The sequence below is a fragment of the Carboxydothermus pertinax genome, assembly GCF_001950255.1.
Classification (GTDB): domain Bacteria; phylum Bacillota; class Z-2901; order Carboxydothermales; family Carboxydothermaceae; genus Carboxydothermus; species Carboxydothermus pertinax.
Map to the genome: position 1 here is coordinate 1 of NZ_BDJK01000029.1, position 54,398 is coordinate 54,398.

General features: G+C 38.7%; 55 protein-coding genes. 53 read left to right on the forward strand and 2 right to left on the reverse strand.

Features of this window, described 5'->3' with window-relative positions:
* The first annotated feature begins 23 nt into the window (after positions 1 to 23).
* The 50 genes from cpu_RS14265 (at position 24) to cpu_RS08360 (ending at position 48,370) form a co-directional block, all read left to right on the forward strand.
* Positions 24 to 257, forward strand: coding sequence for an IS3 family transposase (locus cpu_RS14265; protein WP_077177257.1), 234 nt, complete (start codon positions 24 to 26; stop codon positions 255 to 257).
* Positions 258 to 410: 153 nt separating this feature from the next.
* The gene (locus tag cpu_RS08120; RefSeq protein WP_075859524.1) at positions 411 to 1,400 is read left to right on the forward strand and encodes an ABC transporter ATP-binding protein; all 990 of its coding nucleotides are present in this window, start codon (positions 411 to 413) and stop codon (positions 1,398 to 1,400) included.
* Entirely contained in the window at positions 1,384 to 2,352 is a 969-nt protein-coding gene (locus cpu_RS08125) for an ABC transporter ATP-binding protein (RefSeq protein WP_075859525.1), read from the forward strand. The genes cpu_RS08120 and cpu_RS08125 overlap by 17 nt, the downstream gene beginning before the upstream one ends.
* Positions 2,353 to 2,411: 59 nt before the next feature.
* Positions 2,412 to 4,010, forward strand: coding sequence for an ABC transporter substrate-binding protein (locus cpu_RS08130; RefSeq protein WP_075859526.1), 1,599 nt, complete (start codon positions 2,412 to 2,414; stop codon positions 4,008 to 4,010).
* A 55-nt stretch (positions 4,011 to 4,065) separates the two neighbouring features.
* Complete coding sequence (locus cpu_RS08135; RefSeq protein ID WP_075859527.1) at positions 4,066 to 5,070, forward strand: ABC transporter permease; 1,005 nt, start codon at positions 4,066 to 4,068, stop codon at positions 5,068 to 5,070.
* Between the two features lie 13 nt (positions 5,071 to 5,083).
* Entirely contained in the window at positions 5,084 to 5,923 is an 840-nt protein-coding gene (gene nikC, locus cpu_RS08140) for a nickel transporter permease (RefSeq protein ID WP_234970218.1), read from the forward strand.
* Between the two features lie 69 nt (positions 5,924 to 5,992).
* Positions 5,993 to 6,871 (forward strand): AAA family ATPase, encoded by an 879-nt coding sequence (locus tag cpu_RS08145; RefSeq protein ID WP_234970219.1) that lies wholly within the window; start codon positions 5,993 to 5,995, stop codon positions 6,869 to 6,871.
* The gene (locus tag cpu_RS08150; protein WP_075859529.1) at positions 6,865 to 8,100 is read left to right on the forward strand and encodes a VWA domain-containing protein; all 1,236 of its coding nucleotides are present in this window, start codon (positions 6,865 to 6,867) and stop codon (positions 8,098 to 8,100) included. The genes cpu_RS08145 and cpu_RS08150 overlap by 7 nt, the downstream gene beginning before the upstream one ends.
* A gap of 13 nt (positions 8,101 to 8,113) precedes the next feature.
* Complete coding sequence (gene bshB1 / locus cpu_RS08155; RefSeq protein WP_075859530.1) at positions 8,114 to 8,818, forward strand: bacillithiol biosynthesis deacetylase BshB1; 705 nt, start codon at positions 8,114 to 8,116, stop codon at positions 8,816 to 8,818.
* Between the two features lie 12 nt (positions 8,819 to 8,830).
* Complete coding sequence (gene bshA, locus cpu_RS08160) at positions 8,831 to 9,970, forward strand: N-acetyl-alpha-D-glucosaminyl L-malate synthase BshA (RefSeq protein ID WP_075859531.1); 1,140 nt, start codon at positions 8,831 to 8,833, stop codon at positions 9,968 to 9,970.
* A gap of 45 nt (positions 9,971 to 10,015) precedes the next feature.
* Entirely contained in the window at positions 10,016 to 10,408 is a 393-nt protein-coding gene (locus cpu_RS08165; RefSeq protein ID WP_075859532.1) for a Fur family transcriptional regulator, read from the forward strand.
* Between the two features lie 9 nt (positions 10,409 to 10,417).
* Entirely contained in the window at positions 10,418 to 11,725 is a 1,308-nt protein-coding gene (locus tag cpu_RS08170; protein WP_075859533.1) for a CBS domain-containing protein, read from the forward strand.
* Between the two features lie 43 nt (positions 11,726 to 11,768).
* The gene (locus cpu_RS08175) at positions 11,769 to 15,122 is read left to right on the forward strand and encodes a DNA polymerase III subunit alpha (protein ID WP_075859534.1); all 3,354 of its coding nucleotides are present in this window, start codon (positions 11,769 to 11,771) and stop codon (positions 15,120 to 15,122) included.
* A 42-nt stretch (positions 15,123 to 15,164) separates the two neighbouring features.
* Positions 15,165 to 15,842 carry a cation:proton antiporter regulatory subunit gene (locus cpu_RS08180; RefSeq protein WP_075859535.1) on the forward strand — a complete coding sequence of 226 codons (678 nt, stop codon included), beginning with the start codon at positions 15,165 to 15,167 and terminating at the stop codon, positions 15,840 to 15,842.
* 4 nt (positions 15,843 to 15,846) lie between these two features.
* Positions 15,847 to 16,074, forward strand: a complete 228-nt coding sequence (gene mtrB / locus cpu_RS08185; RefSeq protein ID WP_075859536.1) for a trp RNA-binding attenuation protein MtrB — start codon at positions 15,847 to 15,849, stop codon at positions 16,072 to 16,074.
* An 18-nt stretch (positions 16,075 to 16,092) separates the two neighbouring features.
* Positions 16,093 to 16,278: a glutamate decarboxylase gene (locus tag cpu_RS08190; RefSeq protein WP_075859537.1), complete on the forward strand. Its 186-nt coding sequence runs from the start codon at positions 16,093 to 16,095 to the stop codon at positions 16,276 to 16,278.
* Positions 16,279 to 16,290: 12 nt separating this feature from the next.
* On the forward strand, positions 16,291 to 17,145 hold the full coding sequence (accD, locus tag cpu_RS08195; protein ID WP_075859538.1) for an acetyl-CoA carboxylase, carboxyltransferase subunit beta: 855 nt from the start codon (positions 16,291 to 16,293) through the stop codon (positions 17,143 to 17,145).
* 1 nt (position 17,146) lies between these two features.
* Positions 17,147 to 18,115 carry an acetyl-CoA carboxylase carboxyltransferase subunit alpha gene (locus tag cpu_RS08200; RefSeq protein WP_075859539.1) on the forward strand — a complete coding sequence of 323 codons (969 nt, stop codon included), beginning with the start codon at positions 17,147 to 17,149 and terminating at the stop codon, positions 18,113 to 18,115.
* Positions 18,115 to 19,077 (forward strand): 6-phosphofructokinase, encoded by a 963-nt coding sequence (gene pfkA, locus cpu_RS08205; RefSeq protein WP_075859540.1) that lies wholly within the window; start codon positions 18,115 to 18,117, stop codon positions 19,075 to 19,077. Before cpu_RS08200 ends, pfkA begins: the two co-directional genes overlap by 1 nt.
* A 16-nt stretch (positions 19,078 to 19,093) precedes the next feature.
* Entirely contained in the window at positions 19,094 to 20,845 is a 1,752-nt protein-coding gene (gene pyk / locus cpu_RS08210; RefSeq protein WP_075859541.1) for a pyruvate kinase, read from the forward strand.
* An 82-nt stretch (positions 20,846 to 20,927) separates the two neighbouring features.
* A complete protein-coding gene (locus cpu_RS08215; RefSeq protein ID WP_075859542.1) occupies positions 20,928 to 21,191 on the forward strand; it encodes a late competence development ComFB family protein in 264 nt (87 codons plus the stop codon).
* Between the two features lie 68 nt (positions 21,192 to 21,259).
* Positions 21,260 to 21,952, forward strand: a complete 693-nt coding sequence (locus cpu_RS08220; RefSeq protein WP_075859543.1) for a polysaccharide deacetylase family protein — start codon at positions 21,260 to 21,262, stop codon at positions 21,950 to 21,952.
* Between the two features lie 42 nt (positions 21,953 to 21,994).
* A complete protein-coding gene (locus tag cpu_RS08225) occupies positions 21,995 to 22,981 on the forward strand; it encodes a D-alanyl-D-alanine carboxypeptidase family protein (protein WP_075859544.1) in 987 nt (328 codons plus the stop codon).
* Positions 22,982 to 22,984: 3 nt separating this feature from the next.
* Positions 22,985 to 24,214 carry a M16 family metallopeptidase gene (locus cpu_RS08230; RefSeq protein ID WP_075859545.1) on the forward strand — a complete coding sequence of 410 codons (1,230 nt, stop codon included), beginning with the start codon at positions 22,985 to 22,987 and terminating at the stop codon, positions 24,212 to 24,214.
* A gap of 54 nt (positions 24,215 to 24,268) precedes the next feature.
* Positions 24,269 to 24,580: a hypothetical protein gene (locus tag cpu_RS08235; protein WP_075859546.1), complete on the forward strand. Its 312-nt coding sequence runs from the start codon at positions 24,269 to 24,271 to the stop codon at positions 24,578 to 24,580.
* Positions 24,537 to 24,782 carry a YlmC/YmxH family sporulation protein gene (locus cpu_RS08240; RefSeq protein WP_075859547.1) on the forward strand — a complete coding sequence of 82 codons (246 nt, stop codon included), beginning with the start codon at positions 24,537 to 24,539 and terminating at the stop codon, positions 24,780 to 24,782. Before cpu_RS08235 ends, cpu_RS08240 begins: the two co-directional genes overlap by 44 nt.
* 106 nt (positions 24,783 to 24,888) lie before the next feature.
* Complete coding sequence (dapB, locus tag cpu_RS08245; RefSeq protein ID WP_075859548.1) at positions 24,889 to 25,680, forward strand: 4-hydroxy-tetrahydrodipicolinate reductase; 792 nt, start codon at positions 24,889 to 24,891, stop codon at positions 25,678 to 25,680.
* A 74-nt stretch (positions 25,681 to 25,754) separates the two neighbouring features.
* Positions 25,755 to 26,666, forward strand: a complete 912-nt coding sequence (dpaA, locus tag cpu_RS08250) for a dipicolinic acid synthetase subunit A (protein ID WP_075859549.1) — start codon at positions 25,755 to 25,757, stop codon at positions 26,664 to 26,666.
* The gene (dpaB, locus tag cpu_RS08255; RefSeq protein ID WP_075859550.1) at positions 26,659 to 27,228 is read left to right on the forward strand and encodes a dipicolinate synthase subunit B; all 570 of its coding nucleotides are present in this window, start codon (positions 26,659 to 26,661) and stop codon (positions 27,226 to 27,228) included. The genes dpaA and dpaB overlap by 8 nt, the downstream gene beginning before the upstream one ends.
* A 19-nt stretch (positions 27,229 to 27,247) precedes the next feature.
* Positions 27,248 to 28,267: an aspartate-semialdehyde dehydrogenase gene (locus cpu_RS08260; RefSeq protein WP_075859551.1), complete on the forward strand. Its 1,020-nt coding sequence runs from the start codon at positions 27,248 to 27,250 to the stop codon at positions 28,265 to 28,267.
* Positions 28,260 to 29,492 (forward strand): aspartate kinase, encoded by a 1,233-nt coding sequence (gene dapG, locus cpu_RS08265; RefSeq protein ID WP_075859552.1) that lies wholly within the window; start codon positions 28,260 to 28,262, stop codon positions 29,490 to 29,492. Before cpu_RS08260 ends, dapG begins: the two co-directional genes overlap by 8 nt.
* Positions 29,493 to 29,519: 27 nt before the next feature.
* On the forward strand, positions 29,520 to 30,401 hold the full coding sequence (gene dapA / locus cpu_RS08270; protein ID WP_075859553.1) for a 4-hydroxy-tetrahydrodipicolinate synthase: 882 nt from the start codon (positions 29,520 to 29,522) through the stop codon (positions 30,399 to 30,401).
* 93 nt (positions 30,402 to 30,494) lie between these two features.
* The gene (locus cpu_RS08275) at positions 30,495 to 32,201 is read left to right on the forward strand and encodes a ribonuclease J (RefSeq protein WP_075859554.1); all 1,707 of its coding nucleotides are present in this window, start codon (positions 30,495 to 30,497) and stop codon (positions 32,199 to 32,201) included.
* A gap of 13 nt (positions 32,202 to 32,214) precedes the next feature.
* Positions 32,215 to 33,000 (forward strand): undecaprenyl-diphosphate phosphatase, encoded by a 786-nt coding sequence (locus tag cpu_RS08280; RefSeq protein ID WP_075859555.1) that lies wholly within the window; start codon positions 32,215 to 32,217, stop codon positions 32,998 to 33,000.
* A 24-nt stretch (positions 33,001 to 33,024) separates the two neighbouring features.
* On the forward strand, positions 33,025 to 35,247 hold the full coding sequence (locus cpu_RS08285; protein WP_075859556.1) for an FtsK/SpoIIIE family DNA translocase: 2,223 nt from the start codon (positions 33,025 to 33,027) through the stop codon (positions 35,245 to 35,247).
* 79 nt (positions 35,248 to 35,326) lie between these two features.
* Positions 35,327 to 35,803, forward strand: a complete 477-nt coding sequence (locus tag cpu_RS08290) for a cell wall hydrolase (RefSeq protein ID WP_075859557.1) — start codon at positions 35,327 to 35,329, stop codon at positions 35,801 to 35,803.
* Positions 35,804 to 35,807: 4 nt separating this feature from the next.
* Positions 35,808 to 37,175 (forward strand): germination protein YpeB, encoded by a 1,368-nt coding sequence (ypeB, locus tag cpu_RS08295; RefSeq protein ID WP_075859558.1) that lies wholly within the window; start codon positions 35,808 to 35,810, stop codon positions 37,173 to 37,175.
* A gap of 96 nt (positions 37,176 to 37,271) precedes the next feature.
* A complete protein-coding gene (gene mnmH / locus cpu_RS08300) occupies positions 37,272 to 38,312 on the forward strand; it encodes a tRNA 2-selenouridine(34) synthase MnmH (RefSeq protein ID WP_075859559.1) in 1,041 nt (346 codons plus the stop codon).
* Complete coding sequence (locus cpu_RS08305; RefSeq protein WP_075859560.1) at positions 38,309 to 38,998, forward strand: helix-turn-helix domain-containing protein; 690 nt, start codon at positions 38,309 to 38,311, stop codon at positions 38,996 to 38,998. Before mnmH ends, cpu_RS08305 begins: the two co-directional genes overlap by 4 nt.
* Before the next feature lie 13 nt (positions 38,999 to 39,011).
* Positions 39,012 to 40,328 carry a 30S ribosomal protein S12 methylthiotransferase RimO gene (gene rimO / locus cpu_RS08310; protein ID WP_075859561.1) on the forward strand — a complete coding sequence of 439 codons (1,317 nt, stop codon included), beginning with the start codon at positions 39,012 to 39,014 and terminating at the stop codon, positions 40,326 to 40,328.
* Positions 40,321 to 40,812 carry a CinA family protein gene (locus cpu_RS08315; protein ID WP_075859562.1) on the forward strand — a complete coding sequence of 164 codons (492 nt, stop codon included), beginning with the start codon at positions 40,321 to 40,323 and terminating at the stop codon, positions 40,810 to 40,812. The genes rimO and cpu_RS08315 overlap by 8 nt, the downstream gene beginning before the upstream one ends.
* Positions 40,813 to 40,865: 53 nt before the next feature.
* A complete protein-coding gene (recA, locus tag cpu_RS08320; RefSeq protein WP_200800664.1) occupies positions 40,866 to 41,897 on the forward strand; it encodes a recombinase RecA in 1,032 nt (343 codons plus the stop codon).
* A gap of 2 nt (positions 41,898 to 41,899) precedes the next feature.
* Complete coding sequence (locus cpu_RS08325; protein WP_075859564.1) at positions 41,900 to 42,340, forward strand: regulatory protein RecX; 441 nt, start codon at positions 41,900 to 41,902, stop codon at positions 42,338 to 42,340.
* 134 nt (positions 42,341 to 42,474) lie between these two features.
* Complete coding sequence (gene rny / locus cpu_RS08330) at positions 42,475 to 44,016, forward strand: ribonuclease Y (protein WP_075859565.1); 1,542 nt, start codon at positions 42,475 to 42,477, stop codon at positions 44,014 to 44,016.
* A gap of 90 nt (positions 44,017 to 44,106) precedes the next feature.
* Positions 44,107 to 44,601, forward strand: a complete 495-nt coding sequence (locus cpu_RS08335; RefSeq protein ID WP_075859566.1) for a hypothetical protein — start codon at positions 44,107 to 44,109, stop codon at positions 44,599 to 44,601.
* 17 nt (positions 44,602 to 44,618) lie between these two features.
* On the forward strand, positions 44,619 to 45,395 hold the full coding sequence (locus cpu_RS08340; RefSeq protein ID WP_075859567.1) for a TIGR00282 family metallophosphoesterase: 777 nt from the start codon (positions 44,619 to 44,621) through the stop codon (positions 45,393 to 45,395).
* A gap of 139 nt (positions 45,396 to 45,534) precedes the next feature.
* Positions 45,535 to 45,795 (forward strand): stage V sporulation protein S, encoded by a 261-nt coding sequence (locus cpu_RS08345; protein WP_075859568.1) that lies wholly within the window; start codon positions 45,535 to 45,537, stop codon positions 45,793 to 45,795.
* 84 nt (positions 45,796 to 45,879) lie between these two features.
* Complete coding sequence (locus tag cpu_RS08350; RefSeq protein WP_077177255.1) at positions 45,880 to 46,770, forward strand: dipeptidase; 891 nt, start codon at positions 45,880 to 45,882, stop codon at positions 46,768 to 46,770.
* A gap of 26 nt (positions 46,771 to 46,796) precedes the next feature.
* Positions 46,797 to 47,948: an aminotransferase class I/II-fold pyridoxal phosphate-dependent enzyme gene (locus cpu_RS08355; protein WP_075859570.1), complete on the forward strand. Its 1,152-nt coding sequence runs from the start codon at positions 46,797 to 46,799 to the stop codon at positions 47,946 to 47,948.
* Positions 47,945 to 48,370, forward strand: a complete 426-nt coding sequence (locus cpu_RS08360; protein ID WP_075859571.1) for a DUF3842 family protein — start codon at positions 47,945 to 47,947, stop codon at positions 48,368 to 48,370. The genes cpu_RS08355 and cpu_RS08360 overlap by 4 nt, the downstream gene beginning before the upstream one ends.
* Positions 48,371 to 48,378: 8 nt before the next feature.
* Here cpu_RS08360 and cpu_RS08365 read toward each other — a convergent pair whose 3' ends face one another.
* A complete protein-coding gene (locus tag cpu_RS08365) occupies positions 48,379 to 48,648 on the reverse strand; it encodes an alpha/beta-type small acid-soluble spore protein (protein ID WP_075859572.1) in 270 nt (89 codons plus the stop codon).
* A gap of 122 nt (positions 48,649 to 48,770) precedes the next feature.
* Between cpu_RS08365 and guaB the strand changes: the two genes are divergently transcribed.
* Positions 48,771 to 50,222 (forward strand): IMP dehydrogenase, encoded by a 1,452-nt coding sequence (gene guaB, locus cpu_RS08370; RefSeq protein WP_075859573.1) that lies wholly within the window; start codon positions 48,771 to 48,773, stop codon positions 50,220 to 50,222.
* On the opposite strand, the gene cpu_RS08375 is transcribed toward guaB, so the two are convergent.
* Positions 50,210 to 51,070, reverse strand: a complete 861-nt coding sequence (locus tag cpu_RS08375; protein WP_075859574.1) for an AAA family ATPase — start codon at positions 51,068 to 51,070, stop codon at positions 50,210 to 50,212. The two genes, guaB and cpu_RS08375, sit on opposite strands and share 13 nt — an antisense overlap.
* Positions 51,071 to 51,098: 28 nt before the next feature.
* On the opposite strand from cpu_RS08375, the gene cpu_RS08380 reads away from it, so the two are divergent.
* Positions 51,099 to 52,385: a VWA domain-containing protein gene (locus cpu_RS08380; protein ID WP_075859575.1), complete on the forward strand. Its 1,287-nt coding sequence runs from the start codon at positions 51,099 to 51,101 to the stop codon at positions 52,383 to 52,385.
* A gap of 133 nt (positions 52,386 to 52,518) precedes the next feature.
* On the forward strand, positions 52,519 to 53,853 hold the full coding sequence (locus tag cpu_RS08385; RefSeq protein WP_075859576.1) for a hypothetical protein: 1,335 nt from the start codon (positions 52,519 to 52,521) through the stop codon (positions 53,851 to 53,853).
* Positions 53,854 to 54,398: the final 545 nt, after the last annotated feature.

Sequence of the window (54,398 nt, forward strand, 5' to 3'; positions counted from 1 at the left end):
AGCTTTATCAGCCTACTTGAACAATACAACGTTACACAAAGTATGTCAAGAGCAGGAAATCCCCGGGACAATGCCGTTATGGAAAGTTTTTTGGCTGGTTTAAACATATCTTAAAATATGATTTTAATTATTATTATGCCGATGATTTACGTAAAACTATAGAAAAAGCTATTGATTTTTACAATAAAGAAAGACCTTCATTTGCCCTTAATTACAAAACCCCCGTCCAATATAGAATTGAACAGGGGTTCATCTAGTATTTTTTGTGTCTACTAAGTCTTGACCAGTTCACTTTAACCGGGCGGTTTTTTTATTGCCGTTTTATTGTATACAATGAGAAAAATGAGAAAAAATAGAAAAATTTTAACATGTATGAAATAATAAAAAAAAACTATTTCGGGGCGAGGGTCATGGAAAAGATTCTGGAAGTCAAAGATTTAAAAACTTATTTTTATAGTTCTGGTAAAGAAATTCGCGCGGTTGATGGAGTGAGTTTTACTTTAAACCGGGGAGAAATTTTAGGAATAGTTGGAGAATCAGGTTCCGGAAAATCGGTTACCTCTCTTTCTATTATGCGCCTTATTCCTTCCCCACCGGGAAAAATTGCTGGGGGAGAAATTCTTTTTGAAGGGGATGATCTTTTAAAGAAAAGTGAAAAAGAAATGCGTAAAATTCGAGGAGAAAAAATTTCCATGATTTTTCAGGATCCGATGACTTCGTTAAATCCTGTTTTTACAGTAGAAGAGCAGCTTTTAGAAGTTTTTCGCGTACATAAAAAACTAAAAAATAATGAAGCGCGGGAAAAAGCCATTGAGCTTTTAAGAAAAGTGGGAATACCAGAAGCGGAAAAAAGGATTAAGAGTTATCCGCATCAGTTTAGCGGAGGCATGCGCCAAAGGGTAATGATAGCAATGGCGCTGGCCTTAAATCCTACTCTTTTAATTGCTGATGAGCCAACCACCGCACTGGATGTTACCATTCAGGCGCAGATCATAGCTTTAATGAAGCAACTGCAAAAGGAGTACGGAACTTCCATCATCATGATTACCCACGACCTGGGAGTTGTGGCAGAAATGTGTCAAAAGGTAATGGTGATGTATGCGGGCAGAGTGGTGGAATATACCGACGTCCAAGCATTGTTTAAGAATCCCAAGCATCCCTATACTATTGGTCTATTAAATTCCTTGCCTAAGCTTTCCGAGGAAAAGAAACGTTTAACTCCCATTGAAGGTTCGCCGCCAGACCTGGGGAATTTGCCCCCGGGATGTGCTTTTTATCCCCGGTGTAGTTTTAGAAAAGAAATTTGCAGCCGGATAACGCCTGAATTACAGGAAATGCACGACCGTCAAATTGCTTGTCATTTGTACCAGGAGGGAGTAAACAATGCAGCCGCTTCTTGAGGTAAAAAATCTAAAAAAATATTTTCCAATAACCCAGGGAATAGGACCTATTAAGGGAAAGAAGTGGCTAAAAGCAGTTGATGATGTATCTTTTACTCTGTATGAAGGGGAAACGCTTGGATTAGTAGGAGAATCAGGGTGCGGAAAATCGACAACGGGTCGGGCAATTTTAAGGTTAATTGAGCCTACTGCTGGAGAAGTTAATTACCGTGGCGAAAACATTTTAGCTCTAAATCGGAAAGAAATGCGGCAAAAACGACGGGAAATGCAAATTATTTTTCAGGATCCTTTTGCTTCCTTGGACCCTAGAATGACGGTGGCGGAAATTATTGCCGAACCCCTTCGGGTTTTTAAATATGAAGGGAATATCAAAAAGAGGGTGGAAGAGTTAATTGAAAAAGTTGGGTTAAGCCGCTCTCATCGGGATCGTTATCCCCATGAATTTTCCGGGGGACAGCGGCAGAGGGTAGGTATAGCCCGGGCTTTAGCTCTAAATCCCAAACTAATCGTATGCGATGAGCCGGTATCTGCTTTAGATGTTTCGGTACAAGCCCAGGTAATAAATCTTTTAGAAGATTTACAAAAAGAACTAGGACTTACTTATATATTTATTGCTCATGATTTAAGCGTGGTTCGGCATATAAGCCGCCGAGTGGCTGTAATGTATCTTGGAAAAATAGTGGAGTACGGTCCGGCGGAGTTTATCTTTAAAAGCCCAAAACATCCTTATACAAAAGCTTTATTATCAGCAATTCCAGTACCAGAGCCTAGTTTTAAAAAAGAAAAAATTATTTTAGAAGGGGATGTGCCAAGTCCTATAAATCCGCCAAACGGTTGCCTGTTTCATCCCAGGTGTCCCAGTAAAAAAGCGGTGTGCATGGAGAGTTTACCGGAGCTTTATGAAGTGGAAGAAGGGTACAGGGTGCGGTGCCATTATATAAGGAGGAGGTGAGGAGAGGGATTTAGCGATTATTTCTAAATAAATAAAAAATTTGCGAGGAGGGAAGTAGCTTGAAAAAAATTAAAGTAATTTCCTTTTTGGTGTTAATAGCGTTTGTTTTTACTTTAACTGCCTGTGGAGGGAACACAGCAAAGAAAGAATCAAAGGAACCTAAAGAAAAAGTTTTTGTTTTTGCTAAGTCCGGGGATCCTGTAGGTTTAGATCCGGCAAACGTTACCGATGGAGAATCAATTTATGTAACCCAGCAAATTTTAGAAACTTTAGTAAAGTATAAGGATGAAAATACGGAAATAATTCCTGGACTTGCCGAATCCTGGGAATCCTCAAAAGATGGCCTTACCTGGACTTTTCATTTACGTAAAAATGTTAAGTTCCACGATGGAACTCCTTTTAATGCCCAGGCGGTGAAATTTAATTTTGACCGCTGGATGGATAAGAACAACCCTTACCATTATGGTGAATTTGAATATTACGGCTATATGTTTGGTGGCTATCCTGGGATAATTAAAGAAGTGAAAGTCGTAGACGATTATACCGTGCAAATTACTTTAAATACTCCTTTAGCTCCCTTTTTATCTAACCTGGCCATGCCGAGTTTTGCTATTTCTAGTCCGGAGGCTATAAAAAAATACGGCCAGGATTACTTTAAACATCCGGTAGGTACCGGACCTTTTAAGTTTGTAGAGTGGAAAAAAGACGACCGGGTGGTTTTGGAGCGCTTTGATGAGTACTGGGGTGGAAAAGCAAATTTTGATAAAGTTATTTTCCGGACAATTCCGGACAATTCCGCCCGGCTTATGGAATTAAAATCCGGTAATATTGATGCGATGATTGGTTTAAACCCTGATGATGTGGAAACGGTTAAAAATGATCCTAACTTGCAATTGCTTTTAAGACCTTCAATGAACGTAGGATACTTAGCTATGAACATGGAAAAGAAACCTTTTGATAACCTTAAGGTAAGACAGGCTATTAACTATGCAATTAATAAAAAAGCGTTGGTAGACGCTTTCTATGGCGGCCTTGCTAAGCCTGCTAAGAACCCGCTTCCACCGTCAATTTGGGGTTACAATGATGAAATTCAAGATTACGAGTATGACCCCGCAAAAGCAAAAGCTCTTTTAGCGGAAGCGGGCTATCCCAATGGCTTTTCAACTACCCTCTGGGCAATGCCGGTAGCCCGGCCTTATATGCCCCAGCCTAAACAAATTGCTGAAGCTATCCAGAAGGATTTAGAGGCAGTAGGTATTAAGGCGAAGATTGTTACTTATGACTGGGCTACCTACTTAAAGAAAGGGGAAAATGGAGAACACGATTTGTACCTTTTAGGCTGGACCGGTGACAACGGTGACCCCGATAATTTCCTTTATGTGTTATTAGATAAGGATAATGCTAAAAAAGGCTCAGCTTCTAATGTTTCCTTCTATAAAAACGATAAAGTCCATGAATTATTAATTAAAGCGCAACAAGAAAGTGACCAAAACAAGCGTGCGGAATACTATAAGGAAGCTCAGGTTATCATTCACAACGATGCTCCCTGGGTACCGCTGGTTCATTCCACACCACCGGTAGTGGCAAAGAAATCGGTCAAAAATTGGATACCACATCCTACTGGCAGTGAATGTTTCTTTAAAGTGGATAAAGAGTAACTGGTAGCAAGCGGGGGGTTCTCCCCCCCCGCCCTTATAAAAATGGGGGTATACTATGGCCAACTATATCTTAAAACGTTTGTTTCAAATGATACCGGTGCTATTTGGGATTACCTTTCTCTCTTTTATGTTAATTCACTTTATTCCCGGTGATCCGGTGACGGTGATTTTAGGAGAACACGCTTCGCCGGAAAGGGCTCAAGAACTTCGAGAACAATTGGGTTTAAATGACCCTTTATATATGCAGTACATAAAATTTATGAATAATTTATTCCATGGGGACTTAGGACGGTCAATAATAACCCATGAAAAAGTAATTAAGGAGATGGCAACTTTTTTCCCTGCAACTGTGGAGTTAACCTTAGCGGCAATGTTTATTGCTACCGTAATAGGTATCAGCGCAGGGATTATAGCGGCAGTGAAGCAATATTCCTGGTTTGATAATATCAGCATGGTGGGAGCGCTGACGGGGGTTTCGATGCCGATTTTCTGGTTGGGTCTTATGCTTATTTATCTTTTTGCCCAAGTCTTGGGTTGGCTTCCGCCTTCTGCTCGAATTAGTGTTGAATATTCAGTTCCAACGGTTACTAATTTGTATTTAATTGATACTTTACTGGCCGGGGATTGGGCAGCCTTTAAAGATGCCTTAGCGCATTTAATCTTACCGGCAGTAGCTTTAGGAACTATTCCTATGTCGATAATTGCTCGAATGACTAGAAGTTCAATGTTAGAGGTGTTACGTCAGGATTATATCCGGACAGCCCGGGCGAAAGGGCTTAGCGAAAGACTGGTTATTTTAAAACATGCTTTGAAAAATGCTTTTTTGCCGGTATTAACGGTTATTGGATTACAGTTTGGTTACCTTTTAGGCGGAGCGGTAATGACGGAAACGGTTTTTTCCTGGCCTGGTGTTGGGCGTTATATTTATCAAGCTATCATGGCCCGGGATTTTCCAGTGGTTCAGGGAAGTATTACGATTATTGCCCTTATTTTTGTAGTAATAAACTTAATTGTTGATATCTTGTACACGGTGGTTGACCCCCGAATCCGGTACCAGTAGTGGGAGGATGACGATGCAGGAAAAAGAATGGGTAAGAAGGCTTTTTAAAAATAAAGCGGCGGTGGTAGGACTTATAATTGTTTTGCTTTTAATTTTTACAGCAATTTTCGCCCCCTTTCTTGCTCCTTATGATCCGATAAATGATGGAACTTTAAAAGATAGGCTAAAGGCCCCATCGGCAGAACATTTACTTGGCACAGATAAATTAGGGCGGGATATCTTAAGCAGGATTATCTATGGTGCACGAATTTCTATCGAGGTTGGGGTAATTTCGGTGGGATTAGCTCTCATTATAGGGACATTAATGGGGTTACTTTCTGGGTATTATGGTGGTTTTCTTGACTCTCTTTTAATGCGGATTGTCGACATTATTATGGCTTTTCCTAGTATTCTTCTGGCGATAGCTATAACGTCGGTTTTAGGACCAAGTTTAAGTAATGCGATGATTGCCATAGGAATTGTAATGGTACCAAGTTTTGCCCGGGTGGTACGGTCAACGGTTTTAAGCTTAAAAGAAATGGAGTTTGTGGAAGCAGCTCGGGCAGTTGGGGCAAGTGACTTTTCGATTTTAATTCGGCACATCCTTCCTAACTCCCTGGCTCCGCTTATTGTTCAAGGCACCATGAGCATCGGGACTGCTATTCTGGATGCTGCTGGCCTTAGCTTTTTGGGCCTAGGAGCCCAGCCACCTACTCCCGAATGGGGGGCGATGCTGGTAGATGCCCGGGAACTTTTAGTAAAAGCTCCTTGGGTTGCCTTTTTTCCCGGTTTGGCGATTATGTTAAATGTTTTAGGCTTTAATCTTTTAGGGGATGGATTAAGAGATGCGTTGGATCCCCGGTTAAAACAATAGATTTTAGGCTGCAGCTACTGCAGCTTTTTTTATTGTGTTATAATAAATGAAATAGAGGGGGGAAGATGGGTGGTGGATAATTACAAACATTTACTGCAAAAAATGGATGAGGCCGGGTATTTAACGTCGGAGGAAATAGCAGTTACAGTGTTTTTGGCGTTAAAATTAAATAAACCGCTTCTAGTTGAAGGACCACCAGGAGTTGGAAAAACGGAACTGGCAAAAGTGTTGGCGTGGGTATTAGATACTGAATTAATTCGCCTTCAGTGTTATGAAGGATTAGATGAGGCGAAAGCTTTATACGAATGGAATTATCATAAGCAGTTAATTGCTATCCAAAGTAGTAAAAGCGATAAACCGGCTTTTGTTTTTTCCGAAGAATACCTTTTAGAAAGACCTTTATTAAAGGCTTTACGAGCACCAAAGAAACCGGTATTGTTAATTGATGAAATTGATAAAGTCGATGAAGAATTTGAAGCCTTTTTATTTGAAATCCTTTCGGATTTTCAGGTATCAATCCCTGAACTTGGAACAGTAAAAGCTAGAAATATTCCGGTGGTAGTTTTGACCAGTAACGGCAGTCGAGAGCTTTCGGATGGATTAAAACGACGGGCAGTTTATTTATATCTTGATTTTCCCGACGTCAAATTAGAAACGAAAATTATTTTAAAGAAAGTTTCCGGGATTCACGAAAACTTAGCCAAGAGGATTGCTTTTGCTGTAAATTTTTTACGCCGGGAACTAGATCTTTTTAAACCACCGGCTATTTCGGAAACTTTGGATTGGGCTAGGACTCTTGCAGCTCTTAGGGAGGACCGATTGACCAAAGAGTTTATTGAAAATACTATTGGTTTTGTCTTAAAAAATAAAGAAGATATAGAAGCTTTCCGGGAAAAGGGTGGGGCAAATCGGTTATTGCAATACCTAAATGAGGGAGCAGGATGTTAAAAAATCTCTTATTTTTCGTAGATGTTTTAAGGGCACAGGGCTTTACCATTTCTACCACTGAAGTGGAAGACCTGATAAAATCCCTCTCTGTAATAACTCCCCAAAATAAAAATGAGTTAAAAGCAATTTTTCAGGCGACTTTAGTAAAAAATAGCACTCATAAAGAAAAGTTTGAGGAAGTTTTTGGCTTTTTTTATGAGGGCGATACACCGGCTACTTTTATGCCCAGAAACCAAGAAGGCAAAGATGAAGCTCGCCGGGTAAATGAAGCTCTAAAAGAGGCTGGAATTTATCGGGAAATTGATTTTTCCTTTAAGGAAAAAGAGGTGTTAAATAGCCTTCCCCAAGAGGTTTTGCAAAAGCTCTACGAAAAAATTGACCAGTTTAACCCCAATCAAATTGTAGACAGTTTCCCGCTGCTGGAAAAGACCATAAAAGGGGTTTTAAAATATTACCGGGAGCGGGGAATTTTGCCGGAAGCTGGAACCGGGGGGCTTAGAAAAGACCTTTTTACCGCTAACTTAAAAGATTTAGAGGAGAGGGATTACGAAAGAGTTGAAAGAATTATAAAGCGTTTTGCTGGTAAATTAAATGCCAAAGCATCACGAAGGCAAAAAGAATCTAAGAGGAAAAAATTTCTAAATTTAAGGCGGACAATAAGGGCAAATTTAAGCCACGGCGGGGTCTTGTTTTGCTTAAAATACCGGGAGAAAAGGAGAAGTAAGCCAAAACTTACAGTAATAATTGATGTTTCTGCCTCAATGGCAATTTATGCTAAGTTTATTGTTTCGTTTTTACTGGCTTTAGCTAAAAGCTTAAGAAAAATCGAACTTTATCTTTTTGCCGAGGATTTAGAAGTTTTTAAGGCAAAAAATATTGGAAGATCTTTACGGGATATCAATAGGTTTATTGCGGCTAGCCAACAGTGGGGACGGGGAACAAACCTTGCCCAGGCCCTAAAAAGTTTTAAAAATTTGGCAAAAACCAACCGGACTTATCGCCAAACCTTGCTTATTTTTTCCGATGGGAAAACGGTGCAGTTTGAGGAAAGTTTGAAAGAGTTAAAACAGGCGGAGCGACTCTATCAGGAGCTGTTGTTTTTAAATCCGGTACCTGCAAAAAGATGGCAGGAAGATGCTTTATTACAAAAGTTAGCTCAGGAAATAAAAATGTTGGAGACTAATAGTATTGAACACCTAAAATCAGTTTTTGCTAAGGTCATTTTTTAGGGAGGTGGGAGTGATGGAAAAAGTAGACTTTTTAGCTTTTGGTGCTCACCCGGACGATATTGAATGTGGGATTGGCGGCACTATAGCCAAGTTGACTCGGCTTGGTTACAAAGTGGGACTGGTGGATTTAACCTTGGGGGAAATGGCTACTAATGGTAGTGTTGAAGAACGCCAACGGGAAGCTTGCCAAGCAATGGAAATTTTAGGTGCAAGTTTTAGGGTTAACTTACAAATTCCCGACCTAGGAATTACTTTATCCCGGGAAAATGTGGAGAAAGTGGTGGAAGTTTTAAGAAAAGCTGAACCAAAGGTAATTGCTGCGCCCTACTGGGTGGATCGCCATCCAGACCATGAAAAAGCTGGACATTTAGTAAAAGAAGGCTTTTTTAATGCGGGGCTTAAAAAAGTGTTACCGGAAATTCAACCAATAAAACGACCGGAAAAATATTTAAGATATTTTTTATCTATCACGAGCACACCTAGTTTTATTGTTGATGTTACCGAATATTATTCCATAAAAAAGAAAGCTGTTTTAGCTCATATTTCTCAATTTTCCCAGCGACCGGAATTTAACCAGACTTTTTTAAATGAAGGGCAGTTTTTAGGTCGAATTGAAAGCAGGGATTTATTTTTTGGAAGCCAGATAGGGAAAAGATATGGAGAAGGTTTTGTGCTCCAGGAGTACATAGAGTTAAGGCATCCCTTAGCTTTACTTTAGTAGGTGATTTTTATGAAAGTTGGAATTGTTTGCTACCCCGGTTATGGCGGCAGCGGGGTGGTGGCGTCGGAGCTGGGTAAGGCACTGGCCACAAAGGGGATAGAAGTTCATTTTATTTGTTTTGAGCGTCCTTTTCGCTTGGAGGGATTTGAGGAAGGGGTTTATTACCATGAGGTAGAGCCAGTGGACTATCCTCTTTTTAAATTACCTCTTTATTATCTACCTTTAGCTGGGAAAATTATTGAAGTAGTACGAACCTATAACTTGGACTTAATCCACGCCCATTACGCCATTCCTCATACCATTTCTGCGCTTACGGCTAAAGAAATTTTAGCCCAGGAAGGCAAGAAAATTGGGGTAGTAACTACTTTACATGGAACGGATGTTACTTTAGTAGGACAGCGACGGGAGTTGTATGATATTACCCGCTGGTGTTTACAAAAATCCGACGGTTTAACTGCTGTTTCTTCTTTTTTAAAGGAAGAAACTTCTAATATATTCAATTTAACGCCTGATGCCATTGAAGTTATTTATAATTTTATTGATTTAAACGAGTATCGACCGGAAGTAGTCGGTCAAAGTTTAAAGTTAAAGCTTGGTATTAAGAAAAAGCAAAAGGTTATAACCCATATTTCCAATTTCCGACCGGTAAAACGACCTATGGATGTTTTAAAGATTTTTGAAAAATTATTGGAAAAAATTGATGGCGTGTTGTTATTGGTGGGTGAAGGCCCGGAAACCGGGCTTATTTTAAATGAAGTACAAAATAAAAAGTTAGGGGGTCGGGTTAAGTTTTTAGGAAAACTGCCAAAGGTTAAAGAAGTACTAAATATTACCGATGTTTTACTGATCACTTCCGAAACCGAAAGTTTTGGTTTGGTGGCTTTAGAAGCAATGGCCATGGAAGTTCCGGTAGTTGCCTATCGGGTTGGTGGCTTACCCGAGGTGGTGATAAATGGAGAAAATGGGTTTTTAGTTGACTTTAAAAATATTGATGAGGCAGTCGCGGCAACGGAAAAGTTACTCTTAAACCCAGAACTTAAGATTAAATTTGGGCAAAAAGGGAGGCTTAGAGCAAAAGAGAAATTTAACTTAGAAATTCAAGTAAACAGGTATTTAAACTACTATGAAAAAGTGCTAAAAGTTGTATAATATAAAATAGGAATTATTATTAGTCGGGAAATTGAGGTGAAGATAATGGCTGCGACAACAAGGATGACCCGGCAAAAAAAGGTGATTATTGATATATTAAAAAATACAAAATCTCATCCAACAGCCGATTGGATTTACGAACAGGCGCGTAAAATTATTCCTGATATAAGCCTAGGGACAGTATACCGAAATTTAAGACTCTTAACGCAAATGGGCGAAATTTTAGAGCTTAATTACGGAAGTTCCTATAGCCGCTTTGATGGGAACCCTTTGCCCCACTATCATTTTGTTTGTGAAAAGTGCGGCAGGGTATTTGATGTGGATTTGCCAATATTTTCGAATTTAAATCAGGAAGTTGAAGCCCAAACGGGCTTTTTGGTTAAAAATCACCGATTGGAGTTTTATGGAACCTGCTTGGATTGTCGGCAAAAAAGTTAGGTGGGCCGGATGAATAGTACAAAACATGCAAAGTTATTAGCGTATATACGAAATTTAAAACCTGGCAGTAAAGTTTCGGTAAGATTACTGGCCAAAGAATTAAATGTTAGCGATGGTACTGCTTATCGGGCGATTAAAGAGGCGGAAGCGGAGGGACTGGTAAAAACAGTTCCGAAAGTAGGTACTATTAGAATTGAAACCCAGGAAAAAAAAGAGTTAAAGGATTTAACTTTAAACGAAATTATTAGGATTACTGAATCCGCTTTACTTGCCGGAGAAAATCTAACGAGTTTAAGCTTTTCTAATTTTTTAATAGGTGCTATGGCGGTGGAAGCCATTGAGCGTTTTTTAGTGGAAGGGTGTCTTTTTATCGTAGGTAATCGGGAAGATGCCCAGCTAAAAGCTTTAAAAAGTGGAGCTCACCTATTAGTTACCGGGGGTTTTAAAGTAAGTCAGGAAATGCTCCGGTATGCTCAGGAAAACAACCTTGCGGTTTTATCGTCACCGTTCGATACTTTTACCGTAGCTTCTCTACTTCATCAAGCCCTGTACGAGCGCTTAAATGAAAAAGAAATCTTAACGGCAAAAGATATAATGGTTAGAAAAGTGTTTACCTTATCTTTAGGTCAAAAAGTAAAGGACTGGCGCCAATTATTTTTAAGTACTGGACATAGTCGCTTTCCTGTGGTTGATGAGGAAAACCGTGTTTGCGGCATTATTACCGCAACCGACGTGAACAGTGCGCAGGAGAGTGAGTTGGTGGATAATTTAATGTCCAAAAATGTGATCTCGGCAAACCCCGATACTCCAATTGGTCATGTAGCTAGGGTAATGACCTGGGAACGAATTGATTTGGTGCCGGTTGTGGATAGTTTGCAGAAACTTTTAGGTATCATCAGCCGCCAGGATATAATTGAAGCTTTGCAACGGTTAGAACGTCAACCTCAATATGGTGAGACTTTAGAAGACCTTATTATTAAAAACTTTATCGCTGGCGAAGATGAGGAAGGGCTTTATTTAGAAGGTAGAGTGAATGATTTTTTAATTAACGAACTGGGGATTTTAAGCTCTACTGTCTTGCTATCTCTATCCATTTTTTATGCCAATTTAGTGGTTCGAAAAAAAATTAAAGCGTCGGTAATCGTCGACAACTACTCGTTAAGTTTGTTGACTCCTTTTAGTTATGGAGAAAGCCTGATGGTACGGGGTAATTTATTATCCTTAGAAAAAAGAAAGGCAAAGTTAGAAATAGATTTTTATTTGCAAAAGCAAAAGACCGCTAAAGCGTTAATTGATGTACGGTTATTAGAAAAATAAGACACCTTGGGGGTGTCTTTTAGTATATTTTAGGAGGAGCAAAATGAGTTTTGTTCATCTGCACACGCACAGTTGTTATAGCCTGTTAGATGGAGCTGGGAAAATTAAGGAACTGGTAACTAGAGCTTTTGAGCTTAATATGCCAGCTTTAGCTCTTACTGACCACGGAAATATGTTTGGAGTAGTGGAATTTTACAAAGAAGCTAAAGCCCTGGGGTTAAAGCCCCTTATCGGAGTAGAAGTTTACGTTGCTCCAAGATCCCGTTTTGAAAAGACCCCAAAGATTGACGATCAGCTAAGCCATTTAGTCTTAATTGCTCAAGATAATAAAGGCTATCAAAATTTATTGCGAATTATTTCCCGGTCGTATACTGAAGGGTATTATTATAAACCAAGGGTAGACCACGAGCTTTTAGCGGAAAACAGTCAAGGCTTAATTGCCCTTTCTTCCTGTTTAGCCGGTGAAATTCCTGGAAAGATTTTAGCTGGTCAGCAAGATAAAGCTCGAGAGATAGCAAGTTTATACCGGGACATCTTTGGGCCTGAAAATTTTTATTTAGAGTTACAATATCATGGTATAAGTGAACAAAAGATTGTGAACCGTTCTCTTATCGAACTATCCCGGGAATTAAAAATTCCGCTGGTAGCTACCAATGATGTTCATTACATATTAAAAAACCATGCCAGGACGCAAGATGTACTTTTAGCTATTCAAACTGGTAAATCGATAAACGACCCTGGAAGGATGAAATTTCCTACTGACGAGTTTTATTTAAAAAGTTATGAGGAAATGAAGCTAATTTTTGGAGAAATACCGGAAGCTTTAAACAATACTTTGGAAATTGCCAAACGGTGCCAGGTGGAGTTAGAGTTTGGTCGGTATTTATTGCCAGAATTTCCTGTACCCGAAGGAAAGTCGCCTTCGGAGTATTTAAAAGAGTTGTGTTTACAGGGCCTTTATCAAAAATATGAAAATCCAGGCGATGAACTAAAAAACCGTTTATTTCATGAATTAAAAGTAATTGAGCAGATGGGATTTTCTGGCTACTTTTTGATTGTCTGGGACTTTATCCGTTATGCGAAGGAAAACGGTATCATGGTGGGGCCAGGCAGAGGTTCTGCTGCTGGAAGTTTGGTTGCTTATACTTTAGGGATTACAGATATTGATCCAATTAAGTATGGTCTTTTGTTTGAGCGGTTTTTAAATCCGGAAAGGGTTAGTATGCCGGATATTGATGTAGATTTTTGTTTTGAACGACGCCAGGAAGTTATTGACTATTTATACCGTAAATACGGTGAAGATAGGGTTGCCCAAATTATTACTTTTGGGACGATGGCGGCAAAAGCTGCAGTTAGGGATGTAGGTAGAGCTTTAGAATGGCCCTATGGAGAAGTGGATAAAGTTGCTAAACTCATTCCTAATGTTCTGGGGATTACCTTAAAAGAAGCTATAGAAACCACGCCGGAGTTAAAAGAATTATATGTAAATAATCCTAAAGTGAGAGAATTACTTGATCTTGCAATGCAAATTGAAGGAATGCCAAGGCATGCATCGGTACATGCTGCGGGGTTAGTTATTGCTCCGGAAGAAATTGAGCGACATTTGCCTTTATTTAAGACTTCGGAAGGAGTTATTACTACCCAGTTTGAAAAAGATACGGTGGAAGAATTAGGACTATTAAAAATAGACCTTTTGGGGTTAAGGACCTTAACAGTAATCGAAAAGGCTTTAAATTTTATTGAAAAACAAACCGGTAAAAGAATTTCCTTACAAGATATTCCTCTTGATGATGAAAAAACGTATAAGCTTTTAGAAAACGGCGATACGGTAGGAGTATTTCAGTTAGAAAGTCAGGGAATGCGCCAAATCTTAAAGGAGCTAAAGCCAAGCTCTATTGAAGACCTAATTGCCTTAGTTGCCCTATACCGGCCAGGGCCTTTAGGTAGTGGTATGGTGGAAGATTTTATCAATAGAAGACACCAGCGGGTACCGGTGGTTTATCCCCATCCTGATCTAGAACCGGTTTTAAAAGAGACCTATGGGGTTATTATTTATCAAGAGCAAGTGATGTTAATAGCCAGTATTTTGGCAGGATTTTCCTTAGGGGAAGCGGATTTACTCCGCCGGGCAATGGGAAAGAAAAAGCCCGAAATAATTGCAGCCTTAAAAAATGATTTTATCGAACGCTCGGTAGCCCGGGGCTACCCGCGGGAAAAGGCAGAAGAGATTTTTAACTTAATTGAATATTTTGCCGGATATGGTTTTAACAAGTCCCACAGTGCAGCGTATGCTTTTGTGGCTTATTATACCGCCTGGTTAAAAGCTAACTATCCTGTGGCTTTTTTAGCTGCACTATTAATTAGTGTAAAAGATAATCTTGATAAAGTTACAGTGTATGCGGAAGATTGTCATAGAAGAGGGATAAATGTCTTACCGCCGGATGTAAATTTAAGTGAGGTTGATTTTACCATTTCCGGACAGGAAATCCGTTTTGGCCTGGCAGCGGTTAAGAATGTTGGGGAAACGGCTGCCTGGGCCATTATCGAAGAAAGAAAAAAGGGACCCTTTGTTGATTTCAACGATTTCTTAGAACGAATTGATAAAAAAATAGTAAACAAAAGAGTAATTGAAAGCTTAATTAAAGCGGGAGCTTTTGCGAGAATGGGATATAACCGCAAGACTTTACTGGAAAATTTAGATGATGCCTTGGAGTATTATAGCAAAAAAGAGGACACTGGCCAGCTTACCCTGGGAGACTTTTTGCCGGAAGCTAATAAATTTAATTTCCGCATAGAAAAGGAGTACTCTAAACTAGAACTATTACGCTTAGAAAAGGAAAGCCTGGGGATGTATTTAACGGGACATCCTTTAGCTGGAATCCGCGGTTTTATTAAAAAACATTGTGATCTTCTGGGTAAAAACAAACAAAAAATTTATTTTCCAGCAATTTTATCGGAATTAAAACGCACTATAACCCGAAAGGGAGAGCCAATGGCTTTTGCCCTATTAGAAGGATTAAACCAGACCATTGAAGCGGTAATTTTCCCCGAAGGTTGGTTAAATTACCGGGATTATTTGCTGGAGGAAAACATTTTATGGTTTTATGGTATGGTTGAAGAAGATGATGGTGTTCAAAAAATGATTGTTGAAAAGGTGTATGAATTTAAGGCTGACCAGGTACTGGAAGTTTATATCAAAATAACCCGGGATAAAATTCAAATTTTACAGGCAATTTTGCGAAAATATCCTGGACCTGCGCCGGTGTTTTTATATCCCGGGGGAAAGAAGTTAATTAAACTTCCCGTGGATTACTGGATTGACCTGGATAGTCCAGTGCTTTGGGAGATTAAAAAGCTTTTAGGGGAAGAAGCGTTAAAGCTTAAAAGCGTTTCTTGACAGCCAAAGAACCCTATTGTAAGCTAAAAGCGGAGTGGTGGCATGAGCCTTATCATTTTAGTTTTAACCTTTTACTTAATGGTGTTGATTGTGGAAATTGCAGCAATTATTTTAAAATCTACAGGGCTGGATATGGGCAAAGCCCGTTTTCAGGCTTTATCCGCTTTAACTTCCGTGGGGTTTACCACCAGGGAATCGGAATTAATTACCCAGCACCCCATAAGGCGCAAGGTGATTTCAGTTCTAATGGTGCTAAGCTACTTGGGGATGGCTACAGTGGTTGGTTCAGTGTTTGGTTCCTGGACGAGAAAAATTACACCGCATCAGGTGTTAATTGCCGGTTCAATTTTTGTAGGAGGGTTTTTGTTAGTTTCTAATCGTTATTTAGTGAATCTTTTGGAAAAGAGTTTGGAAAAGCAAATAAAAAAATCTTTTCTTCATCATCATCCTATTTGGGAAGTTTTAAGGCTTTCCGATGAGTACGGTGTGGCGGAGTTTGTTCTCCACCCCGAAGCTCCTTTGGTTGGGCAGAGTATTGCCGACAGTAAAATTAGAGATAAAGGTATATTTATAATGGCCATTGAACGGGGAAACAGTTTCATTCATTCTCCCCGGGGCAAAGAAGTGTTAGAAGCCGGGGATAAATTAATTGTTTATGGCAAAACCGAAAGTATTAAAAATTGTTTATTACAACAGTCAATTTTAAATAAAGGAGAGTGAAGCGATGAGTGAGAATTCGGCGATTAATGCGGAATATATTGTTGTTAAAGCCTTGGAAAACGGGGTAACCATTATGGGGTTAACTAGAGGAAAAGATACTAAATTTCACCATACGGAAAAGCTTGATAAAGGTGAAGTAATGGTAGCTCAGTTTACAGAACATACTTCGGCTATAAAAATTAGGGGCAAGGCTGAAATTTACACGAAACATGGCTTAGTAACCAACGAGTAGGTTGCCGGAGGGAATAATATGTGGACAGTAGTTTATATTGCACCAAATAAAAAAGATGCATTGAGAGTGCAGGAAATTTTAACTAGAGAAGGGTTTTTAGTTAAAATTAAACCTATAGGCATTGATACAGAAAATTCTACCTTTGAGGTTATGGTTCCAGAAGCGGAAGTGGAAGAAGCTATGGAAATATTAAATGAATTGTAAAGGAGTTTTGCTATGTTTGATTTTTTTAAAAAATCAAAGTACGTTATCGTGAAACCAGAAACTCCTTCCCGGGAAATTCCCGATGGACTATGGCAAAAATGTCCGGGTTGTGGAGAAATTATCTTTAATAAAGAATTAGAAAAAAATTTAAAGGTTTGTCCTAAATGTGGATATCATTTTAAAATTACTGCTTATGAGCGGATTAATTTTCTTTGTGATGAAGGAAGCTTTGTGGAATTTGGCCGGGGTGTACTGGGTTCTAATCCTTTAGGTTTTCCTGGGTATGAAGAAAAGTTAGCCGAAGCTCGAGAAAAAACTGGACTTACTGAAGCAGTGGTTACAGGAATAGGTCGGATTAATGGGACTAAAGCTGTAATAGCGGTCATGGATCCTAATTTTATTATGGCAAGTATGGGAACGGCGGTAGGAGAAAAAATAAGTTTAGCAATGGAAAAAGCAATTGAACAAAAGTTACCTTTTATCGTTTTTACCGCATCGGGAGGAGCCCGGATGCAGGAAGGAATTTTTTCTTTGTTGCAAATGGCAAAAACTGTTCAACTGGTAAATCGTTTAAATGCTGAAAGGATTTTTTATCTTGTGGTAATGACAGACCCGACCACTGGAGGTGTTTCAGCAAGTTTTGCAGCCCTGGGGGATATTATCCTTGCTGAACCGGGTGCGCTCATTGGTTTTGCTGGCCCCCGGGTAATTGAACAAACTATTCGCCAAAAACTTCCAGAAGGTTTTCAAAGGGCGGAGTTTCTAGAGCAACATGGTTTTGTTGATGCGGTGGTAAGTCGTGACAAGCTAAAAGAAGTGATTGCAAAACTTCTGGCTTTACATAACCAAGGCGGTTTGGGGGCATAGTATGGCTAATTTTTTATTTGAATTTGAAAAACCTTTGGTTGAACTAGAACAAAAAATTTTGGAGTTAAAACGTTTTGCCGAAGAAAAAAATATTGATGTTTCAAGAGAAATTGAAATGCTTGCGGCAAGAGCTCAGGAACTAGCTAAAGAAATTTATCAAAACCTTACTCCTTGGCAGCGGGTTTTGATAGCTCGCCATCCTGAGCGGCCTAACACGCGGGATTTCATAAATTACCTTTGCGATGATTTTATAGAACTAAAAGGTGATCGAAAATTTGGTGATGATCCAGCCCTTATTGGAGGAATAGGGGTTATTGAGAATATTCCTGTGACTATTATTGGTAACTTAAAGGGTAAAGATACCAAGGAAAATATCCAAAGAAATTTTGGTATGGCCCATCCGGAAGGTTACCGTAAAGCTATTCGCCTTTTTAAACAGGCAGAGAAATTTCAACGTCCAGTACTTACTTTTATTGATACTCCTGGGGCTTTTTGTGGCATAGGGGCAGAAGAAAGAGGTCAATTTCAAGCTATTGCGGAAGCTATAAGCACGGTAATAAGTCTTAATACTCCTGTTTTAGCAGTAGTAATAGGTGAAGGTGGAAGTGGTGGGGCGTTAGCTTTAGCAGCGGGGGATAGGATTTTAATGCTCGAAAATGCTGTGTTTACAGTGATTGCTCCGGAAAGTTTCTCTTCAATTCTCTGGAAAGACCCCTCAAGGGCTCCTGAAGCTTCTGAGCTTTTAAAGCTTACTTCTGAACATTTACTTAATTTTGGTTTAATCGATGGGATTATTGCCGAACCCCTAGGGGGGGCGCATCGCGATCGGGCTTTTGTTCTGAAAGCAGTGAAAGAAGAGGTAGTAAAAAATATAAAAGAATTAATGGAAATTCCTCTAGAAGAATTACTTGCTAAAAGATATCAACGCTATCGGGCAATTGGGAGTGGAAGCCAAGGAGGTGGCAACTAATGGAAGCAATCGGGGTTTTAACCAGTGGCGGCGATGCACCAGGAATGAATGCAGCGGTTAGGGCAGTGGTTCGAAAAGCTTTATATCACGGGTTAACGGTTTATGGAATTGAGAGAGGTTATGCTGGTCTTATTAATAATGAAATGAATTTAATGACTTTAGGCAGTGTAGGAGACATTATCCAGCGGGGAGGTACGATTTTAAAAACTGCCCGGTCGTTAGAATTTAAAACTCGAGCAGGACGGGAAAAAGCCTACCAAAATTTACTAAATGCAGGAATTGAAGGGTTGGTTATAATTGGAGGCGATGGTTCTTTTCAAGGGGCTCTCAAACTATATGAAGAGTTTGGAGTAAAAGTAATTGGGATACCTGCAACCATTGATAACGATATCTATGGTACGGATTACTCCATTGGTTTTGATACGACGGTAAATACTGTAGTCGATGCCATAAATAAAATCCGGGACACTGCTTTTTCCCATGAACGGACTTTCATAATTGAGGTTATGGGGAGAAATGCTGGTTTCATAGCTTTAGAAGCGGGTATTGCCGGTGGGGCCGAATCAATAATTATTCCAGAAATACCGTATTCGATTGATGAAATTTGTCAAAAGCTTATTAAAAGCCACCAGCGGGGAAAGCTTCATAGTATAATTGTTATTGCTGAAGGTGCAGGTAGTGGCATTAAATTGGGTGAAATGATTAAAGAAAAAACTGGTTTTGAAACCCGGGTTACTATTTTAGGACATATACAACGGGGAGGAAGTCCCTCGGCGTTTGACCGAATTTTAGCAAGCCGAATGGGAGCGCTGGCGGTAGATGCTTTGTTAAATGATACATCAGGAATGATGGTGGCTTATGAAAAAGGGGAATATGTTTTAAAGCCTTTAGATGTAGCCTTTTCCGGGAAAAAGGAAATTAACAAAGAATATTATCGTCTGGCGGATATTTTATCTATCTAATGGGGTGAATGAGCCAATGAAAAGGACAAAGATTGTTTGTACCCTAGGACCTGCTTCTAATGACCTAAATATCTTGAAAGAAATGATTACTGCCGGAATGAATGTAGCAAGGATTAATTTTGCGCATGGTAGTTATGAGGAACACAGGGAAAGAATCGAAAAGGTAAGAAAAGCTTCTTTGGAAGTAGGAGTGCCTGTTGCCATTTTAATTGATACCAAAGGGCCGGAAATCCGGATTGGAAAGGTTTATAATGGAAAAATTACTTTAAAAGAGGGGGAGCTGGTAGTTTTTGATCCGAATATTGCCGAGGGACAAGGCTTAACCATTCCAGTAAATTATCCTGGTTTAGCCCAAGATGTGGCGATAGGAGGAACAATTCTTTTAGATGATGGATTAATTGAGTTAAAAGTTGAAGATATAGATGGAAAAAAAGTAATTACCCGGGTTATTGCAGGGGGAGAGCTAAGCAATAATAAAGGGGTAAATTTACCTGGGGTGAAAGTTAATCTTCCGGCTTTAACGGAAAAAGATAGGAGAGATATCGATTTTGGCATTGAAATTGGAGCAGATTTTATAGCTCACTCTTTTGTTCGTAAAGCTTCCGATGTGCTTGCCCTTCGCCGTTATTTAGAAGAGAAAGGGGCTTACATGGAAATAATTGCCAAGATCGAAAACCAAGAAGGTGTTGAAAATATCGATGAAATCATAAAGGTTTCTGATGGCATAATGGTAGCTCGAGGGGATTTAGGCGTGGAAATTCCCACCGAAGAAGTTCCGTTGGTTCAAAAAGAAATCATTGAAAAATGTAACAAAAACGGTAAACCGGTTATTACTGCTACTCAAATGCTGGACTCGATGATACGCAATAAGCGTCCAACCAGGGCGGAAGCTTCTGATGTCGCTAATGCTATTTTTGATGGCACTGATGCTGTTATGCTTTCAGGAGAAACCGCTGCTGGTAAATATCCAGTGGAAGCGGTAAAAACAATGGCACGCATTGTGGAAAGAGCAGAAAAGACGTTATTGGAGCAAAGGAAGCTTAATAAACCTGCTACTAAATCCTTTAAAACTGTTACTGATGCTATAAGTCACGCGAGTGTTACTACTGCTGAAGAATTAGATGCGGGGGCAATTATTACGCCAACTTCTTCAGGTTATACCTCCCGGATGGTTTCCCGTTATCGACCGGTTGTGCCAGTGATTGCCGCAACTCCTGATATGAAAGTGCTAAGAAAGTTGACCCTGGTATGGGGAGTATACCCGCTTTTGGTTAAAACCTCTGAAACCACTGACGAAATGCTAAGCAAAGCTATTGAAGCGGCGTTAGAGAGCGGGTTAATTAAACCCGGGGATTTAGTAGTGTTGACCGCTGGGGTTCCTGTAGGGGTTAAAGGGACTACTAACCTTTTAAAGGTTCACGTGGCAGGGGATGTTCTGGCGAAAGGAGTAGGCATTGGCGTCAGGGCAGCTACCGGGATAGCCCGGGTATGTCACACCGCAAAGGAAGCCCAAGCTCATGTGCAACCGGGGGATATTCTGGTAACGGAAGCTACTGATAGAGATTTTATGCCGGCAATTGAAAAGGTGGCAGGATTAGTAGTAGAAGCAGGAGGTCTTACCTCTCATGCTGCTATAGCTGGTTTAGAGTTTGGAATTCCGGTGATAGTTGGGGTAGATGGTGCAACTTCAATTATAAAAGATGGAGAAAAACTTACTTTAGATCCCCAGAGGGGATTGGTTTATCGCGGGACAGCAAAAGTTTTGTAAAAAATCCTCTCTTTAGGGAGGATTTTTTTTCTTTTAGGACGAATTTAGAAGGTGGTGGAAACCTTTAAGTGGGGTGAATTTAATGCCAATTTTGCGTAACTATACTGAAGAAGTAGTAGATGAAATATTACAGGAAATATTACCAAAACAAGATATTTGTACCTGTGAACGCTGCCTTCTCGATATTAAAGCTATTGCTTTAAACCAGCTGCCGCCAAGATACGTAGTTACCGATAAGGGAGAAGTAATAACGCGGTTAAACTTTACGAAAGTGGCTGATCGTACTGAAGTTTTAACAGCAGTTTTAAAAGCCATCGAAAAAGTCCGAAAGAACCCGTCTCACTAAGGGACGGGTTCTTTTTTGTTGTTTTTAATCATAAAAATTATTTTAAAAAAGAGATTGGAGGGGAAAACTTGAAAATTTTTCTTTTTAAAAGGGTATTTTTGATATTGGGAATTATTTCTTTTGTTTTTTTGTTAAGTATTTTCTGTAAACAGACGGTTTTTGTTACCTCTTATCTAAACCCTATCTATCAGGGAAATCCGGACAAAAAAAAGGTAGCTTTTTTATGTAATGTTTACTGGGGAGAAGATATTTTACCGGAGATGTTAAAGATATTTGAAAGGGAGAAGGTTAAAGTCTCGTTTTTTATTGGGGGGATATGGGCTAAAAAAAACCCGGATATTTTAAAAATGTTATATAATGCAGGTCATGAAATTGGAAATCATGGGTATTTACACAAGCATCCCGATCGACTTTCAATTAAAGAAAATGAGGAGGAAATTTTAAAAACTGAAAAAATTATTGAAGAACTTACCGGCTATAAAACTCGGCTTTATACTCCTCCTTATGGTGAACGTGGAGAAAATGTCCTAAGAGCTGCGGCAAATTTGAATTATAAAACCATCTTATGGAGTATTGATACAATCGACTGGCAAAAGCCAGCTCCTGATACAATAATTTATCGTGTAATACCCAATATTACTAATGGAGCGATAATTTTAATTCATCCCATGCCCCAAACTCTTCAAGCTTTGCCGGAATTAATTAAAATAATAAAAAGGAAAGGTTATCAAATTGTAACGGTAGGGGAAATACTGGAATAATATTAAAAGTTTTTTTGGTAACAATAAAATTGGTGATTTTTTATGCGAAAAGGTTTTTTCCTTTTAATCCTCTATCTTCTTTCTACTCCCCTAGCTGCTTTTGGGGAAGTTAAAGCAAAAGCTTATTATTTTTTTCTTCCGGCAACTAATCAAATTATCCAGGCAAAAAATCAAGATTTACCACTCCCACCGGCAAGTACTACCAAAATAGCAACTGCACTTACTTCCTTAGAATTATACCCTTTGGATTTAGAAGTTGAGGTAAGGCCTGAAGCGGTACTGGTTTCTGGAACAAAAATTTATTTAAAGCCGGGAGAAAAAATTACCGTAAAAGATCTTATTTATGGACTAATGTTGGAATCGGGAAATGATGCAGCCAATGCTTTGGCCTGGGTTGTAGGAAAGGGAAATTTTATGTTAATATTAAATTATTATTTAAGACAAATGGGTTTAGTTACTGCTAATTTTAAAAATCCTTCCGGCCTTTCCAGTCCGGGCCATGAGATTTCAGCTAAAGATTTAAGTTTATTAACTTATTATGCTTTAACGAAAAAAGAATTCGCCAATATATGTAAGACCGAACAATACGAGACAAAAAGTGGTATTAAAAAAAGAATTTTTCATAATACAAACCGACTTTTAAGAAAAGACCACCGCGTTATTGGTGTAAAAACCGGTACCACCAGTGAGGCAGGAAAGTGCTTGGTTGGGGCCTGGCAGGGAAAATATTTTATAATTGGTACAGTTTTAAATTGTCCCGATAGGTTTAACGCAATGTATCAGACTTTTTTAACAAGCGATGAAAAATTTACCGAAAAAATCTTGTTGAAAAAAGGACAAAAAATATATTTTAAGGAAAATGCCTGGTGGGTTTTGACAAAAGACGTTAAAATATTATCCTGGAAAGGAAATCAAGAAAAAATCCAGATGATAGTTATGGAAGGTAATGCCGGCAGGCGGGCGTTGTTTTATGTAAATGGACAATTTTTGCAGGAACAATTTTTACAAAAAGAAAAACCATGGAGGTAAAACATGATTCGGGTCACCACGTTACCTAATAAAATTACTGTTTTGGTAGAAGAAATCCCTTATGTTCGCTCAGCTGCGGTAGGTTTGTGGTTTAAAGTTGGTTCAAGAAATGAACGGCGGGACGAGAGTGGAATTTCGCACTTTATTGAACACATGATGTTTAAAGGTACAGCAAATCGTACCGCCCGGGAAATAGCTGAATCTTTAGATCAGGTGGGCGGCCAGTTAAATGCGTTTACTACCAAAGAATATACCTGTTATTACGCCCGGGTTTTAGACGAACATACAAATCTTGCCTTGGAGATTCTTTACGACATGGTATTTAATTCAAAATTTGCTGAAGAAGATATAGAAAAAGAAAAAAATGTGGTAATTGAAGAAGTAAGAATGTATGAAGATGCCCCCGATGAATTAATTCACGATCTTTTAACAGAGGTTATGTGGAATAATCATCCTCTAGGACGACCGATTTTAGGAGAAATAAAGGATATTGAAAGCTTTAACCGCGATAAGATACTGGATTACTATAAAAGACACTATACTCCAGACAATTTAATCATTGCGGTTGCTGGAAGGGTTGATTACCAGGAACTCTTAGAGAAGATCACGGACTTATTTGGTGGTCTTGGCGGAAGGCATAAAGGTGATAAAATTACCATTCCCGAATTTAATTTACATAGCTACAGTCGCCGAAAAAACACCGAACAGGTACATTTATGCCTAGGAACAAAAGGTTATTCGCTAACTGATGATCGGATTTATGCAATAAATATTTTAAGTACTATTTTAGGTGGAGGAATTAGTTCACGTTTGTTTCAGGAATTAAGAGAAAAACATGGTTTGGTATATTCAGTTTATTCCTATACAACTGCTTATCAAGATGCCGGTTTATTTGGAATTTATGCCGGATTAGGTCCCAATAAAGTTGAGGAGGCCTTAGAGTTAATTCAAAAGGAACTAAACGAACTAAAAACAGGTAAAATTAACGATGAAGAATTAGAACGGGCTCGTCAGCAAATAAAGGGTAACCTTCTTTTAAGTTTAGAAAGCGTTACCACAAGAATGTCACGCTTGGCAAAGTCTTATTTGTATCATGGTAAAATTATTTCACCAGAAGAAATCGTTGCTAAAGTTTTTAATGTCTCTATGGATAGTATAAAAGCAATGGCTCAAGAAATTTCCAATCTTGATAATTTTACTAAGGTATCGATAGGTCCCTGGGAAGGTTTTTAATCTTGTTCTAAAAGCTATACGGCAGGCATACAATGTAACCGGAAGGGGACAAAAATGCTTGCCGTATTAATTATTTTAGCAATATTTTTATTTTTTTTAGTAAAAAATAGGCAAGGGAAGAGAGAGGGTATTGGGCTAGGTAATGCAATTAAACAACTATTTGCTGGAGCCGGTACGATTTATTTAAGCCTCGATGCTTTAGTTCAATTTTTAGGCATAAAAATTCCAGAAAAGATTACCTTTGGTGGCGTGGCAGTAAAATCCCTTCCAGCTGTGGCCCTTTTTCTTGCTTTATTAGAACCAATTGGGGAGGGAATTTACCTTGCGCTTAGAAGAACTTACCGGGAAAGAAATTATAAACGTTAAGAACGGAAGCCGTCTGGGGGTAGTGGATGGAGTTGATTTTCAAGTCATTCCCGAAACCGGTGAAATAGTTAGCATTATTATGCCCGGGGGAGGGAGATTTTTTTCCTTTTTCAAAGAATCATTGCCGCGGGAAATACCATGGCAAGCGGTAAAGTTAATTGGAAGCCAGGTTATCCTAGTGGAATTAGATAATACATATTAAACCGGGAAAGCCGGTTTTTTTTCTTGACAGATAAGGCTTTTATACGAGAAAATAAAACTTAATAAATAAAAATACATGAGTATACGGAATTTTAAGGAGGAATATTATGGCGCGGATAGTAATATCTGGAGCATGCGGTAGAATGGGAAAAGAAATTTCGAAAAACCTCTTATTACTACCGGAACATGAACTGGTGGGATTTGTAGATGTAGTAAAGGTTGGCCAGGATATGGGGGAAATCATAGGCACAACAAAGCTTGGAAAAGCGGTTGAAAGCAATTTAAAGGAAGTACTTTTAAATAACAAAGCTGAAGTGATGCTTGATTTTTCCCGGGCAGAAGGGGCGTTTAACAATATTTTAACAGCTCTGGAAAATAAGGTTAGGGTAGTTTCCGGTACTACTGGTTTTTCTCCCGAACAACTTCAAAAAATTGAGGAAAAAGCTAACAAAAATCAAGTTGGTTGTATTTTGGCACCAAATTTTACCATTGGTGCTCTTTTAATGATAAAGCTTTCCGAAATAGCGGTAAAGTATTTTGCCGATGTCGAAATAATTGAATATCATCACAATTTAAAAGTTGATGCACCGTCGGGAACCGCCATTAAAACTGCTCAAGCTATTGTTTCGAAAAGAGAAAATAGGCCAAAACCGATTACCGAAGAAATAAAAATTTCTGGGAGTCGGGGAGGTGATTTTGAAGGAGTAAAAATTCATAGTGTTCGACTTCCTGGCCTACTTGCCCACCAGGAGGTTATTTTTGGCGGCAGGGGTCAAAGTTTATCCATAAGACATGATGTTTATTCCCGGGAAAGTTACCTGGATGGCATCTTATTTGCTTTAAAAAAGGTTTTTGAATTGGATAAATTTGTTTATGGTTTAGAAAGCTTATTGTTCTAGTTGATAGGACAAGCACCGCTTCAATGCCCCTCGTCATATACTGCTAGTAGCTTTTTCCACTGGGGGTTGGAGCGATGGAGCAGGTATTATTAGGCTTTAATCTTGCTGTCCTTGGAGGAGATCTCCGGAATGTCTATTTAATTGAGGAGCTGGAGGAACAAGGGGCTTTCCTTAAAGTCCTTGGATTACCGGTATCCTGTAAGCCCAGGGTACTTTTATGTAATTCGCTCGCTGAAGCAGTTTTTAATGTTGACGCTGTGATTTTGCCCATGCCTGGAGTAAATAACCAGGGCAAATTATTTGCACCCCTTTCAGAAGAGAGTTATTATTTAACACCGGAAATAAAAAAAAGTCTAAAAGAAGGAGTTTTATTCATAGTTGGCTTTGCCAACCATTATTTAAAACAACTGGCTGCTGATCTTGGGGTAGAACTTGTAGAAATAGCCGAAATGGACCATGTAGCAATTTATAATTCTATTCCTTCGGCGGAAGGGGCTATTCAAATGGCCATGGAAATGGTTCCGATAACCATCCATGGAAGTAATGCCTTTGTCCTGGGTTTTGGCCGTACCGGGCAAACTTTAGCACGGATGCTGGCGGGTATAGGGGCACAAGTTTATGTTGTTGCTCGGAAACCCAGGGATTTGGCCCGAATTTATGAGCAAAGGTTTGTACCTGTGAGTTTTAAAGAGCTGGACGCGAAAATATCTCAGGCTGACATTGTCTTTAATACTGTGCCTTCCTTGGTCTTACCAGCGGATTTACTTAAAAAGTTAAAAAAAGATGTAGTAGTAATTGATCTTGCCTCCAATCCCGGTGGAGTCGATTTTGAGGCGGCAAAATCTCTTGGAATCCAGGCAGTTTTGGCTCCGGGGCTTCCCGGAAAAGTAGCACCCAAAACTGCAGGAAAATTACTAGCCAAAGTTTTGCCGGATTTAATCGTAAAACACAGGAAAATGCGGGGTTGGAGGGATAGCGATGATTAAAGTGGGCTTCGCTTTTACCGGGTCGCACTGTACTTTACCTGGCTTACTGGAAGTAATTGATAAGTTAACGAAAAAATTTGATCTAACTCCTATTTTTTCAGAAAACGTACAAAACACTGTGTCCCGCTTTGGAAATGGGCAGGAATTTATAAAAAGGATTGAAGAAATTACCGGTAAAAAAGGTATAAAAACTATTACTGAGGCAGAACCGGTGGGGCCGCAAAAACTTTTTGATGTTCTTGTTATTGCTCCTTGTACGGGAAATACCATGGCTAAGCTTGCCAATGGGATTACCGATTCTTCAGTTTTAATGGCAGCCAAAGCTCATTTAAGAAATCAAAGACCTTTAATATTAGCGATTTCAACCAATGATGCTTTAGGTTTAAATGCTAAAAATTTAGGGGTGTTACTCAACACAAAAAATGTATATTTTGTTCCTTTTGGGCAGGATAATCCGAAGGATAAGCCGAATTCATTAATTAGTAATCTTAATTATCTGGAGGATACAATTTTAGAGAGTCTAAATGGAAGGCAGTTACAGCCACTTCTTATCTCATACTAACAGACCTGGAGGTGTTATTTTGAGTTATAATGTTGTGGTAATTGGAGCTACCGGAGCGGTAGGAGGAGAAATTTTAAAAATTTTGCAGGAACGTTCCTTTCCGGTAAACAAACTGCGGCTTGGGGCTACCGCCCGTTCTGCGGGAAAAGAAGTAGCTTTTCGCGGTGAAATTTATCGGGTAGAGGAAACCACACCAGAAATATTTGAGGGGATGGATATTGCTTTATTCGCCGGTGGCTCGGCCAGTAAAGAGTTTGCTAGGATTGCGGCGGCAAAAGGAGTAACGGTTATCGATAATAGCAGTGCTTTTCGCTTAGAACCGGACGTACCTTTAGTAGTGCCGGAAGTAAACCCGGAGGATGTTAAACACCACAAAGGTATTATTGCCAACCCTAATTGTTCTACTATCCAGATGGTTGTAGCGTTAAAGCCCCTTCATGATTATGGAAAGATTAAACGGGTGGTAGTATCTACGTATCAAGCAGTTTCCGGCGCCGGGATTGAAGCAATTGAAGAGCTAAAACATCAGGTACAGGCGTATTTGAATGGAGAAGAAGTTGAACCCAAAGTGTTCCCATACCCCATTGCTTTTAATTTAATCCCCCATATCGATGTATTTCAGGATTTGTATTATACTAAAGAAGAGTGGAAAATGGTTTTTGAAACCCAAAAAATTATGCATGATTCTGAAATAAAGGTAACTGCGACTACCGTTAGAGTACCAGTTTTTAGAAGTCATTCCGAAAGTATTAACATAGAAACGAAAGTTAAAATAACCCGGGAAAAAGCTATTGAACTGTTAAGTAATGCTCCGGGGATTCGGGTAGTGGATAATCCAGAAGAAAAACAATATCCAATGCCCCTTTTTGCCTCGGACCGGGATGAAGTTTATGTGGGAAGAATTCGGGAAGATAATACCATTTCCAACGGTTTAAATCTTTGGGTGGTAGCTGACCAGTTGCGCAAAGGTGCAGCAACCAACGCTGTACAAATTGCTGAATTATTGATTAAGTATGGGTGTGTGAAACAAAATGGCTAAAAAGTTTATTGTTTTAAAGTTTGGAGGTACCAGTTTAAAAACTGCTGAACTCCGGGAAAAAGTTGCCCAAAAAATCATTAATACTTTTGAATCCGGTTATCAGCCGGTAGTTGTAGTATCGGCAATTGGGCGAAAGGGAGATCCTTACGCTACCGACACATTATTAAACTTTGCCTATGAGGTATATAGAGATCTTCCGGCCCGGGAAGCGGATTTATTAATGGCATGCGGAGAAATAATTAGCGGCGTAATAATGGTCAATACTTTGGCAAAATTTGGCTATAAAGCAAAACTTTTTACCGGAGCGCAAGCCGGCATTATTACCGATGATAACTATTCTTCCGCTTCAATATTAAAAATAAAAACCGATAAGCTATTAAAAGCGGTAGAAGATGGATATATACCGGTGGTTTGTGGTTTTCAAGGAGCTACCGAAGATGGAGAAATTACTACTCTTGGAAGAGGAGGAAGCGATACCACTGCAGCTGCTTTAGGAGTTGCATTAAGGGCCGAATTTATCGATATTTATACTGACGTTGAAGGGATTAAAACTGCTGATCCCAGAATTGTCGAAGATGCTAAAACATTAGATGTGGTTACTTATAATGAGATTTCCCAACTGGCCCAGGAAGGAGCCAAGGTTATTCATCCCCGGGCGGTGGAGATTGCAATGCAGAAAAATATTCCCCTTCGGATAAAATCTACTTTAACCGATGGTGAAGGGACACTTGTTACATCCTATGCGGAAGTATATGGTGAAGCTATTGAAGTTATCAGGGATAGAATTATTACTGGTATCGCTCATATTTCGGGTGTTACCCAGATAAAGATTCTTAAGGAAGATACACCCGAAATTGCTAATTTAGCCCAAAAAGTATTTAAAGGACTGGCTTTAGCGGAAATTAGTGTGGATTTTATTAATATAAGTCCTGAAGGCCTTGCTTTTACCGTTAAAGGGGAAGTTACGGAAAAGGCTATCGAAGTGCTAGAAAATATGGGCTTTAATCCTCGTATCCGCCGAAACTGTGCAAAAATTGCTGCGGTAGGTGCTGGCATGACTGGTGTGCCGGGAGTTATGGCGAAAATAGTTGAAGCGCTAACGCGAGAACAAGTCGAAATCCTTCAATCTACAGACTCTTATACAACGATCTGGGTTTTGGTGGCGGGGGAGGATATGGAAAAAGCTGTAAGAGCAATTCACCGGGCTTTTAAATTAAACTTATAAATAAACTTTATTAAAGAAGGTGAAACGATGTCTTTGTTTGGACGTCTCCTTACGGCGATGGTAACACCTTTTGACCGGGAAGGAAAGGTCAATCTGGAACAAGCGCAAAAGTTAGCTGCTTACCTGGTGGAAAATGGTTCTGATGGAATTGTGGTAGCAGGGACTACTGGAGAGTCGCCAACTTTGTCTTTTGAGGAAAAAGTGGACCTATTTAAAGCTGTGGTAGAGGCAGTAGGAGGTAAAGCTTCGGTTATTGCTGGTACCGGTTCTAACGCAACTGAAAATTCGATTAAACTTACCAAGGCTGCTGAAAAAGCTGGTGTAGATGGGGTAATGTTAGTAGCACCGTATTATAACAAGCCGTCTCAAAATGGACTTGTGGAGCATTTTCAGGCAATCGCTAAATCCACCAGCCTTCCCGTGATGATTTACAATGTTCCCGGCCGGACGGGGGTTAATATTCTACCCAAAACCATGGCAAAAATTGCTGAAATTGAGAATGTAATGGCTGTTAAAGAAGCTGCAGGAAGCTTAGAACAAGCTACTGAGCTTGTAAGACTATTGCCCGAACGGGTAAAAGTATTCTCAGGAGATGATAGTTTAACCTTGCCAATCTTGGCAGTAGGGGGATATGGAGTTGTAAGTGTAGCAAGCCATTTGGTAGGTCCAAAGATTAAAGAAATGATTGATCAGTATCTCTTAGGGAATGTTTCGCTGGCGGCACGTCTCCACCAGGAACTCTACCCCTTAATGAAAGTATTGTTTATTACTACCAATCCTGTACCGGTAAAAACAGCTTTAAATTTAATGGGACATAAAGTGGGCGGTTTTAGACTACCACTGGTTGAAATGAATGAGGAGGAAAAAGAAGAATTGGTAAGACAATTGAAAGATAGTAATTTGTTATAAATTTAAAAGAAAAAAGCCGCAGGGAAGGCTATTTTCACTTGTCCTTCCCTTTTTTATTTTTTATAATTACATTAGATTGTAAAAAGCTAACAAATGGGCGGTTTATATATAAATAATAAATTAACGGGAGGTGTATTTCCAATTAAAGATGGAAAACTACAAATTATACCATTAGGAGGCCTTGGTGAAATCGGGAAAAACATGATGGTGATTAAATACCATGACACCATCATTGTAATTGACGTTGGGTTAATGTTTCCCGAAGAGGAACTTTTAGGCATTGACATGGTTATCCCTGATATGTCCTATCTTTTGGAAAACAAGGATAAGGTAAAAGCTGTTCTTTTAACCCATGGACATGAAGACCACATTGGCGGTATGCCTTATTTTTTGAAACAATTTGACGTACCGGTATATGGAACGAGGCTTACACTAGGGCTTTTAAATGCTAAGTTAAAGGAGGCCGGCATAGCCCGGGCTAGCTTAAATGTAGTTGCACCGCGGGATGTCTTAAATATTGGCCCATTTAAAATTGAGTTTATTAAAGTATCTCATAGTATACCGGATACTGTCGGGATTGCGGTTCATACCCCGGTGGGCACTATAGTACATACGGGAGATTTTAAACTAGATCCAACTCCGGTCGATGGAAAAGTTACTGATTTTTATAAGCTGGCGGAGCTTGGGGAAAAAGGTGTTTTAGTTTTAATGTCGGATAGTACCAACGCTGAAAGACCCGGCTTTACCTTATCGGAAAAAACGGTAGGTAATACGTTTGAAGAAACTTTCAGGGTTGCTGAAGGAAGGATAATCATTGCTACCTTTGCTTCTAATGTTCACCGTTTGCAACAAGCAATTTATACCGCCCATAAATTTAAAAGGAAAGTTGCAATTGTTGGCCGCAGTATGGTGAACGTAGTGGAGATTGCCAATGAGTTGGGTTACTTAGATATCCCTGATGGTTTATTAATTGATTTAGACGAAATTAACCGCTATCCGCATAAACAGGTAGTTATTTTAACTACCGGAAGTCAGGGAGAGCCCATGTCAGCTCTTACCAGGATGGCGATGTCTGAACACCGGCAAGTAGAGATTGTGGCTGGAGATACGGTAATTATTTCTGCTATGCCAATTCCGGGAAATGAAAAGTTAGTAGCCAGAATTATTGATCAGTTGTTTAAACTGGGAGCAAAAGTGATTTATGAAGCGGTTTCAGGAATCCACGTCTCCGGTCACCCCAGCCAAGAAGAATTAAAGATAATGATTAACCTTTTAAAGCCCAAATACTTTGTACCAATCCATGGAGAATTTAGGCATTTAATTAAACATGCGGAAATTGCCCGGGAGCTTGGAATAAAGCCCCACAATATTTTTGTGGTGGAGAACGGTCAGGTTTTGGAATTCACGAAAAAATCCGGACGCCTTGCTGGAAAAGTACCGGCCGGCCGGGTATTGGTTGATGGACTCGGAGTGGGGGATGTGGGGAATATTGTGTTAAGGGACCGAAAACAGCTGGCCCAGGATGGAATTATTATTGTTGTCCTTACTTTAAACCGGGAGTCCGGAGATATTGTAGCCGGTCCGGATATTGTAACACGGGGATTTGTTTATGTTCGGGAATCGGAACAGTTAATTGATGAAGCAAAACAAAAGGTAACTGAAGCTCTGGAAAGATGTTTTAACCACGGACTTTTAGAGTGGTCAGCCATCAAAAGTCAGGTACGGGATGCTCTTGGTAAGTATTTGTTTGAAAAAACCCGTCGCCGACCAATGATTTTACCTATCATAATGGAAATTTAAAGGGGAGAGGAAATTGACTACTTTTGAAGCATTTATTTTAGGACTGGTTCAGGGCTTAACCGAGTATCTGCCGGTTTCCAGTTCTGGTCATTTAGTATTATTGCAAAAACTCTTTGGTTTAAAAGAAAATGTATTGCTTTTTGATATTTTAGTACATCTAGGAACGTTAGTCCCCCTGTTAATTATTTTTCGCAGGGAAATTTTGGACATAATAAAAAAACCCTGGGGACGATTGCCCCTTTTAATAATTGTTGGTACCATTCCTACAGCCTTAATTGGTCTTGGTTTTAAGGATTTTTTTGAGCGACTTTTTGAATCGGGCGCTACTTTAGGATTTGAATTTATTATCACAGGTTTTATCCTTTGGCTGGCAGAGAGGCAAAAAAGTGGTAGAAAAAATTTAGACCAAACCGGTTATTTTGATGCCCTTTTCATAGGAATTGCCCAGGGACTGGCCATTTTACCGGCAATATCCCGGTCTGGGCTTACTATTTCCGGAGCATTACTTAGAGGCTTAAATCGGGAATGGGCAGCAAAGTTTTCCTTTTTATTGTCTATACCTGCTATTTTAGGGGCTGCAGTATTGGATTTAAAGGATTTTATTGCCCAAAATTCCAATTTAGCTAGTATTAACTTAATGCCCTTTATAATTGGGTTTTTCGCCGCAATGGTATCAGGATATTTTGCTATAAAGTTTATGCTGGAGGTCTTACGTAAAGGTAGTCTTAGAGTGTTTTCCTACTATGTTTGGATTTTAGGAATGGTGGTTCTGGTTTTGCAAGCGGCAGGGAAATTTTAACCTGCCGCTTTTTGGAGGGGTTTTATGGCTAAATATAATAAGAGTAATCATAAAAAGCCGAAATCCACAAAAAATTTTAAAGGAGAAGTAACCGGAATATTTTTAATGCTTTTAGCTATTTTAGGTTTAATTAGCATTTTCTCGGATAAGACCGGTTCGGTTGGACTGTTTTTAAGACATTGGTTTTCCGTTTTAGCAGGACACGGGAATTTTCTTTTACCCTTAATTTTTTTAGCTGCAGGTTTTAAACTTTCCTTCGGTAAAGCTATTAAAAATTTGGGTAAAAGAGAGATAGGCTTTTTTGTTTTTGTAGCTGCTTTATTAATTTTTTTCTCGTTAGAACTACCTTTAAGTGCGATGTTTACAATGGCCTGGCAGGGAGAAGGGGGAGGCGTAATAGGGGCTATTTTAACCTATGGGGTCTTACAATCGTTAGGGTTAATTGGTACCTATCTTTTAATAATTGCTCTTCTCTTAATTGCGTTATTATTAGTACTTGATTGGTCCTTTAAGGAATTTATTCAAAAGCTGGGGAAAGGGCTTAAACAAGCTAAAACTTTTGTTGTTGAGAGTATTGTTCCGATTTTTATTGAAGAGGAAAAGTCAGTAAACCCGAAAAAACAAGATAGAAAGCCCGTAATTATTGAGATGCCCCCGCTTCCTGGCCCAGAATATACCAATCCACCTTTAAATAAACCTATAGTACAGATTAAAGAGCCTAGCTATGAAACGATTGAAGAAAAAGGGAAGTTAGAATTTAATAAAGAAAACGATAAAGGATTTGATTCTTTTGAACAATTAAGTTTTAAAGATTTTGAAAAGTATAAACTTCCACCAATAACCCTTTTAAACCGTCCAAGATCTTCTCGTAGCCAGAGTAATCGGGATATTTCTGAAAATATTAAAATCCTGGAAGAAACCCTAGAAAGCTTTGGAGTTCAGGCAACAGTAAAAGAAGTTTCCTGTGGACCAGCAATTACCCGGTATGAATTGCAGCCGGCCCCAGGGGTAAAAGTTAGTAAAATTGTAAGCTTAGCGGACGACATTGCCTTGAAATTGGCAACTGCTGATGTACGGATTGAAGCACCAATTCCTGGTAAAGCTGCTGTGGGCATTGAAGTTCCCAATAAAGAGATAAATGTGGTGGTGTTACGAGAAATAATAGAAACTCCGGAATTTCAAAATCAGGCTTCCCCTTTGGTTTTTGCTTTAGGAAAGGACATCGCTGGTAAACCAATTGTGGCGGATTTACAAAAAATGCCCCATTTACTGATTGCTGGAGCAACAGGTTCAGGAAAAAGTGTTTGCTTAAATACATTAATTTCAAGCATTTTATTCCGGGCAACCCCTCAGGAAGTAAAATTTCTCATGATTGACCCCAAGATGGTAGAATTGGTTACTTTTAATGGGATACCTCATTTAATTAGCCCGGTAGTAACTAATGCCAAAAAAGCTTCCATATCTTTACGTTGGGCTGTGCGGGAAATGGAACGGCGTTATGAGCTTTTTGCCAAACATGGGGTTAGGGACATAAGCCGTTTTAACAGCCTTGTGCTTACCAAAGGAGGAGAAGATTTAAGCTATCTTCCGTATATTGTGATTATAATTGATGAATTGGCGGATTTAATGATGGTAGCACCCGCTGAGGTCGAAGATTCAATTTGCCGCTTAGCTCAAATGGCTCGAGCTGCTGGTATGCACCTGGTGGTGGCTACCCAACGACCATCGGTAGATGTGATTACTGGCTTAATTAAAGCCAATATTCCTTCGCGAATTTCTTTTGCGGTATCGTCTCAGACGGACTCACGAACTATCCTTGATATGGCCGGGGCCGAAAAGCTTTTAGGTAAAGGAGATATGCTCTTTTTCCCAGTTGGCGCGTCTAAACCAATTCGCATTCAGGGGGCATTTATGACTGATAAAGAAGTGGAAACGGTGGTGGAATTCTGGAAAAAGCAAGGTGATCCTGAATTTTCTTCAGAGTTTGAGCAAGAAACGGAACTAGAGGAAGAAGATGCGCAGTTAGAAGATGATGAGTTATTGCCTCAGGCGGTAAAAATTGTCATGGAAGCTGGACAGGCTTCTATATCTTTGCTTCAAAGACGTCTTAGGATTGGTTATGCACGGGCAGCTCGCTTAATTGACCAAATGGAAAGAAAAGGAATTGTTGGGGGTTATGAAGGAAGTAAGCCGCGGGCTGTATTAATTTCTTACGAACAATTTAGGGAAATGTTTAAGGACCTTTAAAGGAAAAAAACTTTAAAGGTCTTTTTTTTGTATAAACTTTCTTCAAAAGAAGAAAACTAAGAATACGGGTGGTGAGAAAATGCAAAAAGTAAAATTAAAACTAGTAGCATTATTGGTAATGGTTATTTTTTTATCTGGTATGGTATTTCATCACTACAGTCAGGTTATGGCTGCAAGACCTAAAGTTTATACTTATTCCGGAATTAGTGATATTTACCTCCTAGCACGCCTTATTCGGGCGGAAGCGGAAGCGGAACCGTATGCGGGAAAGGTTGCGGTTGCTGCAGTTGTTTTAAATCGGGTACGACATCCAGGTTTTCCCAACACTGTTGCTGGAGTGATTTTTCAGCCCGGGGCCTTTGAATCGGTTTCCAATGGTCGCTTCTGGTCCCTACTTCCTTCGCGAGAAAGTATTAAAGCAGCCTATGATGCTCTACATGGTTGGGATCCTACTTATGGTGCCCTATTTTTCTGGAACCCTGCTAAAAAGGTTTCCCGGTGGATATGGTCTCGAAAAATTATTGCAAGGATTGGAAAACATGTTTTTGGGAGATGAGGAAATGAAAAGGACCATTGCCATTATAGTAGGAAGTTTGTTGCTATTGGGTTTATTTATTTGGGGCTATGATCAAAGCCAAAAGAAGAATCGTCTTTATTGGGAACTTAATAGTCTGTACCGGCGAGCTTTTGAGGAAATTTACGGGCACAGTAAGACTTTGGAAGCCCAGATTGGAAAAACCCTGGTCTCAATGTCGCTCCAACAAAATTTAAAGCAAGCCGCTAAAGGTTGGCGTCAAGCTTATGCCGTGGTGGAGGATTTAGGACAATTACCGGTTACTACCTTTTCCCTAGAAAAAACCAAAGCATTTTACAACCAGCTTGGCGATTTTACCTATACCGTAGCCATAAAAGATACTGAAGGAAAATCATTAAGTGCAGAGGAAAGAAAAACTCTAGAAAAGTATTACCAGGAACTAAAAAAGATCAATCAAAACTTAGAAAATGCTCTTGATAGCTTAAAAAATCAACCAATAATGATAACAAAGGAAACAAAACTTTACTCTGTGCGGGAAGATTTGATGCCTAAAGAAATTGTGACAGCATTAAGAAATATAGAAAATGGGGTAGTTGATTTAAGAAATAAGAAAGTAGCCTATGAAGGAGATTTTGTGAATGTCAATCCGTATTCTTTGGGTATACCAGGTAAACCAGTTTCCATGATTGATGCCCAAAAAAATGTCAAGGCCTATTTAGGTCAAGGGGTTGTTGGTAAGGTAATCATTCCAGTAACTAAAGTAAATGGGCTTGTTTCTTCTTATTTGTATGAAGTAATCGATAGGCGATCCAAAACCAGAAGTTATTATAATGTTTCCGTGAATGGGGGTAAGGTTTTAAGCTTTTTAACTACTAGACCCACCAAAAAACCTACTTTTTCGGTTGCAGAGTGCGTGAGTCGAGCTAAAGCATATCTTAGGAGTAAAGGTTTTCGAAATTTAGAAGCTACCGAAGTTGATAGACTAGATAATGAAGTTAGTATTACTTTTGCAAGTAAAGTCGATGATATTATCTATTATCCAAAAGTTATAAAAGTAAAAGTGGGCATGGATAAAGGCGATATAACTGCTTTTGAAGGAACTCAGTACTATTTGTATGATCGTCCGCGTCCCTTAAACAAACTACTTTTAAATGAGGAACGTGCAAAGAAAAATATCAACCAGGGGCTAAAAATTTTAAGAATACGAAAAGCAGTAATCTTAAACGACCGCAATCAAGAAACCCTAACCTACGAGTTTTTAGGAAAACTGTTAGGCGAAAAATATTTAATTTATGTAAATACTGAAACGGGCAAAGAAGAGAAAATAGTCCGCCTAAAAGAAATAAAACTTACTCCTTCTAAAGAGGCTGAAGCTGTATTTAAATATGAATGAACCTTCTTCCGGGCAAAGGCCCGGTTTTTTATTATTGACCATAAAATTTCTCAGTGTTATACTTAATCGAGACTTTAGAAATTTGGGTGATAAACTTTGAAAAATATAACTTTTGCTGATGCTCAAAATTTAAAAAATCCAATCTTTATTGATATCCGTTCTCCCAGAGAATATGCTGAAGACCATATTGAAGGGGCAATTAATCTGCCGCTTTTTAGTGATCAAGAAAGGGAAATAATTGGAAAAATTTATAAATACGAAGGAGTAAGTCAAGCCAAACTAGCAGGTTTAAATTTTCTTTCGCCTAAACTTCCCCGGTTAGTCAAAGAAATCCTGGCATATAAAGAGAAAGGCGACATAGTTGTTTATTGTTGGCGGGGAGGATTAAGAAGTTTAGTTTTTACTGAAATTTTGCGGCTGGTGGATATATATGTTTATCGCTTGGAAGGTGGGTATAAGAGCTATCGCCAGGAAGTTGTACGTTTTTTTGAAACAGCCAAAACACTGTTTCCGGTTGTTCTTTATGGTATGACCGGGGTGGGGAAAACGTTAATTTTAAAAAAATTGGCTGAAAAGGGCTTACCGGTTTTAAATTTAGAGCAGCTTGCCAGCCACCGGGGATCGGTTTTCGGTCACCTGGGGCTTTTGCCACAGCCATCCCAAAAGCGCTTTGAATCAATGCTGTATGATGTTTTAAAAGAGTTAAAGGGGTTTCCTTTTTTGGTGGAAGGAGAAAGCCGGAAAATTGGCAAGCTTTTCTTACCCAAAGAATTGTTTCAAAGGATGCAAGAGGCACCGGTAATTCTTTTGGAATTACCGGAAGAACAGAGAATAAAAAATCTTTTACGGGATTACCAAGTGGATAAAATAGATATTAAATATTTTTTAGAATCCTTACAAAGTATAACTGTTTATTTAGGGCGGGCAAAGGTTGAAAGCCTTTCTGAAGATTTAAAAAAAGGACGGTTTTATGAATTTACAAAAACCTTATTGCGGGAGTATTATGACCCCCTTTATAAAAAATCTACCGCTTATCTCCGAAATATAAAAAAGGTTATTTCCGGTAATGATATTGATGAATTAGTTGCGGGAATATCTGAGTATTGGGGAGAATTTACTGGGAGGGACCTTAAATGATTGGGGAAAAATTAAAAAGTCGTCGAGAACAATTAGGCCTTTCTCTTAAAGATGTAGAAAATGAAATTAAAATCCGTAGTAAATATTTGCAGGCCCTTGAAGAAGAAAAGTTTGACGAACTTCCGGGAAAAGCTTATGTAAAACCTTTTCTTAAAAGTTATGCCCGATTTTTAGGGGTGGAGATTGCTGAGGAGGATTTACCTCTGTCCCCCGAAAAAACTGAGCCCCAGGGAATTTTACTCCCGCCAAACGTTTCGGAAAGTCGAAAGAATAAAACCTCTTTTCCTCTGGCCCTTTTCATTGTTCTTCTGGCGTTTGGGGTTTTACTAAGTGGTATTTACTTAGCCCTTTCTAGTAAAAAAACCAATAAAGAATTGATACCTCCACCAAAGTCTTCAGTCACCCCCAAAGTTTACAAAAAACCATCTAAACAAGTACCGCAAGTAGTATCGAATAAAAAAACTGTAACGGTTGCAGCGGTTTATGGCCCCTGCTGGTTGGAAGTTAAAGAAGATAATCAAGTTTTATTTTCCGGTAAAATAAATCCTCCGGAGCAGAAACAATTTGCCAGTAATAAAACCCTTACCATAAAATACGGTAATGCAGGCGCCGTTATTGTCACAGTAAATGGCGTTACGTATGGAGCTCCTGGCAAAAAGGGGCAAGTAGTTAAGATTAAATATTAAGAGGTGAAAAAGGTTGAAATACTATATTGTTTCCTTAGGTTGCACTAAAAACCAGGCTGATAGCGAAGTAATGATGGGAATCCTTGAACGAAAAGGATATAGGCAGGCAAAAACTCCCGAAGAAAGTGACCTTTTATTAGTAAATACCTGTGGTTTTATTTCTGCTGCTGTTGAAGAAAGTATTGATGAGATATTAGCCCTTGGCACTAACAAGAAACAAGGACAAAAATTACTGGTGGCTGGCTGTTTGGTACAAAGGGAAGGAAAAGAGCTGGCAAAGCATATTCCTGAGGTAGATTTGTTTTTTACTCCCGGGGAAATTGGCCGTTTGGAGGAAATATTGGATAATTTAGATAAGAAAAAAAAATTAATTATCAGTGAACCGGGATTTATTAACTTAGAACATAGCCCCCGGGCTAAGACTGATGATGTGTTTCGCTATATTAAAATTGCCGATGGCTGTGATAATCGCTGTACTTACTGCACCATCCCTGCTATTCGGGGAAGATTTATTAGTAGACCAATGGAAGATATTGTGGCTGAGGTTAAAGAGGTTTTACGCCAAGGAGCTCGGGAAATTATACTGGTGGCTCAGGACACTACTTCTTATGGAATAGACCTTTATGGAGAATACAAATTAGTTGAACTAATAAAAAATATCTCAAAGCTTCGGGGAAACTTTTGGATACGCCTGATGTATCTTTATCCCGATAAAATTACCCCGGAGTTAATAAATGAAATAAAAGAAAATCCTAAAGTGGTAAAATACTTGGATATTCCTTTACAACACATTAACCCGGAAATATTAAAGAAGATGGGGCGGCGCGGAAGCAGTGAAAAAACGATTACCCTTTTGGAAACGTTACGGGCTGAAATTCCAGGTCTTGTCTTAAGGACTACTTTTATAGTGGGATTTCCTGGAGAGACGGAAGAGCAGTTCCACTATCTCTTAGATTTTATTAAAAAGTTTAAATTTAACCGCCTAGGTGTTTTCCCTTATTACCGGGAAAAAGGTACACCAGCTGCAAAAATGACCGACCAAGTTTCTAAAAAGATAAAAGAACAACGGCATCAGAAAATTATGGAAATTCAGCAAGAAATTTCCATTCAGTTAAATAAAGCCTTAGTGGGGAAAAAGGTTCCTACCATTGTTGAAAAAAAGTTAAGAGGGGAAAATATTTATCTTGGTCGAACTTATATGGATGCTCCAGAAATTGACGGAATAATTGAAATAAAATCGGCCAAAAAATTAAGAAAAGGGCAGATTATTGAAGCGCTGATTACCGGCTATGACGTTTATGATTTAAAGGGGGAGTATACCGGTGTTTAACGATAAACTTCTCTCCCAGGCTCTTTTGGTGCAAAAGTTATTTATTGCTAATAAGTTAACTTTAGCTACTGCTGAATCGTGTACCGGTGGACTATTAGGTGCTGTGCTTACCTCTATTTCCGGAAGTTCCAAGTACTACTACGGCGGAGCGGTGGTGTATGCGAATTTAGCTAAAGAAATTTTAACAGAGGTAAATAAGGAGATTATTACGGAAAAAGGAGCTGTAAGTCCTGAAGTCGCTGAAAAATTAGCCTTAGGCATTAAAACTAAACTTATGACTTCGGTGGGGATGGGTATTACTGGAATTGCCGGGCCCACGGGAGGTACTCCGGAAAAACCTGTGGGCCTTGTGTACATTGGGATAGCTACAGTAAATGGGATTAAAGTATCCAAGTGTCAATTTAAAGGCAATCGGCAAGAAATTCGAATACAAGCGGTTGAGGAAGCTTTAAAACTTTTAATTCAAAATTGTTTTGACAATTAAATAAACCTAAAGTTATAATAAGTACGAACAAATGTTTTATGGAGGGAGCTTACATGAGTGATAAGTTAAAAGCCCTTGAATTAACCATTTCCCAGATTGAAAAACAGTTTGGGAAAGGTTCTATCATGCGCTTGGGGGAAAACACGGGGAAATTTCAGGTTGAGGTAATTCCCACTGGTTCCTTAGCGCTTGATTTAGCCCTGGGAGTAGGTGGGGTACCCAGGGGGAGAGTGGTAGAAATCTTTGGCCCGGAATCATCCGGTAAAACCACTGTTGCCTTGCACATTATTGCGGAAGCGCAAAAAATGGGAGGTATAGCTGCTTTTATTGATGCCGAGCATGCTTTAGACCCGGTTTATGCTCAAAAATTAGGAGTAGATATTGAAAACCTCTTGGTATCCCAGCCCGATACCGGTGAGCAGGCCTTGGAAATAGCCGAAAGTTTAGTGAGAAGCGGTGCCATTGATGTGATAGTAATTGATTCAGTGGCAGCTCTAGTACCTCGAGCAGAAATTGAAGGGGAAATGGGCGATGCTCACGTTGGTCTACAGGCTCGCTTAATGTCCCAGGCCCTAAGAAAACTTACCGGGGCTATAAGTAAATCCAAAACAATAGCAATTTTTATAAACCAAATGCGGGAAAAAGTAGGCGTAATGTTTGGTAATCCTGAAACCACTCCTGGCGGACGGGCACTTAAATTTTATGCTTCAATTCGGATGGAGGTCCGGAAAGTAGATGTAATCAAACAAGGCAATGACATAGTAGGGAGCCGAACCCGGGTAAAAATTGTTAAGAATAAGGTTGCTCCTCCTTTTAAACAGGCTGATTTTGACATCATGTACGGAGAAGGAATCTCAAAAGAAGGGAGCCTTCTTGATGTAGCGGTGGATTTAAAAATTGTTCAAAAAGTTGGTGCCTGGTATTCCTATAATGACGAACGTTTAGGTCAGGGTCGGGAAAATGCTAAGGAGTTTTTACGCCAAAATCCTGATATTTACCAAGAAATTGAGCAAAAAATTCGAGAAGCAGTATTAAAAGTATCGGAAAATCCTGATTCAAAAAGTTCTGAGGAGATTTTAGAGTAACTTTGAATAGGGCATATCAGCTAGCTTTAAATTATCTTTCCCGTGCCCTGAGGACAACCGAAGAAGTCCGAAGGTATCTTATAAGAAAAGGCTTTAAGGACGATGAGATTGAAGAGGCAATTACTAAACTTATAGAACTAGGATATTTAGATGACAAGCGTTATTTGGAAAATTATCTCGCAAGTTCAAAAATGCAAAAATATGGCTTTTTAAAAGTAAAATTAAAACTTTTACAAAAAGGGATAAACCCAGGATTATTAAATGATTTGAATTTTAATGAGGATGAAGAAGTAGCAAAAGCTAAGGAAATCTTATTAAAAAAATATAAATACCTTGAACCAGCGGGTTATGCCAAATATTACCGTTTTTTATTAAGCCGGGGATTCCCACCATCAGTGGTACAGAAGGCCCTTTTCTTGACAGATAATATGGACAACGGGTAAAATATGGATAGGTGAAAGTAGAATGGGACCTGCCGATTGGTCTTGGCCTGTTGGTGGGTTTCTTATTCTATTTTAGCCGAGTAAAAGCTCGGTTTTTTTTATTAGGGGAGATTTTTATATAAGGAGGTGAAAGCTTGAATATAATAACTGATATAATTATTGCTGTGGCAGGGGTCGGGGCTGGAGTTGCAGCCGGCTATGTTATTCGTAAAAATATTGCTGAAGCGGCAATTGGCTCTGCCGAGGCTCAAGCCCAAAAAATCATTGAAGAAGCAACAAAAGCTGCTGAAGCCAAGAAAAGAGAAGCGGTTTTAGAAGCCAAAGAAGAAATCCTCAAAATGAAAAATGAAGTGGAAAGAGAACACCGGGAAAGACGCCAGGAATTGCAACGCTTAGAACGAAGGCTTCTATCAAAAGAAGAAACGCTGGATAGAAAAATAGAAAGTTTCGAGCGTAAAGAAGAACAATTGGCTAAAAAAGAACAGGAAATCGATAACTTAAGACAAACTCTGGAAGAAACTGTACAAAAAGAATTGGCTGAACTAGAGCGGATTTCTGGTCTTTCTACGGAGGAGGCCCGGGAACTTCTTTTAAAACAGGTACAAGATGAAGTCCAGCAGGAAATGGCTTTATTAATTAAAGAAATTGAAACGAGAGCTAAAGAAGAAGCTGATAAAAGAGCTAGGGAGATTATAACCTTAGCTATTCAAAGATGTGCCGCAGACCATGCGGCGGAAACTACAGTTACAGTAGTTGCCCTTCCTGGCGATGAAATGAAAGGAAGAATTATTGGACGGGAAGGAAGAAATATTAGAACTTTTGAGTCCCTAACGGGGGTTGACCTTATTATTGATGATACTCCTGAGGCAGTTATTCTTTCGGGATTTGACCCTATTCGACGGGAAATTGCGCGGCGGGCTTTAGAAAAATTAATTCAAGATGGACGGATTCATCCAGCACGCATTGAAGAGATGGTGGAAAGAGCTACCAAAGAAGTGGAGCAAGAAATTAGAGAAGCTGGTGAACAGGCGGCCTTTGAAGTTAACGTCCATGGTTTACATCCTGAACTTATTAAACTTCTTGGTCGACTAAAATTTAGAACTAGTTATGGCCAAAATATTTTAAAACACTCCATTGAAGTTGCCCATTTAGCAGGTTTAATGGCTGCGGAACTAGGAGCAGACGTGGCTTTAGCTAAAAGGGCAGGACTTTTACATGATATCGGTAAGGCGGTAGACCACGAAGTGGAAGGTTCTCATGTGGAAATTGGGGTTGAACTTGCCAAAAAATACCGGGAACATCCGGAAGTATTGCATGCCATTGCCACCCATCATGGCGATGAAGAACCTAAAACTGTGGAAGCAGTATTGGTGCAAGCGGCTGATGCTATTTCCGCTGCAAGACCGGGAGCACGGCGAGAAACTTTAGAAGCTTATTTAAAACGTCTAGAAAAATTAGAAGGTATAGCCAATGAGTTTGAAGGTGTTGAGAAATCTTATGCTATCCAGGCTGGCCGGGAAATTAGAATCCTGGTAAAACCTGAAAAGATAGATGACCTGGCTTCTGTACACTTAGCCCGGGAGATTGCCAAGAAAATTGAGGAAGAAGTGGAGTATCCCGGACAAATTAAAGTCACAGTTATTCGCGAAACCAGGGCAGTAGATTATGCAAAATAGGCAAAAAAACGACCCTTTGGGGGTCGTTTTTAAATTATAGAAGGAAATAGAGGAGTTATGGTAAAATTATATTAATGGTAGGTGAGTTGAATGAAAAAAGCAACGAAGCCAGCAAAAAATGAAATCCTTGTAAATCTATTAACCTCAATCTTTCTTTTAAATCCAGAATTAGCTGCAGTCCAGTTGGATTCAAATCTGAAAATCATTAAGTTAAAGTATTTTGTAGAAAACTTTAAAGGAATCGACCTTAAACTCCAGAAAGCTGAATATTTATGGAAAAGTTATTTGGAATTTAAGAAAACGGAAAAATATATATTGAAGATTGAACATAGTTTTCTAGATAATTATGTGATGATAGAGGTATCGAGGGATTTAAATACCTTTCAAATAGGAGAATTAAGTTTTGCTGTAGAGTTAGGAAAGGGATTAGGACTTCATTACCTTTCGGATGAATATAATGAAGTTCTAGATTTTATTGAGGTAGATGAACAGCAGGTGAATATCCTTTTGGAAAATACTAAAAGAAGTTTTTCTGCGAAGGTCTTTGCTTTTCGTGAAGAAGGCAGAGTAGTTATAGCTAATTAGAAATGGAGGACCAGTCGTTGAATATTTTAGTTCTTGGTGATATTGTTGGCCGTGTAGGAAGAAAGGGTGTTAAAGAAGTAATCCCTAAAATTTTAGAAAAATACTCGGTGGATTTTATTATAGCTAACGGTGAAAATGCGGCAGGAGGTAATGGAATAACACCAGAAATTGCCAAGGAACTTTTTGCTATGGGAATAAATGTCTTAACTATGGGTAATCATACCTGGGATAAAAAGGAATTATTTGCTATTATAAACGATGAAACCCGGATTATACGTCCAGCCAATTACCCCCCAGGTACTCCAGGACAGGGCTACGGAATTTTTAAAGTCAAGGGTAAAAGTATTGCGGTGGTAAACTTAATGGGACGGGTTTTTATGTCCGACTTAGACTGCCCCTTTCGTAAAATGGATGAATTATTATCGGAATTACATAAGGCTGATTATATAGTTGTTGACTTTCATGCCGAGGCAACTTCCGAAAAAGTGGCTCTTGGTTGGTATTTAGATGGTAAAGTATCTTTAGTTTTTGGTACCCATACCCATGTTCCTACTGCCGATGAAAGGATTTTACCAGGGGGAACTGCTTATATTACCGACATTGGTATGAGCGGCCCTATAAATTCGGTCATAGGGGTAAAAACCAATTTAGTTTTGCAAAAGTTTTTAACCCAAATGCCCCAGAGATTTGAAAGTGCGAGCGGTCCTTATATTGTTTCAGGAATTGTGGTCAAACTAGGCCAAAGGGGCATGGCCGAAGATATAATCCGTATACAATATATCGAACGCGAGTAGGCCATTTGTCGAACTTTAACCTATAGGGGAAGCAAAAATTTTAAAAAAAATTTAAAAATAAAAAAGGAAATTTCATTAAGATAGCGAATATATTGTTATACCAAATATAGTAAAAAACACAAACTAAGGAGGTTTGCCAATGGAAGTGTTGAAAGTTTCAGCAAAGTCTAATCCAAATTCGGTAGCCGGTGCTTTAGCTGGGGTTATCCGGGAAAGGGGCAGTGCGGAATTGCAAGCTATTGGTGCAGGGGCTATTAATCAAGCGGTAAAAGCTGTGGCGATTGCCCGGGGTTATGTAGCGCCCAGCGGCTTGGATTTGGTATGTATCCCTGCCTTCACCGACATTGTTATTGATGGTGAAGAACGGACTGCCATAAAGCTTATTATTCAGCCCCGATAAATAGTTTGGCACTTATTGAGATTTTATGCCTGTTTATCTCATTAGATAGACAGGCATTTATTCTTTTTTAAGGAGTGGGTTAAAGTGATTATTGATTGTCATTTGGATTCATTATTGTTTTATTACAATAAAAGACAAAATTTTTTTAAAGAAATTTGTCTTGATGCCCAGGCAAACTGGGATTCTTTAAAAAAGATGGATGCAATACCATTTCTGGCAATTTATATTGAAGAAAAATATAAACCCACTCATGCTTGGGAAAGATTTTTAGAAATTTATCATTTTTACCGGGAAGATATAAATAACCATTGCCGTTTGCAGGAAAAGCCCCGCTTTTACTTGAGTATTGAAGGTGGGGAGGTGCTAGAAAACAGTCTTTTAAAGATTGAGGTTTTAAAAGAAATGGGGATTATAGCCCTTACTCTTACCTGGAATTACCGTAATTTGATTGCTGATGGAGTACTAGAAAAAAATCCAGAAGGTCTTACCAATTTTGGCCGAAAAGTAGTGTTAGAATTAAACCGCCAAAAAATATTAATTGATGCGGCACACCTTGCTGAACCAGGTTTTTGGGATTTAATTGAACTAGCGGAAAAACCATTCCTTGTGTCTCATGCTAACGCTCGAGCCCTTTGTGATCATCCTCGGAATCTTACGGATCAGCAGATTAAAGCTTTAGCAGCAAAAGGTGGAGTAATAGGGCTTAGCTTTGTACCAGGATTTGTTTCTTTAACAAACCCTGATCTTACGCAATTAGTTGCCCATTTTGTGCATATTGCAGAAATTGCGGGAGTAGAGGTTTTAGCCCTGGGGTCTGATTTTGATGGCATGGAAGAACGCCTTTTGGGCCTGGAATGTTCAGAAAAGTACTTGGCTTTAAAAGAAAAACTACAAAAAGCAGGTTTTACTTCGGAAGAGATAGAAAAAATCTTTTATAAGAATATTGCTAGAGTTTTAGAGGAAGTGTTATATTAATTTTAAAAATTAAAGGTGGGTAGGGGATGAAGTTTACCACAGGAATTTTTGATGAGTTGGCTCTACAAGTAAAAAAAATTGCAAAGGTTATGGATGTTATAAATTTAAGCATTGGAAGCCCAGATTTGCCTCCGCATCCCAAAATAATTGAAGTGTTAACCCGAGAAGTTCAAAATCCTCAAAATTATGGCTACACTTTAAATCCGGGATTAGAAGAGTTACGAGAAGCCTTGGTTTTCTGGTACCGGCATAAATACCGGGTTTTTTTAGAAGTTAACGAAACTATTGTTTTACTTGGTTCTCAAGAAGGTTTAGCTCATTTACCTCTTGCTATAATAAATCCTGGGGAATTAGTCATGGTTCCCAATCCTGGTTATCCTATATATGAAGCAGCTGCAAAGTTAGCTGGTGCTAAAATTTTTTATTATCCTCTTACTGAAGAAAATAATTTTTTATTGGAAATCGAAAAAATACCAGAAGAGATTCTTAAAGCCACTAAACTTATTTTCTTAAATTACCCTAATAATCCCCTTACTGTTCTTGCCAGTTATGATTTTTTTGAAAAAATGGTGTTTTACGCTAAAAAATATGAATTTATTGTAGTTAACGATTTAGCTTACGGTGAACTTACCTTTGACCAAGCCAAAAGTATCAGTTTATTGGAAATTCCCGGAGCAAAGGATGTGGCCCTTGAATTTACTTCCGTTTCCAAGTCCTTTAACCTAGCTGGTATAAGGCTTGGATTTGCTGCAGGAAATCCAAAATTAATTTCTAAATTAACCTTATTAAAGTCAAACATTGATTATGGTGTTTTTAAACCTTTTCAAAAAGCTGCCATTGAAGCTTTTAAGTATCGAGATATTATTATCTCTGATTTAGTAAAAACCTATGAAAGTAGAAGAAAGGTATTAATAGATTCCTTAAAGAAATGGGGTTGGGAAGTAAAGCCTCCCTTAAGTACAATGTTCCTTTGGGCAAAACTTCCTTCAGGCTTTTCTGACTCAAAAGCCTTTGCCTTTAACCTTCTGTCCGAAACTGGAGTAGCAGTAACCCCAGGAATTGGTTTTGGAAGTCTTGGCGAAGGATACATTCGCATGGCTTTAGTCGCTGATGAAGAGAAACTTGTAGAGGCCGCAAAGCGAATAGGTAGCTATTTACAAGGAAGGAGCATAACATGAAAATTGCTATAGTGGATGGGCAAGGTGGAGGAATAGGGAAGTATCTTGTAGAAAGAATACGAAAAACCTTTGGGCAAGAGATAGAAATTTTAGCCCTGGGAACTAACAGTTATGCTACTTATAATATGTTAAAAGCTGGAGCTAATGAAGGAGCTACCGGGGAATCAGCTCTGGTTTATAATCTCAATCGGGTAGATATTGTCTTAGGTCCAGTAGGGATTCTTTTTCCTTATGGAATGCTAGGGGAAATAACTCCCGAGATGGCTAAAGCCCTTTCCTTAACTAATGCAAAAAAAATATTATTACCTTTAGCACGGGAAAATTACTTGTTTGCTGGAATTGGAGATTTGCCCCTACCCCATATGGTGGATGATTTACTTGAAATCTTAGCTGGAGAACTACAAAAAAAGAGTGGTAAATAATACCACTCTTATTTCTGAAGTTGTTGTTCGGCTAAGGTAATAAGCTTTTTTACCATATTACCGCCAATTTTGCCCCCTAGCCGACCTCCAACACGGCCACATTCCCGGGATGGAACTTCTCCCCAGTAGCCATCTTTAATTTGCTCGTAAATTCCAATTTCCTTTGCAGCTTCAATTTTCATCTTCTCTAATTTTTCTTTATAGGAGGCGTCATCGGTGCCGATACCTAATTCAGCGGCAACCTCATATTTTAAATTTTCCAATGGTGATTTCACCATTGTTACCACCTCCAATTATATTTTGTAACAAATTCAAGAATTTATTCGGACATATTTTAGATAACCCGTATAATTTTTTCAAAATGTGATATAATTGATAAAATAATGAAAGGAGGCAAAAAATGGAGTCAAAAATTTTTAAGGAAGGACTAACTTTTGATGATGTATTATTAATTCCTGCTAGGTCAGAAGTTTTACCTAAAGATGTAGATGTTACCACACGTTTTACCAAAAATATCAAATTAAATATTCCGATTGTTAGTGCAGGGATGGATACGGTAACGGAAGCACGGATGGCTATTGCTATAGCCAGGGAAGGTGGTATTGGGGTTATTCATAAAAATATGCCCATTGAAAAACAAGCTATGGAAGTTGATAAGGTAAAACGTTCGGAACACGGAATAATCAGTGACCCCATTTCTTTATCACCGGAGCATTTGATTTTAGATGCTTTGGAAATTATGGAACGTTATCACATTTCGGGAGTACCGATTACCGTTGACGGAAAATTAGTAGGTATAATTACCAATAGGGACCTAAGATTTGAGTCGGATTACAATAAAAAAATTGCTGATGTCATGACTAAAGATAATTTAATTACCGCTCCAGTAGGAACTAGTTTAAAAGAAGCTGAGCGGATCTTACAAAAACATAAAATTGAAAAGCTACCCTTGGTGGATGAAAATTTTCATTTAAAAGGCTTAATTACTATTAAGGATATTGAAAAAACCCGGAAATACCCCAATGCGGCAAAAGATGAGCGGGGAAGATTGCGGGTTGCAGCAGCGGTTGGAGTTAGCCGGGAGATGATGGACCGGGTGCAGGCCTTGGTAGAAGCCAAGGTTGATGCCATCGTTGTGGATACCGCCCATGGCCACTCCCGGGGAGTATTAGAAGCAGTATTTAAAATAAAGAATAAATATCCTGAAGTTGAAGTGGTTGCTGGTAACGTAGCTACTGCCGAAGCTACCGAAGACTTAATTAAAGCCGGAGCCGACGCGGTAAAGGTTGGAATTGGGCCCGGTTCAATTTGTACTACCCGGGTGGTAGCAGGTATAGGAGTTCCTCAAATTACAGCAGTTCTTGACTGTGCGGAAATTGCCAGCAAATATAATGTTCCCATCATTGCTGATGGTGGTATTAAATATTCCGGGGATATCACTAAAGCTCTAGCAGCAGGTGCTGATACAGTAATGCTTGGTAGTTTACTGGCTGGAACGGAAGAAAGTCCTGGAGAAATTGAAATCTGGCAAGGACGCAGTTATAAAGTATATCGTGGAATGGGATCTTTAGGGGCAATGAAAGAAGGAAGCAAAGACCGATACTTTCAGGAAAATGAGCAAAAACTTGTTCCCGAAGGGGTTGAAGGAAGAGTACCCTTTAAAGGACCGGTTACCGAAACTATCTTCCAATTAATTGGTGGGCTTCGAGCGGGAATGGGTTACTGTGGTGTTCGCAATATTGAAGAATTAAAAACCAAAACAAAGTTTATTAAAATTACCCCAGCAGGGCTTAGAGAAAGCCATCCTCATGATGTAACCATAACAAAAGAAGCGCCCAATTACAGTTTGTAATTGGGCAGCTCTTTTTCTTTGATATATTTTAAATCTTCCCAGTGTTTTACTAATACCCCCAGGGTTGTGTTTAAGATTTCCGGATTTAGGGAAGTTAAATTTAATAACTGGACTGTTTTTGCCATTTCCACAGTTTCCGCAATACTGGGTTTCTTTTTTAAGTCGCGGCTTCGCAGCCGATTGGCAAAGTCTACAATCTGCTCGGCTAATTTTTGCTCAATTCCCGGAACTTTATTTAAAATAATTTCTACCTCCCGCTTTCGTTCAGGATAATTAAGGTAAAGGTAAAGGCAACGCCGCCTTAAGGCATCGGAAAGCTCCCGGGAATTGTTACTGGTAATAACGATAAAGGGTGGGGTGTGAGCTTTTATTGTGCCCATTTCTGGAATTGTAATGGCATATTCGGCAAGAGTCTCTAAGAGAAAACTTTCAAACTCTTCATCGCTTTTATCAATTTCATCAATCAGTAGTATCGATTTACCGGGGAAGGTTAGTGCTTTTAAAAGAGGTCGAGGCAGCAGAAATTCTTCGCTGTATAAATCTTTTTTAACCTCTTGCCAGTTTGTTTTTACAGTCTGCAAAAATAACAGCTGTTTTTGGTAGTTCCATTCATAGAGAGCTTTTGTTTCATCAAGACCGGGATAACATTGCAACCTTAGGAGAGGGACATTCAAAGCCTGACTTAACGAAAGGGCAATTTCTGTTTTACCAACGCCAGCAGGCCCTTCAATTAAAAGAGGTTTTTGCAAGTTATAAGCAAGGTAAACAGCAGTTGCAATTTCTTGATCGCAAAAATAACCTACTTTATTTAAATTAAAAGCTACATCTTTCGGGTCTTTAAAATCCATAGCATTCCCTCCGTAATGGGTGATAATGATGTTAGAAATAATTCTAGACTTAATAAATTACCTGAGAAAGCAAGGAGTATCCTGTTCTCTAGCAGAAACATTAGACTTTTTTTATGCTCTTGGGGAAGTAAAACAACCTTTAAATTTTACAAACTTCAAGAATATTGCCAAAACGACTTTGGCAAAAACTTTTGAACAGCAAAAAATTTTGGATGATGTTTTTTCCTTTCTTCTCATTGAAGATTATAACTTAAATTTATCTATCTTTAAAGATAAAGGCGAAGATATTGGAGATTTGGGGCTGCCTTCCGGGCAGCTTGGACAAACCGATAGTTTATATTTTCTCCTTCGAATAAAAAGCACCGACGAACTCAAAAAACTTTTAGAAGCTGAGGAAAACTGGTCAGAAGATCTTAAAGAATTTTTAACAAAGGCTAAGAGGAAAATAAATTGGTATGAAAATCTTTATAATTTAGAAAAAAAATTTGGTAAAGAAATACGGCAGGAAACCGAACAGGAGTTAGAAAAATACTTAATTTACTTTTTTAAAAGAAAAACCATTAAAAATACGCCATTAAGTACTGCAGTAGATTTAACGGAGAAAAGCCTTTTAGAAATCGATCCATTGGAAAAAGCTCTTTTAGAGAGCTATCTTAAAAAAATAGCTAAAAGTTTAGCCTGGAAAAAAAGTTACCGGAAAAAGTTAGCCAAAGCTGGAGTATTTAACGGACCAAATACCTTACGCGCTTCCTTAAAAACCGGAGGTATACCTTTAAATATTTTTGCTCATAAATATAAATTAAAGCCAGCAGAAATTATTGTTCTTTTAGATGTTAGCGGCTCGATGGCCGATTACTCCAGCTTTTTTTTAAAGTTTACTTATCATATTGCCTCGCGCTTTCAAAAAATAAATCTATTCTTATTTGTTGATAAGGTGACTGAGGTGACTTTTCTCTTAAAACTGCCTTATCAAGAGTTTATCAAAGCTTTAGAAAAAGAAAAGTTAAGTTACACAGGCTTTTCGGACTACAGCCGTACTTTTAAGGAATTTCTTCAAAATAGGCCCAAACTTTTGGGGAGAGAAAAAATATTAATTATTTTAGGGGATGGAAAAAACAACTGGAAAGATTCGGGGGTGGAATATTTAGAGGAAATAAAAAAAAGAGTAAAAAAAATATTTTGGTTAACCCCATTATCTCCCGAAGAAAGATTAAAAAACGACTGTGTATTAAATGAGTACCAGCCGTTTATCGATAAACTTTTTTTATGCCGAAGCTTAAAAGATATACAAAAATTCTATCGGGAATTATTTTAAAAAAATATTAGTAAATAATTTTTTTGTTATATTTTGGCGAAAGGTTTTTTATAAAGATACAAATTTCTTTGCAGGAAAAAAATGCCAAATAATTGAATAATACTACCATCAGCAAAATAATGAGGTGGTAGTATTGCGCTTGGCCAAAAACTTAAATTCTTTAACAGATATTTTAAAAACGGTACTCTGTTATTTTCCTTATCTATCAGAGGAAGAACTGGTGGGTTATGTTCGGGCCAAAATGTTAAAAGAGTTATCTTATAAAGAAATCTTAGAAAAAACCCGCAACTGTTTACAGCAAAACCCTTGTTTTTTTCTAAACGAAGATGGGTTTTGGGCGGTTCGCAAAGAAGGGCTGAGAGAAAATGACTCGTTTTTTAAGCAAATCTTAATTAGTAAAAAGTCCCAGAAGTATACTTTTAAGGATAAGAAAAATAAAAAAGTACAGCAATTATCCCGCGACAGCCGTTTTGTGCAATTAGATGATGGGTCATGGGCGTTAACTTACTGGGTAATTAATGAAAGCGATTTTTTATTGCGGGAGAAAGTTGCCCGGGAATTAATGATCGAAGAACTGACCTTAGAGAAGTTGGCAAAAAGGCTTAATTCATGTGAAGCTAAAGTGCTAAATGTTTTAAAAAAATATCCCTTTTTTGAGCAAAATCAATATGGCTTTTATCAAATAAACCACAAGCTAAAAAAGGCTTATGCCCAGGCTTCCTTAAAGTACATGGATGCCATAAGGAAAATTAAAAAATTTTATCAAAAGGAAAAATTAAAAGTTAATTCCCACTGGTTGAGTCAGGCTCAGGAAGCCTTAGAGCAGGCGGCTGCGGCCAAGGTCATGTATCAAAAAAATCAAGAAGAGTTAACGGAATTAATGGAAAAAGTAGCGGAAAAAGATTTTCTTTTAGCCCTTCGGCGGGAAGAATTAATCCGCTTAAGCCGGGAAAAGGAAAAACTAAAAAGAAAAGCGGACAGCATCCTCTATCAGTGCCGGCTCTGGCATGCAAGATACCAGCGGGTTATCCGGGATAAAGAAGAGCTTTTGGTAATTAAAGAAAAATTGGAAAATTCTGTAGTAAATATGTTTCAAAAATTAAACGCTTACCGGGAAAAAGATAAGGAAAACCGCCAAAAGCTTTTTGAGCTGAAAAATAATTTTGGCGAAAAAGTCGCCAAGCTTGAAAAGGAAGTAATTGAAGTCCAGGAGCAGTTAAAAAAAGCCGAGGAAAGCTGGCAGAAAAAAGAAAAGAAATTAAGGCAAGATTTGGAGCGTTACTCCCTTGACTTAGGATTCCTTTTAAATGAAAAGGAATCCCTGGAAAAGCGAGAAAAAGAGCTTTTAGAAGAAATTAAAGAGCAAAAACAGATATTAAAGCATTATGAGGAACTTTTAAGTAAGCCAATTATACGTGTTTTATGTAAGTTAATCAACTGGTGGCAAAGAATAACTGTAACCTCTTAATGCTCTCCTTGCGGGAGCTTTTAATTTTTTGTAGCCGATTAAACATTTTAACCAGTGGTATGCTTCTTGGGATTATTAATCAGCAGTTTATTACTGAGGTACTGATAACTGGTAGTTATTGCTGTTCTCACTGATTAACTCCTTTAAGCAATTTTGTGCTATTTCTTGCAAAAGTGCGTTAGAATTTAAGTTTTCTTCTTGTTACAATTTTATCAAACATTAAATTAAGCATGAGGCTGAAAAAACAAAAATATTTTGATTTTACTTTTCACTAGTTTAGCAGGAAGGTATTAATTGTAAACTTATAGGTGAATGCACAGACAATCACAATATTAATTTTAGGGTTGTCTTATACATCGTAGAAATCTCCTTATTATCTTGGGGAGAAAAATGGGTTATTATCCCAACGGGAGTTCTACGGTGTATTTTGAGATAAGTTAAAACGAAACTAATTAAGACCTACGGTAATATGTCAAGACCATGAGGTCAAAAATTTTCGAAGTTAAGACTTAAAAAAGGCAATAGAAAACCGTCCTGAATCCAAG

Excerpts from the sequence above, each read along its gene's own strand:
- cpu_RS08375 (WP_075859574.1), bottom strand. The coding sequence starts at position 51,070 with ATGGATTTTAAAGACCCGAAAGATGTAGCTTTTAATTTAAATAAAGTA.
- cpu_RS08235 (WP_075859546.1), top strand. The coding sequence starts at position 24,269 with ATGCTTGCCGTATTAATTATTTTAGCAATATTTTTATTTTTTTTAGTA.
- cpu_RS08355 (WP_075859570.1), top strand. The coding sequence starts at position 46,797 with ATGAAGTTTACCACAGGAATTTTTGATGAGTTGGCTCTACAAGTAAAA.
- pfkA (WP_075859540.1), top strand. The coding sequence starts at position 18,115 with ATGGAAGCAATCGGGGTTTTAACCAGTGGCGGCGATGCACCAGGAATG.
- cpu_RS08200 (WP_075859539.1), top strand. The coding sequence starts at position 17,147 with ATGGCTAATTTTTTATTTGAATTTGAAAAACCTTTGGTTGAACTAGAA.
- dapB (WP_075859548.1), top strand. The coding sequence starts at position 24,889 with ATGGCGCGGATAGTAATATCTGGAGCATGCGGTAGAATGGGAAAAGAA.
- ypeB (WP_075859558.1), top strand. The coding sequence starts at position 35,808 with ATGAAAAGGACCATTGCCATTATAGTAGGAAGTTTGTTGCTATTGGGT.
- accD (WP_075859538.1), top strand. The coding sequence starts at position 16,291 with ATGTTTGATTTTTTTAAAAAATCAAAGTACGTTATCGTGAAACCAGAA.
- cpu_RS08150 (WP_075859529.1), top strand. The coding sequence starts at position 6,865 with ATGTTAAAAAATCTCTTATTTTTCGTAGATGTTTTAAGGGCACAGGGC.
- cpu_RS08365 (WP_075859572.1), bottom strand. The coding sequence starts at position 48,648 with ATGGTGAAATCACCATTGGAAAATTTAAAATATGAGGTTGCCGCTGAA.
- cpu_RS08175 (WP_075859534.1), top strand. The coding sequence starts at position 11,769 with ATGAGTTTTGTTCATCTGCACACGCACAGTTGTTATAGCCTGTTAGAT.
- cpu_RS08120 (WP_075859524.1), top strand. The coding sequence starts at position 411 with ATGGAAAAGATTCTGGAAGTCAAAGATTTAAAAACTTATTTTTATAGT.
- dapG (WP_075859552.1), top strand. The coding sequence starts at position 28,260 with ATGGCTAAAAAGTTTATTGTTTTAAAGTTTGGAGGTACCAGTTTAAAA.
- cpu_RS08305 (WP_075859560.1), top strand. The coding sequence starts at position 38,309 with ATGATTGGGGAAAAATTAAAAAGTCGTCGAGAACAATTAGGCCTTTCT.
- cpu_RS08285 (WP_075859556.1), top strand. The coding sequence starts at position 33,025 with ATGGCTAAATATAATAAGAGTAATCATAAAAAGCCGAAATCCACAAAA.
- cpu_RS08225 (WP_075859544.1), top strand. The coding sequence starts at position 21,995 with ATGCGAAAAGGTTTTTTCCTTTTAATCCTCTATCTTCTTTCTACTCCC.
- pyk (WP_075859541.1), top strand. The coding sequence starts at position 19,094 with ATGAAAAGGACAAAGATTGTTTGTACCCTAGGACCTGCTTCTAATGAC.
- nikC (WP_234970218.1), top strand. The coding sequence starts at position 5,084 with ATGCAGGAAAAAGAATGGGTAAGAAGGCTTTTTAAAAATAAAGCGGCG.
- mtrB (WP_075859536.1), top strand. The coding sequence starts at position 15,847 with ATGAGTGAGAATTCGGCGATTAATGCGGAATATATTGTTGTTAAAGCC.
- cpu_RS08345 (WP_075859568.1), top strand. The coding sequence starts at position 45,535 with ATGGAAGTGTTGAAAGTTTCAGCAAAGTCTAATCCAAATTCGGTAGCC.
- cpu_RS08180 (WP_075859535.1), top strand. The coding sequence starts at position 15,165 with ATGAGCCTTATCATTTTAGTTTTAACCTTTTACTTAATGGTGTTGATT.
- cpu_RS08165 (WP_075859532.1), top strand. The coding sequence starts at position 10,016 with ATGGCTGCGACAACAAGGATGACCCGGCAAAAAAAGGTGATTATTGAT.
- cpu_RS08125 (WP_075859525.1), top strand. The coding sequence starts at position 1,384 with ATGCAGCCGCTTCTTGAGGTAAAAAATCTAAAAAAATATTTTCCAATA.
- dpaA (WP_075859549.1), top strand. The coding sequence starts at position 25,755 with ATGGAGCAGGTATTATTAGGCTTTAATCTTGCTGTCCTTGGAGGAGAT.
- cpu_RS08135 (WP_075859527.1), top strand. The coding sequence starts at position 4,066 with ATGGCCAACTATATCTTAAAACGTTTGTTTCAAATGATACCGGTGCTA.
- cpu_RS08215 (WP_075859542.1), top strand. The coding sequence starts at position 20,928 with ATGCCAATTTTGCGTAACTATACTGAAGAAGTAGTAGATGAAATATTA.
- guaB (WP_075859573.1), top strand. The coding sequence starts at position 48,771 with ATGGAGTCAAAAATTTTTAAGGAAGGACTAACTTTTGATGATGTATTA.
- dapA (WP_075859553.1), top strand. The coding sequence starts at position 29,520 with ATGTCTTTGTTTGGACGTCTCCTTACGGCGATGGTAACACCTTTTGAC.
- cpu_RS08230 (WP_075859545.1), top strand. The coding sequence starts at position 22,985 with ATGATTCGGGTCACCACGTTACCTAATAAAATTACTGTTTTGGTAGAA.
- bshB1 (WP_075859530.1), top strand. The coding sequence starts at position 8,114 with ATGGAAAAAGTAGACTTTTTAGCTTTTGGTGCTCACCCGGACGATATT.
- cpu_RS08380 (WP_075859575.1), top strand. The coding sequence starts at position 51,099 with ATGTTAGAAATAATTCTAGACTTAATAAATTACCTGAGAAAGCAAGGA.
- cpu_RS08190 (WP_075859537.1), top strand. The coding sequence starts at position 16,093 with ATGTGGACAGTAGTTTATATTGCACCAAATAAAAAAGATGCATTGAGA.
- cpu_RS08290 (WP_075859557.1), top strand. The coding sequence starts at position 35,327 with ATGCAAAAAGTAAAATTAAAACTAGTAGCATTATTGGTAATGGTTATT.
- recA (WP_200800664.1), top strand. The coding sequence starts at position 40,866 with ATGAGTGATAAGTTAAAAGCCCTTGAATTAACCATTTCCCAGATTGAA.
- cpu_RS08275 (WP_075859554.1), top strand. The coding sequence starts at position 30,495 with ATGGGCGGTTTATATATAAATAATAAATTAACGGGAGGTGTATTTCCA.
- bshA (WP_075859531.1), top strand. The coding sequence starts at position 8,831 with ATGAAAGTTGGAATTGTTTGCTACCCCGGTTATGGCGGCAGCGGGGTG.
- cpu_RS08170 (WP_075859533.1), top strand. The coding sequence starts at position 10,418 with ATGAATAGTACAAAACATGCAAAGTTATTAGCGTATATACGAAATTTA.
- cpu_RS08335 (WP_075859566.1), top strand. The coding sequence starts at position 44,107 with ATGAAAAAAGCAACGAAGCCAGCAAAAAATGAAATCCTTGTAAATCTA.
- dpaB (WP_075859550.1), top strand. The coding sequence starts at position 26,659 with ATGATTAAAGTGGGCTTCGCTTTTACCGGGTCGCACTGTACTTTACCT.
- cpu_RS08360 (WP_075859571.1), top strand. The coding sequence starts at position 47,945 with ATGAAAATTGCTATAGTGGATGGGCAAGGTGGAGGAATAGGGAAGTAT.